Source organism: Sivoneniella epilithica UHCC 1019 (assembly GCF_040830845.1).
Taxonomy (GTDB): domain Bacteria; phylum Cyanobacteriota; class Cyanobacteriia; order Leptolyngbyales; family Leptolyngbyaceae; genus ULC077BIN1.
Genome location: NZ_JBFPDP010000022.1, coordinates 1 through 57,671, shown reverse-complemented (window position 1 = coordinate 57,671; position 57,671 = coordinate 1). Strand labels below are relative to the sequence as shown.

Below are 57,671 nucleotides of genomic sequence, written 5' to 3'. Positions count from 1 at the left end.
ATGCACGCCGAAATCCGCACCGTTAAGGAACCTGCCCTACGGGTGCAAATTGTTGAACAGCGCACCGAGTTTGACCAGAATCCGCAGGAATTCTTAGATGAGTCTCAGCTAGAGCAAGATGCATTACGCCAAAAACTGGTGGAAGCTCAAGCTCGATTGAAAAAAACTGCGATCGACCACGATTTACGGGTAAAAATTTCTCAGGTTTGCTCAGATTTGGATGTGGACGGGTTGCGGGGTGATATCGTTACTAATCGGGCAGCACGGGCGATCGCGGCGTTGGAAGGTCGCACCGAAGTTACCATTGATGATATTCGCCGCGTGGTCACTCTTTGCCTGCGTCATCGCCTGCGAAAAGATCCCCTAGAATCGATCGATTCTGGCTACAAGGTAGAAAAAGCCTTTAATCAAGTGTTTGGCGAAGATGCGGCTTAACCGTTTGTTATACCGCATCTGCTATGGGTTTAGGTTACAAGGCGGGCAGTTGATCGGGGTCAATGCCCTGAGATCGCAACAGTGCCTCTAACTGTGCTGCTCGTTGCTGTGCTTGCTCTTTAGCCTGCCGTTCTTGCTCCTCTGGCAATGGAACCAACTGCCCCTCTACCGTAAACCAACGTAACTGCTGTTCATGGATGCCTAGATATAACTCAAGCTGTTCACTCCATAACCATCCTATCTCCGTCGGCGCGATCGCTTCATAGCGACCATCCACCAAGTGAAACCCCGCAAATTCCAGCGTCTCTGGATGGAACCAGAAATAATCCGGCACTCGCCATATCTCTTGGTAGAGGTCTTTTTTGGTGCCTTTATCGACGCTGGCGGTGGAATTGGAGAGCAGTTCAATCACAACGTTGGGATATTTACCCCCTTCCTCCCAAATCGTCCAACTGCGGCGATCGCGCTTCTCAGTCCCCAACACCACAAACACATCGGGACCTCGGAAATCGCGTTTTTTAAGCTGCTGCTGGTTGTAATAGACCGTCAGGTTGCCAGAAATGTAAAAGTCTGTGCGGTCTTGCCACCAATACTTGAGTAAGCGAATCAATAAATCAATTTGGTTGCGGTGGAAATCAGTTTCCAAGGGTGGCTCATCGCTGTATAAATTCGTGGGCAACGGGCGATCGCTCAGATGGATTTCGTCAGTCAGTTCCTCACTGATAGAGGGTGAGTTAGCATCTAAACGAACCATTACAGAACTCTCACTGAAACTGCCCTCAGTATAACGGATGGGAAATTAGGAAAAGCGATGCTGCTTACGGGTTCTGTTTGAGGGGATAGCGATCGCGTGGGCAGATTTGGCAAAAGTAAGCTGCACAAAAACTAGCGGTTGAGCTTAACGACCAAAATTACTCCGGTGGTTAATGCCACGAGGGTGGGGAGCCAGCCACCAATAAAGGCATTCACGATGCCAGCTTGATAGAGAATTTGCCCTGCAACCATTAAGGCATAGTAAGAAACCACAATAATTAGCGTTAGCCCAAAGCCAGCCGCGCGACCAGAGCGTTGAGGTCGAATTCCCAATGTTGCTGCTACTAATCCAAATGCTAAACAGGCAAACGGCATAGAAGATTTTTGCTCAGCCCGGAGACGCATTTTGCGGATTTCTTTTTGGTTGCCGGTTTGCCCGATCAACTCGATATACTGCCGAATTTCAGAAATCGTCATTTCTTCAGAGTCGCGGGCGGTTTTTGCAATATCTAGCGGAGTGCGAGGAAGCTGAATTTGTTGGCGATCGAACCGGACAATGTTGCGATAGGAGCCATTCGGTGCAACCACATAAATTGTCCCGTTGAAGAAATCCCACGTTTTTTCCTCGGCGTTCCACATGGCGGAATCTGATGCCACAATTTGGTTCAAGCCCGTTTGAGAAAAATCCAAAATGGTCAGCCCTTTCATTTGCTGTCCATCAAATTCTCTGGCATAGAACAGGCGCGAAAGTAGTTCATCCTTTTCACCGCTAGGCAGCCGAATTGTCTTGGACTCGCGATAAAGAATGTTTCGTTCTTTGAAGGATGGTTTATTTTTGTTGAGTGCCTGATCCAGTATTTGGCTAGCTCTAAGGTTGGCAGCAGGCACCACTGCTTCATTAAAAGCAAATGTCACTCCGCTCATAATCAACCCAATGACCACCGCCGGAGCCACTAATCGATAGATGCTGACTCCACAACTGCGGAGGGCAATCAACTCGCTGTCACTGGAGAGCCGTCCATAGACCAATAGACACGACAAAACCATGGACATGGGGAAGGCAAGCCCGACAAAGTAAGGCAATCTGAGCAAAAAGAACTGCATGGCGATGCTCATGGGCAAGCCAGAGTCACTGACTCGCCGCAGCAAATCGAGCAATACGCCAGTTGAAATGCCAATGGAGGTAAAGGCAACAACCCCAAATACAAAGGGCACAATTAATTCGGTGGTGATGTACCGATCCATTAGCGAAAGCCCCGGAATTGAAAAGCCGGAGATCCGAAAAGGGGGCTTTTTAGAAGCGGAAATATCGGTAGTCATGAGGCGGCTTGCACTAAAGGATGTACAGAATTGGCAGGAGAACGTTGAAAGCTTAAGGTTGGAAGCGATCGCCCAGATAATATTGCCGAACGGCTGGGTTATCGTAAAGCTCTTCGGAACTGCCGGAAGCGAAAATCTGTCCGTCTCGCATGATGTATGACCGATCCGTAATGGCTAGCGTTTCCCGCACATTGTGATCGGTGATCAAAATGCCAAGTTGGCGATCGCGCAACTGAGACACAATTTGTTGAATTTCGTTGACGGCGATCGGATCGACTCCAGCAAACGGTTCATCCAGCAGCAAAAATTGAGGACCGTCTCGTCCGGTGGCTAATGCCCTAGCAATTTCAGTTCGGCGACGCTCTCCCCCAGACACTCGCAGTCCCAAAGTGTTCGCAACTTTCTCAAGCCGAAATTCTTTCAATAGCTGATGCAGCCGACCCTCCCATTCAGAACGGGGCACACGAGTTTGTTCCATCACCAAGAGAATATTTTCTCTCACAGTCAAATGCCGAAAAATACTGGCTTCTTGAGCGAGATATCCAATCCCCATTCGTGCACGTCGATGAAAAGACACGCTAGTAATTTCAGTATCGTTTAGCCAAACCCGTCCTTGATTGGGTTTTTCCAGCCCTGTGGCAATGTAGAACGTCGTCGTTTTGCCTGCACCATTGGGACCTAACAACCCCACAATTTCACCTTGAGCGACCGAAAGACTAACTCGGCTGACAACCGTGCGCTGTCCATAAGATTTATGAATATTCTCAAGCACAATTTTCAACAGCCCACTCCTGGCTATAGTCACCACAATTCGCAGTATTCATCTTATCAGAGGCAATGAGAACAACCACTAGCGGGTAGGAGCAGGTGTTGTTGGGGCAACGCCACTGGGAGTAGTCGAGGGAGAAAATTCGGATTGACCAAAGGGATCAGCAGTGGGTACGGGGGTTGGCGTGGTGACTGGAGCCGGAGCTTGGGCAGGGCTGTCTTGCACTAGATAAATGGCTTCTACTTGTCTAGGAGCTTGAGGCAGGGCAACAAAGCGTCCTTCATCGATCAGGTAAGTAATGGTTTCACCACGAAGACTGTTGCCTTTTTGCAGCACATAAACGTCGCCCGTGAGAATAATGCGGCGTTCCCGGCTATAGTATTGGGCTTGGGCAGCAGTTGCCTGAATTTGCCGTGATGGATAGTAAATTTGGACGTTGCCACGGGCGGTAATCACTCCTGTTTTGGAGTTCGCTTCTTGGATGTCAGAGCGTAATGTTAGCGGTCGGGATGGTTCCGCAGTTTGGGCATTGACTGCTTGAGAGCCAACTGGCGTAAACCCGACCAGACAATCAAACAGCAGTGTTGTGGCGATCGCGCCCACCGCGATCGCGGATAGTGCCAGTTTACGCAAGGGAACCCTGAGACGTGAAGAATAACGCATGGTGCAAAAAAGACTATCCAAAAACGGTGAACTCACTACAACCCTGTCATAACATAGAGACTTTTGAATGTCGCGAAAAGTTTCTGTAAACTTTTTGCTTAATCAATACTTTATAACACCCCTATTACCGTAACTCTTATAGCCGCTCATTAAAGCGATCGAGACTAGAAGTGTTACTTTTCAGGGTCAATTTTTTGGAGTGTAGGCAGTGTCCAATCTGAGGTTGCAGCCGTGGAATCAGTGCCATAGTTAAGCTGCTGAAGGGCGATCGCCACTTGTTCTGCTCCTAATTTCTGTAGCCACTTATGCAAGTGCGATGTATGCTCGATAAAACTTTCTACATCGATCTCCACATAGGACGGTAGATAGGAATGCAGGCGATTGATGCCTTCCCCCATCAAAATAACGGCTCCCTGCCAATTTTCATTGCTTAAGTGATAAAGTCCCACTGCGATTTGTAAAATTCCTTGATAAAATCCCTTATCTGCTTGACCCGCTTCAATCCACAGCGCTTCTAATGTGTCATGGCAGGCGTAGTATTGCTGCTGGTTAAACTGATCTACCCCAGTCCAAAATTCATCAGGAATTTCTTCCATCGGTTTGTTTTTCTCCCTCAGTTATTTGTTCAGGTTCATCGTGTGGCAGGTAGTTGCAGTTGAAGTTGAAGGGACGAGTCAGGCTGCACCAGAATTCCGGAGTTACGTTGTAAAGCCATATTTTGAGATGAGGTTGGGTTGAGAGGGGCGATCGCCTGCCATAAAATCCAACGGCTGCCAAACGGTAAGGCATTGAGGCTATCTGGGTTTTGGGTGAGCCATAAGACCGAACGGGTTGGTAGGCTGTGTGCCTGGAGTGTTTCGCCCGATCGCGTTTCTGCTAGGGTTTCTAAGACCGCTTGATTGCCTTGAATTAAACCCGTGCGTACTGTCCATAGCTGCACCTGCAAGTTTTGGCGGCAGGCGTAAAAGTAGAGAGAAGCCGCTGCAATTACCGCTTGCTCAAAGTCGTTTTGGTTAGGGTTGGGAGAAAGCCAAGCAAACGCAGTATCTAGACAAATCACAAGTTCCTGTCCGCCTGTGAAAGTCTCCAGTTCTCGAACGCGCAGTTCGCCATACCGGGCACTGGTGCGCCAATGTACCATCCGAATCGGATCGCCCCAGCGGTAGGGACGCAGAGAGCGAGTCAGCCCTTCAGAGGCAGTTTGGGCGCGGCGATCGCTATTGAGCAGCAAACTTTGATCGCGTCCCATTTCATCAATCAATGGGCAATGAGTTAAGGGCAGTACGGTTGGATAGACGATCGCGATCGCTTTAGCAGTGCGCGGACGACGACACCAAAACAATCCTAGGGGCGCGGCGGTGCGAAGATAAACGGTTTCCCAGCGGTAAATGCCGCGTTTCTCAACGGATTGAGAGTAGATCCAATGATGAGCGCGATTGGGCACAATTTCTTCAATCGAGTGAAGCACTAGCTCACCAAGCGCGTCAGGCAGCAAATCCTCTACTTGCAGAAGCATTTTAGAGTGACTGCTCTGGTTTTCTACAATTAGCTCCACAGTGATCTGATCCCCTGCGCTAACCGGATGAATCGGCGCTCGACGGACAGACACTTGACGGAGGGTGCGTTCGGGCAAGATGGCAGCGATCGCCAATAGTGCCAATCCTACGCCGCTCATGACATAGAGCCAACCTGAGAGGGTGTTGGTTGCTGCCACAAAGAAAAAGATGGATAGCCCACCTAACAGCCCACCGCCATAGGAAGGAGTAACCCAACGGGTTTCTAGCCACTCGAAAATCTTTTTAGGCGATCGCATAGCTGACCAGATAGTGATACGCTTCACAATAACTTCAGGGATATATCTACGACCTACAGTTTCATCAGTCCTGTATTTCTCACAGGCTACTCTATATCGGCTTTTTGAGGTGCTACCGATCAAGTCTACTTTCTAGATTGAAGAATCCTCCTATTGGCATAGGCTAAAGATTTGAGCGGCGATCGAGATAATCGATACAATATATGAAAACTTGAAATACTTGCAGTCTTGCAGTTATTTGAGTGCTTTAAAATTTTCAGCGACTCAAAACGCTTTAGTTAATGGGCTGTAGGTTTGCCCCCCTCAAACCGACTTTTATCGCTTCATCATCACCTTGTCCGACGAATGACTTACCAGGGAGATCCCCATGACTAGTTCCATGACCCCTCGCTTCAACGAGAGTTCATCTCCTGTGCCTCCGCCCCCTCCTGCCTCAGCTTCTGCCGCCAGCAAGTCAACTCATTCAATTGAACAGATGGTGCGAGATGCTCATGCGCGTCAGGCATCGGATATTCATATTCGAGTAGGAGAACCGCCTCGGTTTCGCATTCAGGGGCAGATGGTGATGTTGCGCGATCAAGTTAAAGTCACGCCTCAACTATTTGAGCAGTATCTATCTGAGATATTGAACCCTCATCAGCGTGAACTTTTTGCTCAAACGAAAGAACTAGACACAGCAATTTTCTATCCAGGATTGGTGCGCTGCCGGGTGAACTGTTTTGATTCGTTAACGGGTGGCGCGATCGTCTTGCGGTTGATTTCCCTGGATGTGCCCTCCATTGACGGGTTAGGCTTGCCAGAAGTTCTCAAGCATTTATCCACTCAATCTCAGGGCTTGATTTTGGTGACAGGACCGACGGGTTCAGGTAAATCGACGACGCTGGCGGCAATGCTGCGCTACATGAATGAAACCACTAACCGCCACATTGTCACGATCGAAGATCCGATTGAATATGTCCATGCATCTCAAAAGTGTCTGATTAGCCAGCGAGAAGTAGGACTACACACACTGGAGTTTCAACATGGCTTGCGGGCGGTGTTACGGGAAGATCCTGACGTGATTTTGATTGGAGAAATGCGCGATCGCGTCACGGTCGATACTGCCCTCAAAGCGGCGCAAACAGGGCACCTAGTGCTGGGAACTCTGCACACCCGTAGTGCAATTAATACCCTTAATCGGCTGTTAAATATTTACAATCCGGATGAACAAACCACCATGCGGATTCAAATTACCGAATCGCTGGTTTCGATTATTGCTCAAATGTTGATTCCAACGACGGACGGACGGCGAACTGCGGCGCATGAAATCTTAGTCAATACTGCTGCCATGCAGGATTTCCTAGTAAAGGGCAATGAAGCTGAGGCGTTTCAATTGATGGAAACGGGCGCTAACGATGGAATGCAGATCATGAATCAAGTCCTGTGTGATTTAGTCTTGCTGGGTAAAATTAGTCCTGATGAAGCAGTCAAAGCTTCTGCTGATCCGGGTGATTTGCGCCGCCGAGTCCGCAATGAAGGGTTTGATCCGTCGCGGTCTTCTAATCGGGATTTTAACTACGCTCAGTAGTCAGGCGAGGTCTTCGTTTTGGCTATGTCCTGCGCACAGGCTGCGCCAACAATGACGAGAAAGATCTAATGATTTTGTAGGAGGTAGTCCAGGGAGCCTATGAGTTGATTGCTAACGGCAACAGGATACTCAACCTTGAGGCAGAGAAAGCAGCGATCGCTGAAGCGTGTAACCAAATTCTGCCAGGATGTCTTCTGGCTCATAAGCCATCTCGAAGTACTGCTTAAATGAATAAGACTATTTGAATGGATAAGACTGTCCTGGTTGGAGAATATCGGGTCTGGTCATGGCGATCGCGTTAGCAATTGGCATCAGGCTGTTCACAGGCACCAATGCTGACCCAACTGGTGGAACCGTCTGCCCAATGTTCTTTTTTCCAAATGGGGGCGTTGTGTTTGAGGGTATCGATCGCATATTGACAGGCAGCAAACGCCTCTGACCGATGAGGGCAACCCACCGCTACTAGCACACTGATTTCGCCCACATATAACCGCCCGACCCGATGATGAATCACTATGCTCGTGATATTGCTCCACTGGGTTTGAATATCGGCGGTAATTTGCTGAAATACTTGCAGCGCCATCGGTTCGTATGCTTGATATTCCAATGCCACGACTGCCTTACCTTCGGTATTGTTTCTCACCGTGCCGCTCATCACCACAACGGCTCCATTTGCCGGGTCATCTGCCAAACCATAGACCTCATCTAAAGATAGGGGGGCGATGCGAATGGCACAATAGGCAGGCTGCCGCGCCATAGATGAGTTTGAGAGACAGTCAGAAAGGGGAGCGATTCCCGTAGGGATTGTTTGACGAATCGCGTCAGCCATAGCTCGTTTGGTGAAATAAAGATCTCTAGTACCGATCCTACTGTAGTTTTCCGGATGAAGTCTTTAAGAACCTCGTCGCCTTGTCTACAACTCGTTCCTGCTTGCCTATTGACCAAACTTAAAACTCAAAACTCAAAACTCAACACGGTACGACAACGATACTGACCTTGCAAGAATATTGACCTGAATGGAAATCCGCTAGATGGGTCTTGTACACTGATCCCTATACTCTAGTTTCGATCTCTAATGACCTTCAGTTGGTTAACGCCTAGTCACTTCATTATGCTGGGTTTGCTTGTAATATTTGCGATCGCCCATAGTGGATTGGCAGCCCTGCGTCCCTGGGCTGAAAAGAAAACTGGCGCACGGTTGTATCGGGTGTTTTTTGCCCTCGTCAGTTTACCGCTGGCAGTGGTACTGATTGTTTATTTCATCAATCATCGCTATGACGGTTTGCAACTTTGGCAAGTTCAAGGCATGGCAGGAGTGCAGCCGCTCGTGTGGATTTTGTCGGCAATTTCATTTCTGTTTCTTTATCCCGCCACCTTCAATCTGCTAGAAATTGCGGCAATCCAAAAACCGGCTGTTCATCTCTATGAAACGGGGATCATTCGCATCACCCGGCATCCTCAAATGGTTGGGCAGGTGATTTGGTGTGTTGCCCATACGCTTTGGCTGGGCACAACGTTTACGCTGCTGACCTCGGTTGGGCTAGTGTTACACCATTTGTTTGGCGTGTGGCATGGCGATCGCCGTTTGCTGGCTCGGTATGGTTCAGCGTTTGAAGCAGTCAAAGCCCGAACTTCAGTCATGCCATTTTGGGCGATCGCTCAAGGGAAGCAAACTCTTAAACTAGGCGAATTTTTGCGACTGTCTTATTTGGGAGTTGCAGTATTTATTCTGCTTCTAGCTTGGGCACATCCCATAATGATTGGTGCAACAGGAAGCATAGACTGGTAGGATGATCCCAAGCATTTTTTAGAATCAATATTTTATCAGTCAGCAGATAGCAAAAACATGGGCGAACAATCCTTTGAGCAAGAAGTTTTAGCTTCCTCGTCTCCGGTTCTGGTTCATTTTGGTGCCCCTTGGTGCGGTCCTTGCCGAGTGATTGAACCCCTCCTCTCTCGGCTTCTATCCGAGTGTGGCAGTTCACTAAAATTAGTAGGAATCAACGCCGACGAAAATCTAAAATTAGCAAGCCAATATCGCATCACAACCTTACCAACCATCCTTTTATTTGAAGGTGGAAAACTACACCATCGCATGGAAGGTATTTATCAGCGAGAAGTTCTACGAGCAGAACTAGACAAGCTTGTGGCTAAATCACGTTCAACCAATACGTTGGTTGGCTAATATGTTTGGTTAGCTAGGCAATCAAGCTGCTGTTATGTTGCCTACCTTGCCTACGCTGGCTTCTTCCAGGGTAGGACATTAGCGACATGCTGCCTATTTTCTGCTTAACCTATTTACTTCGCGACTTGCCACGGGATCATGACATCTTGAGCGAGGCGTTGCGATACGGCATAGGCTCCATAGCGGTTAAGGTGGCTTGGATCGGAGAAATAGTCGGGTTGGGTTGCAAGGGCACTACTAAGATCACGATAAATAAAGCCAAACTGGGGCGCAAGGCTGAGCATGTGCTGCTGGAAGGCATCTTCATGCCGTTTGCGAGCGGGATCGAGGTATTCCTGAGTGAGCGGCAAATTGACAAATACGAGTGGCAATTTTTGGGATTGAGCATATTGAGCGATCGCGATCATCGCGTCGGTTTGCACTCCGTCTAGTCTAAAAGACTCGTAGTCAGAATCATAGTCCCCTGAAACCCTTGCGTACTTTTGATAGTAAGTGACAGGATTGAAGCGAATGGGTAACGGCAAAAATCCATCAATATCAATCATGCCTTGCCCATCGGCAGAAAGCGAAGGAGCCGAACTCGCGGCGGCAGCAGGAGAACTGGAGTTAATTAAGCTATCAGAAGATGCCAATACATCGGATGAAAGCGCTTGAGGCAACAAGCTAATTAATTGATCACGGAGCCGAGTCTTGAGGCGATCTCGCTGACCATACACTGCTGATAATCCGCCCAACTGTTTCGTGAGTGCCTCATTCATCTGCTGATAGCGGTTGGCGCTAGAGGGATCAACTGTTTCAGTGACAGATGCAGGAGTGCCGTTGGGTTGCTGGGTTGCCGTGGGCGCCTGAGCAAGGGTAGTACTGGCGATCGGGGGTTTGCCCGCAGTTAAGGTGCGGTAACCTTCTGAGGTAACCATACCGTTATAGGTAATATCCATCCGAGCGCTATTAAATGCCCGTGCCCCATCCGCAAACAGCAATAATTTTGGTCGTTTGTCTTGGGGCAACACATGCCGTACCAGTAAATCGACCACTTGAGCCGTCGCGCCATTAACCCCAAAGTTGAAAATTTGAACGTCGGCATAGCCTTGTTTTGCTAGCGCTTTTTCTAGTGCCGCCGGATCGATGCCCCGTAATGCCCTAGAACTACCGATAATTAGCACATCGGGCGCTCCAAAAATTTCTAAATAGCTTTGATAAACGGCAAGCTGGCGATCAAATTGACGACTATTAAAGCTTGGGTAGTCTAGCGTTGTCGCTAAGGTGTCTGCTTTTGCCTGCATTGGGGAAGCAGGCAGTATCTTTGCATCGGGGGAATTAGTAGCTTGCGGCAAAGATAGCGTTGTTTCGCCTGGTTGGGTAAAGCTAGAAGCGTTAAAGGCAGTGGGGTCGCTCTTTTTTTTGCTAAGCGATAGATCGGGGAGCGGGGTGGATTTAGGCGGAGTTGTCAGGGAAGCCGCAGACGTTTGAGCAGTCGGTGCAGAGGACGATCGCTGGAGCCAATAGCCAAGCAGCCAGTCTGTTTGCAGAATGAGCAGCAGCCCCACCATGCCCCAAATGAGTCCAATGCCTAACCGTTGGCGGCGTGACGGATCGGGCGTTTCAGTTGCGGAAAAACTGGGATGCAGCGGTGCAGATTCTAACGGAATAAAGAGTTGAGTTTGAATCAGCGATCGCTGAATTCGAGCTAGCGTTCCTGCAAAGACTTGAGCGATCGCCGTTCTGTGATCGGGGGTGGGTTGCGCTGACCACGGCACCATAGCTCCCACAGGTGACAGCAACTCATCCACATGGCTCTCTGATGCCGCAAATTCTGGGGTTGCAGTGGGCACTAAGCGATCGCCACTCTTAAAGTCAAGCCCGTAATGCCAGAGGGGAATCCGCTGTCCAGAGCGCCGCCCATACACGCGCACACCTGCGATTTCAGGAATATGCAGCGGCTTGAGAAATCGGGCGATCGGGGCAGCAATGGCATCCTGCCGAGGACAGTTTGGCGCATCGGTCATAATATGCAACAAATTGCCTTTTTGCCGAATCTGCACCCGAATACCGCCCGTGGCTAATTTGGCATTGAGATCCGGATTGACCAAGCGCGTGAGCAAAAAGGTAATAGCGGCTAAGTTCCCTTGACGAGCCAGATCGAGCGTAGAGGGAGCTAGTTCTAGATGGTTAGCGGCGGGTAAGTCTACCCAGTGAACCCAAGCAGGCGGAGACGCGATCGCCGTCGAAAGCGTCATCATTCCATAGAGAGCAGCCCCGTGAATTCCTTGCGGCACCAACCCTTTTAGCACGGGTTCAATCGCCGCGATCGCCTTCGTTTGATCGGGCACTGTTCCGGCACTCTTGGCGCTTCCAGCACTTCCCGCACAGGAAAGATGCAGAGTAGAATCTTTTAGCAGTGCTGACAATTCCATTGCCTGATCTGCCGAATGACGATTGAGCAATTGAGCGATCGCCTGCACATCGCCCCAGCGCGCCCAATCTTTCAAGATATCTTCCGTGGGGGTCAGGTCTACCCGCAACACCCATTCCGGCTGCGGTTCACCGCTTACCTGCCCAAATACCACCGCATCTCGAATGTGCTGAAGTTCTAGTTCCCGAAGACGCTGAGCAATCACTTCTCTGAGTAACGCTAAATCGGGGCTATACGCCGACTCACACACCAGCAGTAACCGACTTGGCGCTATTTCGGGGGAAAACTGGTGACTGGGCGATCGCTCATCCACCCCAATTGCTTCAGTTTTGGCACGCACGGCAACACCCAAACTGCTCAGCGCATGACTGAGGTAACGGGCGATCGCGTCGGGCTGCCCCTGTTGGGCGAGGGCAAAAGCCGCTGCCATCGGATCAATGGGAGTGAGGGCAGGCTGATTAGCCTTTGTCAAAGGAGTTGCAGGAGTTGCAGCGCGATCGCCTGAAGTTGTAGGTGCATTCCAGTCCAAATCAATCACTTTTGTCCAAAGAGGCTGATGATCACCAATACGCCGCCCATAGACAATCAGGCGATGAATGTGAGCCGAGCGGATTGGCGCAGAACTAAGTGATGCAAAACTAAGTGACAAAGAAGAGTCTGGAGAATCAGAGGCTAAAGCGTGTGACAGCAACGCAACAATAGCATCGGCATCTGGACTCTGCTCACTTTCCACCAAAATGTGAAGGTGATTTCCCTTCAAACGAATTTTGATGTGAGCTTGGCTATGACCAAAAACCTCCTGTAGCCAGTGTTTCAGGTTTCTACGGGCGATCGCAGATTCCTGGGTTGGCTTTCCAGAAGAAATTGGGAGTTGTCCAGCGGCGTTCAGCATGAGAGCATTAACAGTAGCAACTTTACTGATACAGGGGGAACAAGAGCAATCTTGCCCCATAGAGATAACATATCCTTATTCGATCTGGCACGGTTTAGAATTAAATTGCTTAGGATTAAACTGCAAGTTTCCATACCCTTGCCAATGCCGATACGCACCTCGTATCAGTATTGAACACCTAATTTTAAAAAGCGCTCAGGTAATATTGCTTTTCTTCAGCCTAAGTTATTGTCTTTTCACGTTTTGTTACCGCTTAGAAAACTCGCTTCATAAAAATTACAGTTAAATCGAGCCATGCAAACCTCCGATCGCTCCCCTAAAAAAGCTCCCGTTTCTGCTTTGCCCCCCCCCGCCTTAGAGCTATTGATTAGTCTAGCAACAGCACCCCTGCTAATTGGGTTGGTCGGTGGAAAAGCCCTAGCAGAAGTCTCTCAAGAGATTGGAAAATTTGCTGAAGAAGTGTTTCGGGGCGATCGCCTGCCCCTGTTAAACCTGTCCAATCCTCCCTCACCGTCTGTTAATACGGTCAATCCTGATTAGTTCAGGCATGTTTACCAAAAACATTTGGTCACCTGAACCACTTCACAGGTGGAAAATAGCCCATAGAATACTTTGATGTCTTTCTAGAACCAGCCTCTATGAGTGTGACACGTGCTTCAGATGATGCCTTTAGTTCCAGTACAGTGATTGAATCTAGAACCGCGGCAGAGATGTCTACAACATCCACTTCCGATCTCTTCCTTAAGCTGCGGCTTAAATCAGTTGAAGAAACCTGGGAGTCTGTTTTACGGCAAGAATGTGGACAACAACTCGTCGATTTGCTGAATCAACTTCGCGACTTGTGTTCTCCTGAAGGACAGGCAAACACTTTTATCGAATCTGAAGTACTCAAGGTCGTTGAAAATCTTGATCTCAATGAAGCAATTCGGGCAGCCCGCGCCTTTGCTCTTTATTTTCAGCTAATTAATATTGTTGAACAGCACTACGAACAACGAGATCAACTGCAATATCGGGCGGCAGTGCGCGATGCTGGCAGTTCAGATTCTGGCACTTTCAGCCCTGGCGAAGAAACGACCCACGCGAGTCGATTAGAAGCCGATCTTTTAGAAAAAACGCTGCAAGATCCTGAAACTCGGCGTGCATTGGGGACGTTCCATTGGTTATTCCCTAAACTGCAAACGCTGAATGTTCCGCCTCAGCATATTCAAACTCTCGTAGAGCAGTTAGATATTCAGCTTGTTTTTACTGCCCACCCGACCGAAATTGTGCGCCACACCATTCGCGATAAACAGCGCCGAATTGCCACGGTTCTACGTCAGCTTGACCAGGTAGAAGAACGCCAAGCCATCCAAGGGTTAGATATTGATTCAATTGATGAAAACCAACTGCGGGAACAACTGACCGAGGAAGTGCGGCTCTGGTGGCGCACCGACGAATTGCACCAGTTCAAGCCCACCGTATTGGATGAAGTAGACTACGCACTGCACTATTTTCAAGAAGTACTGTTTGATGTAATTCCCCAATTACATCAGCGGTTTAAGCGGGCAATGAAAGAATCTTTTCCTGGCATTCAGCCGCCCAACTATGATTTTTGTCGGTTTGGCTCGTGGGTCGGTTCCGATCGCGATGGCAACCCGTCCGTTACGCCGCAGATCACCTGGCAAACCGCTTGCTATCAGCGAAACTTGGTGATTAATAAGTACATTGGTTCAGTGGGTAAGCTGATCGATCTGCTGAGTCTTTCCTTGCATTGGAGCGATGTATTGCCCAACTTGCTGGAGTCGTTGGAGCAAGATCAACTGCAAATTCCTGCCGTTTATGATAAGCTCGCCATTCGCTATCGTCAGGAACCCTACCGTTTGAAGCTGGCATATATCCAACAGCGGTTAGAAAATACCCGCGATCGCAGCCTCAAAATGTACAAAGGGGAGTATGTTCAGCAAACTCATTCTGACCAAGAACGCGCCACATTCTACCGTTCTGGCGCAGAGTTTTTGTCAGAACTACGACTGATTCAAAGCAACCTTTGCGAAACTGGACTCAGTTGCCGCGACCTGGAAAATCTCATCTGTCAGGTTGAAATTTATGGTTTTCACCTTGCCCATTTAGATATTCGCCAAGAAAGTACTCGCCACGCGGACACCATTGATGAAGTCGTGCAGTATATGCAATTGCTGCCCAAGCCCTATCGCGAGATGACGGAAACTGAGCGGATCGACTGGTTGTCTACTGAACTGCAAACTCGCCGCCCTCTCATTCCTGGAGCGCTACCATTTTCTGAGAAAGCGAACGAAGCGATCGAAACGTTTCGGATGATTAGCACTCTGCATGACGAATTTAGTCCAGAGATCTGCCACACTTACATCATCAGCATGTGTCACGATGTCAGCGATATGCTAGAAGTGCTGCTGTTGGCAAAAGAAGCGGGACTCTACGATCCGGGAACGGGGATCAGCATGATCCGCGTGGTGCCCCTGTTTGAAACGGTGGAAGATTTGCAAAAAGCGCCTGCTGTTTTAACCCAACTCTTTGAAATGCCGTTGTATCGCACGATGCTGGCAGGCGGACACAATCCTGATGCAGAGATAGGTCTACCCGTTGAAAAACGATCTTGGCGGCTCAAGCCTCATTTGGCTGAAGTGATGCTGGGCTATTCGGATAGCAATAAAGACTCTGGTTTTCTCAGTAGTAATTGGGAAATTCACAAAGCTCAGCAAGCACTCCAATCCTTAGCTGAACGCTATGATGTTCTACTCCGTATCTTTCATGGGCGGGGCGGATCAGTCGGTCGAGGGGGCGGTCCTGCGTATGAGGCGATTCTGGCACAACCGGGGCGCAGCGTAAACGGGCGCATCAAAATTACGGAGCAGGGAGAAGTGCTGGCTTCTAAATATTCCCTGCCAGAGTTGGCGCTATATAACTTAGAAAAGGTTGCTTCGGCAGTCCTTCAAAGCAGTTTGCTGCGGACTGGGTTTGATGAAATTGAGCCTTGGCACGAAATTATGGAAGAGTTGGCGGCGCGATCGCGGACTCACTACCGCGCTTTGATCTATGAGCAACCCGACTTCATCGATTTTTTCCATAGCGTCACCCCAATTGACGAAATTAGCCAGCTACAGATTAGTTCCCGTCCGGCGCGACGGGGTGGCAAGCGCGACCTGGCAAGCCTCAGAGCGATTCCCTGGGTGTTTAGCTGGACTCAGAGCCGTTTGCTGCTGCCTGCCTGGTATGGCGTAGGTACTGCGCTACGGGACTTTTTGCGGGATCATCCTGAGGAACATCTCAAGCTACTGCGCTACTTCTACTTCAAATGGCCATTTTTTAAAGTCGTCGTTTCTAAAGTGGAGATGACCTTATCCAAGGTTGATCTACAAATTGCGCGACACTACATGAGCGAACTGGTACATCCCGAAGATCGGGAACGATTTGAGCCAGTATACGAGCAGATTGCCAATGAGTTTTACCTGACTCGCGACATGATTCTGACAATTACTGGACACAAGCGCTTGTTGGATGGCGACCCAGATTTGCAGCGATCAGTGCAGTTACGGAACGGTACGATTGTGCCCCTGGGTTTTCTTCAGGTTTCTTTGCTCAAACGCCTGCGCCAAAGTAAGGACGAAGCGGCATCGGGCATTGTGCGATCGCGCTACAGCAAAGGCGAACTGCTGCGGGGTGCCCTGTTGACGATCAACGGCATCGCTGCCGGAATGCGAAACACAGGCTGAGCCAAGGCTATTGACAAAAAGCCCCCTCAGCAACGCTTTCGGGGGCAACTAGCTTTAGGAGCGATGAAGTGAATAGTACAAAAATACTGTAAAAATAACTCTTTGTCAATCAGCGTTCAGCGTTACTCTTTCGTTTATGAGCGAGCCTTGATACAGCCGCGATCGCGAGTAGCTTTCATGCCAAAAATCGAACACCCGTCTGATTCTCAGCCCCAATCATTGCTTAACCCAAAAAGTGGACGGAGGCGTTCCTATAAAACGCTATTGAGTCCCAATGGACGCACCACTTTTTTGCAGATCAATGCAAAGTCTGCTTTCTGGCGCGATCTCTACCACTTGCTGCTTACCATGTCATGGATGCAGTTTTTGGGCTTGGTAGTCGGGCTGTATTTAGCTGGTAATTTATTGTTTGCGGTCGCCTATGTTTTGGGCGGCGACTCTATTGCAAATGCTAAACCGGGTTCTCTCGTGGATGCCTTTTTCTTTAGCATTCAAACCATGGCAACCATTGGCTATGGCGCACTGTATCCCAAAACTTTTTATGCCAATTTGCTGGTGGCAATCGAGGCGCTGATTGGTTTATTGGGGGTTGCTATGATTACCGGGTTGATGTTTGCCCGGTTTTCTCGTCCATCGGCACGGGTGATTTTTAGCCGCGTGGCGGTTGTGGTTCCCTATGATGGCAAACCCACTTTGATGTTTCGCACGGCAAACAATCGCGGCAACCAAATTTTGGAAGCGCGACTGTGGGCAACATTGGTGCGATCGGAAACCACTGCCGAAGGCTACACCATGCGGCGAATTTATGATCTTAATTTGGTTCGGAGTCACAGTCCTCTATTTACCCTCTCCTGGACTGCCATGCACCCAATTGATGAAAGCAGTCCCTTGTATGGAGAAACACCAGAATCACTTGCTAACAGCGACGCAGATATCATCGTGTCGCTCACGGGGCTAGATGAAACCGTTGCTCAACCCATCAATGCCCGTGAATCTTATGCGGTGAGCGATTTAATTTGGAATCAGCGGTTTGTGGATGTGATTTTCTCGTTGCCTAATGGACAGCGCGTTGTGGACTACAGCTACTTCCATGATGTGACAGCGATCGCGCCTTAGGAGAATCTCAGTAGAAAAAAGAGGCGGATCTAACTCATTCAACGGTTACTGATCGCCCAATGACCCATTAAACTGACTGCCCAACTTGTCCACCTAAATTTAGTTGACTCGCTTGCGAAAACCGCAGATATCAAAAAATTAACCTGAACAGTAAAATCTTTCCTGAAAATTGTCTGAAATTGGCTGCTACTCAGTATTTCATCTGAAACGATTACCCTAAAAAACAAAACATAAACTTATTCAGAGGGTTAGGTTAGGTAAATACCAATGCATAAAACTTTACAAAGTTTAGTAAGATGCATTTATTGATGAACTAAGCATTTATTCTTATTGCCATGCAAGCGGATCAATTTCCTTGGCTGACCGCGATTATCCTACTTCCCCTAATCGCAGCAGCGCTTATTCCAGTATTACCTGATAAAGAAGGTAAAAGTGTCCGGTGGTATGCCCTTGGTGTCGGTTTCGCAGATTTTGTATTGATGGGTTACACCTTTTGCACTCATTACGATGCAAGTAATGCTTCCTTCCAACTTGTTGAAACCTATGCTTGGGTGCCCCAGCTAGGGCTGAACTGGTCAGTTTCAGTAGATGGCTTATCGATGCCGCTTGTATTATTGGCAGGTTTGGTCACAACGCTCTCGATTTTTGCGGCTTGGCGCGTCGATCGCCGCCCTCGCCTTTTCTACTCCTTGATGCTGGTGCTATATGCCGCCCAGATTGGAGTCTTTGTCGCCCAAGATATCCTGCTTCTCTTCATTATGTGGGAAGTGGAACTAGTGCCTGTCTACTTACTCATTTGCATTTGGGGTGGACAAAAACGCCGCTACGCCGCCACCAAATTTCTGATTTATACCGCTGCTGCTTCCATCTTTATCTTGATTGCTGGATTGGCAATGGCATTCTCTGGCGACACCATCACTTTCGATATGGTGCAGCTAGGATTAAAAGATTATCCCTTACCGCTAGAGTTGGCGCTTTACGCAGGCTTATTGATTGCTTTTGGAGTCAAGCTAGCAATCTTCCCGATGCATACCTGGTTGCCCGATGCTCATGGTGAAGCATCTACGCCTGTGTCCATGATTTTGGCAGGAGTGCTGCTGAAAATGGGTGGTTACGGGCTGATCCGCCTTAACCTAGAACTTTTGCCCGATGCTCACGTTTATTTTGCGCCAGTTTTGGCAGTTTTGGGCGTAGTCAACATCATTTATGGAGCCTTTAGTTCCTTTGCCCAAACCAACATGAAGCGCCGTCTTGCCTATTCCTCCATTTCGCATATGGGGTTTGTGTTACTAGGCATTGCTTCCTTTACCGATCTGGGAATGAGTGGAGCGCTGTTACAAATGCTCTCCCACGGCTTAATTGCAGCAGTATTGTTCTTCTTAGCTGGAGTCACCTACGATCGCACCCACACGATGGCAATGACCGAAATGGGCGGCTTAGGTCAGGCATTGCCCAAAGTCTTTACTTTGTTTACCATCGGGGCTATGGCATCTTTAGCGCTCCCTGGGATGAGCGGTTTTGCCAGCGAATTGGCAGTGTTTGTTGGCATAGCAACCAGTGAGAGCTACAGTTCTATCTTCCGCACAGTCACCGTTTTGCTTGCGGCTGTTGGCTTGATTCTCACCCCAATCTATTTGCTTTCCATGCTGCGGCAGGTGTTTTATAACTCTGGTGAAGCGTCGTTTTGCGGCATGAGCGAAGACGATATGATTGGCACTGCACAACAGGAAGCTGTTTGTTTTGGTACAAGCTGCGTGTTACCGGCTGATGCAGAATTTAACGATGCTGTGCCGCGTGAAGTGTTTATTGCCGCTTGCTTTATTGCTTTGATTATTGGCATTGGAGTTTATCCAAAACTGACCACTGGGTTGTATGACGCAAAAATGGTCGCAGTCAATGATCACATCCAGAAATCTTACGCTCAACTGGCTCAAGCCAATCCTCATATTTACGCTCAAGATTTTCTGGTGCCATCCATTGGCGACCCTGAACTTGCTCCTCTTCTAGGAGTAGTTAAGTAGTCGCTGTTGGTCTAAACGATTCAGCCTAGCAACGGATGAATAGGTTATGACACGAGTACATATCCCAGTTTTGCAAATATGCCCACCTGCGCGAAGCAAGCTAGACCCCCAACCCTTTGTATCTTAAGGATAGAGAGATAGACCTCTCCTAGAGCGAGAGAGGGATTTAGGTGAGGGTCAAAATTGATGGCTTGGCAAGGGTTTTCAGCATTTTTACAAAAACTGTCTGAAGTACTGTTAAAAAAATCGTTTTAAAGTTCGGCAAATGAGTACGGTTTCGTACCGACAGTCGCGATCGAAGAAATTTAGCATCGTAGTCCTACGATGCTAAATTTCTTTTTTTACTGTTTATTTTTCACTATTCCTATGAGTTCAATCTCTAAGCCCCAGCATCGAGTTTCTTTCTTATCCATTGAAACTACGCAGAGCGTGACTAAACATGAACTTGGAAAATCGAGTATTGCAAACTAGCAAGACTGACCTTTCTCTAAACGGAATTAGAGTACTTGTGGTGGATAACGATGCGGATACCCGGTTGCTCTACACCATCATATTAGAAGAATATGGAGCCGAAGTCCTTGCGGTTGGCTCCGCAAAAAATGCCTTACTTGCAGTGGAACAGCTAAAGCCCCATCTGTTGATTAGCGATATTTATTTACCTGGCGAAGATGGCTATAGTTTAATTTATAAGATTAGAAGTTTAGACCCGGTGCAAGGCGGACACATTCCCGCGATCGCGGTCACCGGTTTGTATAAAGACCTGTGCGACCTCAACCCCACATTCGCTAAATTTCAACTCCATTTCACGAAGCCAATTGACCTGAAGGAATTAGTGACCGCAGCAGTTAGCTTAACCAAGCCAGAACGGATACCCCAATGATGCGAGATACAGCGCTTAATTAGATACTCATTATACTTAACGCACCAACTCTAATGCCCCACCCCCAGCCCTTGTTCCCTCTCTTGTGGGAGAGGACTAGGGTGAGAGTAGATTGGATTTGGTGAGGCAAGTATATTAATGCCCTTAATTGCCTATTCAAGCCACAGAGCTAAGTGATTTATAAAAATGATTGCTTTACAAAAGCGGCTCATATCTTTAGGATTGTGGCAGCTTGAATTGAGATTTTTTTGGTTAGGGCAGCGTCATGTCAAATTCTTCACCTCCAGGGCAGCGTCCACCTCATCTACGAGATGACGAGCCGATCGCGCTCCTCATTGCCGCACTATCTTTTGGTGCCATTTTCTTCTGGATATTCAACCAAAATCAACAACAGTTTTCTCTGGGAAATTTTCTCAAAAAAGCAGGTGAAACGAAAGCGCCTCAAGTGATTACTGTACCTTTGCCTCAACCCACAGAACCAGAAATCCCTGGGATCAAAAAAAGTCCTCCCTTAGAAGACCCCGCTCAACAACTCACCCCCCCTGGGGCAACTGCCCCTGTCGCTCCAGTCCCACCCCCCGCAACCGTAGTCCCGTCTCCATCGGCTCAACTGGCTCCGACTCCCATCCAACCATCGGGTACGCCCTTATCCTTCGTCGATGTGCCAACCAACTATTGGGCATATTCTGCGATCGCTGCCCTTTCAGCCCAAGGGATTATCAGTGGCTATCCCGATGGCACCTTTAAGCCAGACCAGCCAGTCAACCGATCAGAATTTGCGATTCAGCTTCAAAAAGCTTACGCTAAACCCAATCAGATGCCAGCGATTGCATTTTTAGACGTGCGACAAGGAGATTGGCGGTTACCCGCGATCGATCAAGCCGTCAAAATGAACTTTATGCGTGGCTATCCCGATAAAACGTTTCGTCCCACTCAAAAAGTTTCGCGCATGGAAGCCGCAGTTTCCATGGCAAAAGGATTAGGGCTACCAGTTCCCTCTGATCCTGAAGCGATTTTGCAAAGTTATCCCGATCAAAATCAAGTCCCTGCATGGGCGCGATCGCTCCTGGCTGCCGCCATTCAAGCCGAGCTAGTTTCCGGCGATCCCGATACAAAACAGTTAAATCCAAACCAAGCAGCATCCCGCGCAGATGTGGCAGCCTTCGTCTACAAAGGACAAAAGCTAGGGGCAAAGTAACCAAAAAGCAATAAATTATCATCGAGAACTTAAAAAAAGTATTTCAGTTTTTGAGACTTAGGCTTAAATGTAGACAGGACTGCATTGCGGAAGCCTAAGGAGTGAAACATGCACCTATTCAAAAGTCATCGATTAAATATGCAAGTAGTAACCCGCTGGAAAAATCAACTCGCTGCGATCGGCGGTATGGCTCTTGCCGCTGGCTTGTTCGTTAGCACCCAAGCCCCTGCTCAAGCTCAAGCAGCTTACGGCAGCTACATTGGGGGTGGCATATCGTTTGGTGTAACCAACGGTGGCGGTGGTCCAAACGAAACCACGAATGCTTCGGGCAATCTCGCAGTTCGCTATAAGTTTCTAAGAGCGCCTGTTTCATTGCGAACTCAAGTTTTAGTCGGCGGCAATGGTGCAGCGATCGTTCCCACAGTTTCCTACGATATTCCCATTAACTGGCAGGGAGATGCCTACATTGGAGCAGGTGCATCTATCGTCAGAGGCGATAAAACTCCCATTGGTAATAAAGGCAGCTTCGTCATTCAACCCGGCGTTGACTATTCCTTGCCGAACACCAGCTTGATGCTATATACCAATGCGATCATTGCATTTGATGGCTATAAATCCAACAATGGCACCGCAGTATCCATTCAAGCAGGCGCAGGGCTAAGGTTTTAGCGCAGGCTTTAAGCAACTTGAGCGGTTCACCATAGCCTAAAATAATCAATTCAACTTAAACCTTGGATGATTATTTGACAGCACAGATTTATTGGGCATCCTCAAACCGGGTAATATCGTCTTCGCCTAAATATTCGCCATTCTGAACTTCAATCATCACCAGCGGAATCACCCCAGGATTCTCGACCCGATGGGGAGTAGACATCGGCACATACGTGGACTGCTTCTGGATCAAAATGGTTTCTTTGCCATCGCAAATTACCTTGGCAGTACCCGACACAACCACCCAATGCTCACTCCGGTGATAGTGCATTTGGGTGGTAATGTGGTGTCCGGGTGCCAGTTCAATTCGATTAATTCGGTAGCGATTCCCTTCCTCCAGCAGCGTGACATTGCCCCAAAAACGGACACGAGTCGCCTCATTTTCTGAAGCCGTCTCATCGGTGATTAACTGAGAATTGTTATCGCTCATCGATCGCTCCATCCAAGTAATTACTCATTTAAATCAGCTTTCTCACTCATGAGTTTGTTGAGGAAACACCTACATTGGAAAATCTTGTTCAAACTTTTGTCGAGTCAGGGGTTGCTCCAACACTAAACCCTCTCCTCCCAACGTTTCCAACGGTTTTCCTTCCACCGAAAACCAAACACCCATAGCCGGATTCAGACTAGTAGCCGTATATAAAATTTGAGCTAAACGCCCCGTCATCGAGGTGCTGCCTCCCCCCAGCGTAAACTCTTTAGACAGATCGATATGAATTCCGTCGGGTTGAATCGACAGGCTGCGAAGCTGAGTCCTGGTTGGAATAGTAGTTACCTCATTTGCTGTTGAAGACCCTGCCAAAAGTTGCTGAATCGCAGTTTTGAGCAAAGAATTCGCATCGCCGCTAGAGCTTACTTTGATAGGGCGGGGGGCAAGTTCAATTGCTGTATCCGAGGGTTTTAACCAGTAGATCTGAAGCGTTTTATCCGCAGTTGCCGGAATGGAATCGATCGCAGGATTTTGAGTATTTGGGTTAGAAGGAATGGGCGCAGCAGGCGTTCCCGCTTTCTCAGGCTGAGACGATTCAATCGTATTGGCAGCGGGTAAGGGTGGAGTACGAGAGGACCATGCCCACCAAGCAGTACCCCCACCAGTTAGCAAAAGGATCGCAGAAAACGCTGCAAGAATACCGGGAGGAATTGGGCGGCGGGGCTGTTGGTCTTGCATGAGAATCTTCCTCAAACGGTTGAATATAGAATACTAGCGATGGCGCGATCGCATAGAATCATCGCAAGTTTAATAGATCTACATCCGCTTGGAGCAATTTCGGCAATAAACAGGCAAAAAGTTGCAAAGATAAAATGTAAAGATTTAAATCTTTAGACCTTGGGGCAACCGCAAGAATGCGACAAGTTCCAGTTTTTTATCCTTTACCTGAAACCGAATCACTCTTGCCGTCAATTGTGACCATTTCACTTGACCCAGACCGCCAGGTAAACTACTCAACTGCTCCAGCTTAAAGCGGTTGAAAAGGTTCGTCGCAAACGCTTGAATAAATTGTTCCGGAAGCTCTTCTCCATTGAGCTTCAGCATCGGTCTAGTCAAGGTCAGTCGTTGTCCTTCCGCAAACGTGATCCCCGATTCTGCCTCAATCTTAAACTTTTGGGCAGTTTTCACCTCTTCAATTTCAACCTGCAACCTAATTCTGCCACCCGGCAAAAATTCTACGTTCGGGTTCAGAATCCGATACTCATCCAGTTTGGTTCGCAAATCTTGGATGCGCTGAGGAATTCCTGTTCTGTCTGCTTCTCCAGATGGTTCTGCTTGTGCCTGTTTACTATTGCTGTTGCCCAAACCCCGCAATAGCTTTTGAATTTCCTGTTGAACTATCGGCGATCGCAGCGCGCTAATCAAATCCTCCTCTCGAATCACCAGCCGCATCCCCACGCCCAGCGGTGCCTGTAACTCTGTCTTTTTCTCCTTTCGCAGCGCTTTGACATTGACATTGATCGGGTCAGTTTCAAATTCCAGGGTATCAATCCGGATGCCTTCCAAGGGAAATAGCCCCCGTCCGGCAATCCGAATTTTGTCTACTTTGCCCCCGATCGCATTGTGAACCGGGGTATTATCTACCCGCACTTTGAGTTGCTCTACCTTTTTGAATTGACCCCGAATCGTACTTTCAGCGACTTTATCAACCCCAAAGTTAACGGGCGAGAGAACACTAATAAGGCTAGAAAGAATCAGGATGAGGATTTGCATAGTAGATTTTAGGTAGAGATTTTGAACTATGAATAGTAGATTTTAGACTAGACCGTTTGAATGACTCTAGGGTCGGCACAACTCTACAAACGGTTGTTCACCTGTCTCAACCTACCATTCAATCCACCGAATGATAGTTGGATTGGCTTTAGCTTAAATCACCATCTGGCTTTCCTCAATGGCTACCGATTCGGCTACTGATTCATCAGTGGGTTGTTTTACCCGCTCTAGCCACTTCTCAGCTTTTGAGTAGTTATCCTTTTGTACCTGTTGAATCGCTTGCTTAAAGTTTAACTGCACACCCCACACATCAGTATGGAAGCGCTTTTCTTGCTTCATCTGGTCAAAGAATGCGGCAGCTTCAATGTGCGAGAGTTGACCGATCGATTTAGCGATCGCCATAAACCCTTCAAATACATCGTCTGCCATCTTTGCGTCCCCACAAACATAGTAATGACATTGAGGATGACTCAGCGATCGCCAAAGTGCTTGGGCGTTCTCTTGCATCAATCCTTGAACATAGACTTTCTTGTCCGTCAATCGAGAGAAGGCAACTTGCAGATCAGTCAGCACACCTTGATTTTGCCAGGTAATCAATTGGTCGCCGTAAAGGAAGTCAGTGTGATTGCGACAGCCAAAGTAGAGGCAAGCCCTACCCAAGGGAATTCCCTGCTTTTGCAATGCTTCTCGATATTGCAGGAAGGCAATTAGCGGTGAAACGCCCGTGCCGGGACCAACCATCAGCATCGGCGCTTGGGAATCGAGCGGGGGACGGAACCCAGAAGTGCGAACCCCAATCCGAACCTTAGATCCCGGTTGCAGCCCAGCTAGATAGTTAGAGCAAAGCCCCTGTCTCGTCTTGCCTGCATCTGTTTTGATTTGCAAAACTCCTACCGTAATTTGAATCTGCTGAGGATGCAGCAACGGACAGGAAGAAATGGAGTAGAGACGCGGCTTTTGCTTGGGTAACAGTTCCAGCAGCGCTTCTAGGGTAATAGGAGCCGAAGGAAACTGATCAAACAGATCCGCAACACTCATGCAGGTGTCAGTGATCGTCTTCTTGAGCGCCACACTGTCCGCATGATCTTCGCCTTGCCGCAAAATTTCTAGCCAGGTTTCTAAGCGATGCTTTTCTTGAGGGTTTTGAGCGACGGAGTACAGGTACGCCAGCAGATCGTTAAAGGGTTCGCGCAATGCTAGGTCGAGTTCTTCAGACAGTAGCTGACCGACCGTAGTCGGAACGGCAACCGGAGGCTGATCGTCCGTGGTTTGTCCGTCAGGTGTGACGTAGTGAGCCGTAAAGTAAGCAGTCGGGGAAACTCCAACTCGCGCACAGAGGCGATCGACCAGTTCCAGTAGATTGCAAGGATAAACGGCAACATGATCGCCCGTTTCATACTGCAAATTGGTATCGGCAATGTCAAAGGCAATATAGCGAGTAGAACGGCTGCCCGGAATCACTTCTTGCAGCAGTTCATTGTTAGCAATGACAGGAACTGCAATGCCGCGTTCGTGAAACGTGTGCGTAGCACAATCGCCTGAAATAGCAGCAAGGGGCGGCAGATTCGCTGCGTCCAGGAAGGTTACGGCGAGTTTAGGAGCCGTTGCGCTTGCCGAATCACCAGCAGTTGCATCTTCACCCAACACGCGAGAGATTAAGCCCAGCCATTGCTTGAAGGTGTCTGCCTGACCTTTAATCTCATCCCCTTTATGCAGAGGAGCCGCGCGATTAGCCCCTGCTTTTGCTATGGCTTTATCTACAGAAATCCCAGCCGCGCAGAACTGCTCATACACGGTGCTGCCAATGCCCAATACGGAATAGTTCAAGCCATTGAGCGACCCCGCAGGCTGCTGTTTCAGCCATTGCAAGAATCGCTTACCGTTACTGGGCATTTCGCCATTCCCAAAGGTCGAGGTGACAATTAGCAGCAGCTTTTCATTGGCTAGTGTCTCCACCGGGTATTCGTCGAGTGCCATCACTTTTGGGCGGAATCGCTGTAACTGTCGGGCGGCTTTACGAGCAAACCCTTCTGCGGTGCCAGTTTCAGAGGCGTAGAGAATCAAAATTCGGTCTTGTCTATCGCCGTCTTCATCTGCAACCGCCATTAGTTTCTCCAGATCAATGCCGTCTGCGATCGCCCACTGATCCGCCGCATGGTGGTAAGCAGGCTCCAGGTAGAAATCGCGCATCTGGTGATGCCAAACCGGACAGGTACTCCCACCTGCTGCCGGAACCACCCAACCAGAGTCTCCCGGACATTCCCGTCCCGCTTTTTTCTCCCGCAAATCGTGGGTGAGGAATTGCCGCGAAGCTGTTTGGTGATCGACCATTGTCACCTTCGCTTTCTGGAAGGAGTGGAGAATGGCGATATTCAGTTCAAGTGCTACGCGATCGCGCCACAACGTCTGCTCAGAACTGGTGTCCAACTTCAGAACTTGGGCAATCTCCTCCATTTTGTTGTAGCGGTATTCGTCGAGGAAATCCCGCATGATTTCGGTGTCCATATACCAGCCGTTGAACGGCATACAGCCATACTGGATACCGCCAATATGCACCGAGAAATTGCTGATCGCCGGAATGGCATACCAGCGCATCCCAATCGCTTTAAATTCTGGAACGGTTGGGTGTTCGATATGCACTTCCAGCACTTCCTCTGGCTGCCAGTGATACATCTTTGGCTCCTGACCCGGAACCTCAATTACCACAGGCAGAATGTCATACTCAGTACGGGGTTCAGGCGGTTGCCAGCCAAATTTGATAATGGCATCGGTCAGACCCAGGTTTGCCGCATCACCCATGACACTGCCATTGGGCATTTTATATGCTGCATAGCGATAGAGTTGAGAATTCCAGAAGCGCGAACCCCACCGTTCCTTGGGCTGCTTGGGACGGAAGACGGTCATCGTAATTTGCAGGTTGCCGCCGTTCGTTGCAAACTTGACGTGTTCCTGACATTCGCGGAACATCTCATCGGGGTCAGTAACGTGGCGGCGATCGCGCACCACCATGTTGTTCCAAGAAATTCGCCCGACACACTTGGAGGCATTGCGCCACGCAACCTGAGTGCCATACGCCAGTTCTTCATAGGTGTGGGCGTAGGTTCCCGTCGCTTGAACCTCCTCGCGAATCTCTTTCCAGCGCCGCTCTTTGTCCTCTAGTTCCCAGGTCTGTTCTGACGAAATCAGATCGAGGAACTGTTTAGCTTTTTTGAGAATGCGCTCTTGATTCAGCATCGGCAACTTAATCACGCTGACGACACGATCCATCAACGTTTGCCATCCCTGACGTAACTTTGGTGTGAAGTCTGGCAGGTACTTTTCAAACAGGATAAATAGTGTATCCGTAATGGCGGGATAGGCGCAGGTTGGAACCTCCGCAAAGCTGTGAACCTGTCCTAAAAAGCGCAGTTCTTGCAGCATCTCCTCACTGCTGCCACTCCGCAGACAGCGCACCAAAAACTCTAAGGCTTGAAACAGGTGCAGCGATAGATAATCCATGTCTGCCCGTCCAAAAATCGGCAACACGAAAGAATATTTTTCAAATAGAATCTGGTAAAACTCCATCCCCATCTGCTGCTTGTTTTGACCAAACGCCTCCCAGCAAGCTGCCATTTCTTGCAGCATCTCCGGTGGTAAAGCATTATCATATCGACGCGCTGCCGCTGCCATCGGTAGAACAATATGAGTATCAAAGAATTTGTAGAGGGCAGAGTTTGCGCCTTTTTGCAGATCCTCGCGATCGTACTCCTCCAGATATGGAATTGACGGCAACATCCACATCCACACCTGCCGCGCCTTCAGCCAGTGCTGCGGACGCATCCCAATTTCCGCAAAAAACTTGCCGTAATCCTCAACGGAATCCAATCCATCCCCGTTTTCAGGCGGTATGCCCATCAGAGGCTCACCGACGATATTTTGCGTTTCGGGCTGAAGCTGGTGAATAGCACAGTCAAACAACTCATAGAAGAAGTCGTTCATGCCGTCGATCGCTTCTCCAAACAGATACTCAAGATCTGGCTCTTCTAGCAACAGGCGCTTCAGAAATGTCTCCATCTCTAGCTCTTTCCACGCCCGTAGCTTGTTCCACACATCTTTGACGATCACTTCATCCTGTGGAGTCAGGGGCATGGACTGAGGCAAATCAACTTCCACTGGTTCTGCCGCGCCTTGAGTGCGACGACGAGAACCATTCTGCTGACTAAATACTGTAATCGTGCTGCTGGATTCACTGGTGCTTTCGGTCAAGCGGACTTTTAGCTTTAGCTGCGGGGCAGGTTCCCAGGTGGTAATTGGAAACTCTAAATCGGCATTGGAATCACCGTTTAAGGATTCCTGAGTCGTGAAGGTTACGGTTCCCGCGTCCTGCCAGGGGTGGCTAATATCGCCTTCTCGATAGCATAGAGTAATGGCGATCGTGCAGTCTCCCTGATTCTTCAACTCCACTAACCAGCTTGGTTGCATTCGGGAGAATAAATCCTTTTGCAGTAGGGACTCGCCTTCAGAAGAGCTAAGCTGCACTCGACACTTATATTTATAGTGACGGTCAACAGGAAACTCAAGGGCAGACACTTCGGTCAGATGGATAATTCGCTTACGAGTAAGAGTTTGAAGGTCAGGCATCTTAGGAGGTAGAAAGGGGCACAGAGACGCAGCGAGTTATTGAGACGAGTACAAAACGTCAAAGTGTAATCTATCGCAAGCATGAAGAAAACGGGGATATCACTATAAGTCTCTTAATGTTTATAAATGTAGTGACTATCGGTAGTGACTATCGGCAATCTCACCTCAACTATTCCCAATAAAAATTTCTGGCGCTGCTGAATGCAAGTATGGTTTCTGAGTGTAAGTTTGGCGATAGAGACTGACTAGAGAGCTTGACCAAGGTTTCTGAAGCCTCTGTTTGTCATATGCCTAGCATCATTGCTCAAAGTTAAGCTTTTAGTGTTCAGAAAGTGTGAATTTGCAATGATCCATCTGCAACGATTCGTCAACGAGTGGCTTCAATGAGCCATTGTTTTAAGGTAGAAACGACATCGGCGATCGCCAGTTCTTGAACATCATGAGTGGCACGTTTTACCACTTCGACTTTGCCGTTTTTGAGCGATTTCCCCGTCACAATACGATAGGGAATGCCAATCAAATCTGCGTCCTTAAATTTCACGCCAGCCCGTTCATTGCGATCGTCTAACAGCGTCTCAATTCCAGCTTGATTTAGGTCTGCATAAAGCGTCTCAGCCGCTTGCACTTGCTCCGCATCCGCCATATTGGGAATGACGACGATCGCGTGATAGGGCGCGATCGCTGGTGACCACACAATCCCATCCTTATCATGGGATTGCTCAACCGCAGACTGCGCCAACCGCGACACGCCCACACCATAGCAGCCCATCACCAGCGGCTTTTCTTCTCCTTGCTCATTCGTGTAGGTTGCCCCTAACGCGGTCGAGTACTTGGTGCCCAGTTGGAAAATGTGCCCAATTTCAATCCCTCGTGCGGTTTGTAGCCGTTGAACCGGGTCGTGAATTGCGCGATCGCCCGCGATCGCCTTCCGCATATCCACGACCAATTCTGGCAGTGTAAATTCTGCGCCCCAATTTGCCCCCACTTGGTGATAGCCCGCTTCATCAGCGCCTGTGACAAAATTCTTTAGATCCACAGCGGTTTTATCCACCATCCGCAAAAACTTAGGAGCCACCATCCCCGCTGCTTTCGACTCAACCGGGGCAGGCTTAGGCGGCTTGATGTAGCTATCAGATAAATTGGGTGCCATGTATCCCAAAGGCAACGGTTTCGCCGCCCACTGTGCTTGAGCCGTCGCATCCGGCACCGTCAGCCCAATTACCGTACTGCCGCCATAATTCCCTGCTAGCTTCACCAACTCATTTTGCAGCTTCACCTCGTTGACATCCTGGTCGCCTCGAATGCTGACCAGCACTAAAACAGTTCTACCGCTGTCATAGACCGCTTGATACAGCACATTTTTGACGATAGCAGTGGGCGAACAGTTCAGAAATTCACACAGCTTGGCGATCGTTTCAGTTCCCGGAGTTTCGCGCTTTTCAGCCGTGGTAAACGGGGATGCTTCTACCTCAGTCGGTAAGGCGATCGCTTTCTCCACATTAGCGGCATACTTGCCATCTTCGGTATAGAGGATTTCGTCCTCACCCGCTTCCGCCAGCACCATAAATTCTTGCGAACCAGACCCCCCGATCGCGCCCGAATCTGCATCCACTGCCCGAAACGCCAATCCGCTTCGCCGCAAAATATTGTGATATGCCTGATTCATCTTTTCATAGGTCGCTTTCATTCCCGCTTCATCCGCATCAAACGAGTAGGCATCCTTCATAATGAATTCCCGTCCGCGCATCAACCCAAACCGGGGGCGAATTTCATCCCGGAACTTCGTTTGAATTTGGTATAGGTTCACAGGCAACTGGCGGTAGGAGCGGATCATATCGCGGGCGATCGCGGTAATTACTTCCTCATGAGTCGGTCCCAAACCCATCGATCTCCCTTGGCGATCGACCAGGGAAAACATGATTCCTTCCGCTTTCGTGTAGGTATCCCACCGTCCCGACTCTTGCCACAACTCGGCAGGCTGCATCTGAGGCAGCAAACATTCCTGCGCTCCAGCCGCATCCATTTCCTCCCGCACAATCTGGGACACCTTTTGCAACACTCGCCACATCAGCGGCAAATAGGCATATACCCCACTAGCAACCCGGCGAATATAGCCCGCCCGCAGCAGCAGTTTGTGGCTAGGAATTTCCGCCTCTGCCGGATCTTCCCGCAGAGTAACCAGTAGCATCTGTGACAGTCGCATGACCCGATTCCTTTTCAGCCTTCAATCATCACCAGTGTACGGTATTGCGGCGAAACAGATGCAGCGATCGCGGTTGTTTAGACTGATGAACAGGCGATTGCATCAACGGTATTAAGCACCCCGCGATCGCTCAATTTGCATGAGCCGCTCAATCCGAGATTGGGTGGATGGATGAGTTGAGAATAACCGAGAGAATGCTTGTCCAGAAATAGAGTTGATGATCAGCAACGGAGAAAACGCTGGGTTCCCTGCCATCGGCAGTTGACGGGCACCCATCTCTAGCCGCTGAAGCGCATTCGCTAATCCACGCGGATTGCCCGTAATCTTGGCAGCCCCCGCATCCGCTTCATACTCCCGTGTGCGAGAAATTGCCATTTGAATCACACTGGCAGCGATCGGCGCTAGGAAAGCCATTAACAATACCGCAATTGGATTTGGACGATTCTCGCGATCGCCCGTTCCACCAAAAAAGAGCGCCATTTGCCCTAAATAGGAAATTGCGCCACCAATCGTTGCCGCCACCGCCTGCGTTAACGTATCGCGGTTAAGGATGTGAGTTAACTCATGGGCAATCACCCCCTCTAGCTCATCCGCTGGCATCATTTGCAAAATTCCTTGGGTCACTGCAACCACTCCATGGTGTGGATCGCGCCCCGTGGCAAACGCATTGGCAGCCGGTGAAGGCACAACGTAAACTCCTGGCATCGGCATGTTAGCTCGTTGGCTTAACCGCTCCACCATCTCAAACAATTCAGGAATTTGCTCACGGCTCACCGGTTGCGCCTTATAGCTAGACAACGCAATCTTATCGGAGAAAAACCAAGAGCCAAGATTCATGACACCACCTATCACCAGCCCCAGCAGCAAGCCACTTCTGCCGCCAATCAAACCGCCGATCGCCACCAAAACGCCTGTCAACAATGCTAAAAGAGCGACAGTTTTAAATTGGTTCATAGTTTATTCTCTTAAAATAACTATTAACAACTGTATAAAAATCAGTGCCGAAATGATCGTAAAAATCCCTTCAGAATGACTAAAGCGACTCAAATAGAGTACGAGGTAAACCTGACTGACGAACAATGGATCGTAGCGTTCCGATGCGGAGTTCATCATGATCAGGGACAGGGACAGTCACAGTCGTTTCCTCAGACTGCAATTGCATAATAATATGGCTACCGCGCTGCCTCACTTGGACAAACCCATGGGCTTCTAAAATCTGGCAAACGGACTTTCCTGAGAGCCTTCGCAACTTACCCAACTGCGACCTCCAGGCTTGTGATGAAAACCTCGGACTGAAACTGGAGTCGGCGCTGAATTTCCGAGGGGCTAGCCGCTTCAAAGAAAAGCTCCAAGGCTTCAATCAGGTTTCGCTTTGCCTCCTCGACAGAATCGCCCTCACTGGCAATGTCTAGTTCAGGACAAAGCGCCACATATCCATTTCCTTCCTGCTCAATGATTGCCGTGAACTGCTGAGTCTTTCCACTCTGGTCAATCTCGATTTCGTGGGCGATCGCGGTAATCTCCGATGCAAACACCGCATCGTCCATCATTTCAACGTCAAGATACTTCGTTAATCGCTCCAACTCTGCCTGGGAGCCGTTTTGCTCAATGGCGACGATCGAGCTTTCCACCTTGGGATTGCCTTGAAATCGCTTGGAGATCGCCAACCGTAGGGTGTCCATTTTTTTCAGTCTTGCTTCCGTCAGTTTCTTACCTGTTTCTCCTGCGGCACTTTCTAGAAACTTGGTAAATGCCAACGTTGCGATCGCCCCTGCTGTCAAAGTAATTGGATCGGTCATTGGTATTATCCAAAAACGGTTATTTCTGTTGTAACCCGGATTCTGAACCTTTTTTGAGAAACCCATGAATCTTAGATTGATTCTACAAAGCAGCTATGGAGCGGATAGACTATCGAATAGCGATCGCCCATCGTTTCAGCAAGGCGATCGCCCCGGTTTGTTGTCTAGAATAACCACTGTTGATGTCATCCGCTCCTGTTGCCACACCCAATCTGCCGACCCTGCGTCCTTACCAGCTTAAGGTGGTCAAAGAGGTGTATGAAAAGCTGAGTCAAGGCTATCGACGGGTGGCGATCGTCGCAGGCACCGGAGCCGGGAAAACCGTGATTGCTGGGCAGATTTGCGCCCACACTCGCGCTAGGGGGTTTCGGCTGCTGTTCTTAGTCCATTTGGATGTACTGGTTGGGCAAACCTACGAGAAAATGCGCGACTTTGGGCTAGAGTGCGGCTTTATCAAGGCAGGCTGGAAGGAAGACCCGACTGCGCCGATTCAGATCGCCAGTGTCCAAACGATGCTGAAGCGGTCTTGGTGGCAAACGTGGCAGGCGGACGTGATTTTGTATGACGAAGGACACACGACGATTTTTAGTCAGGTGGGACAGCAGTTATTGTATGAAACTCATCGCCAAGCGGTACATCTGGCGCTGACGGCAACGCCCTATCGGTTGGGCAAAGAACAATTGGGCGACCATATGGAAACTTTGGTTGCGTCGCCTGTTCCTTCCACCCTTCAGCGGATGGGCTTTCTTGCGGCGATGAAGTATTACGGGATGCCTGACCCAATTAACCTGGCTGGGGTGCGGACGATCGCTGGAGATTTTGATGAGCGAGATCTCAAATATGCTTGCGATCGCCCTGAACTCGTAGAGCGCGTCGTCAAAGAATGGTATCGCCTTACCCCTGATCGCCGCACAATTGCTTTTTGTGTGGATGTGGAACATGCTCGACATATCGCTGAAGCCTTTCGGATGGCTGGCATTCCTGCTGATACCGTAGATGGCAATACGCCAATCAAGCAACGACATAAGCTCTATCAAAGTTTGCGGGATGGCAGCTTGACCGTACTGACTTCCTGCAACGTCATCAGTATTGGCTTTGATGAACCCAGCGTCGAAGTCGGCTTACTGTTGCGCCCCACCCAATCTCGCGCTCTGCACCAACAGCAAATCGGGCGCGTTATGCGAATCTCACCGAAGACCGGAAAAACCCACGGCATCATTTTAGATCAAGCCGGAAATCTTCAGCGGCTAGGCTTTCCCGAAGACATTGAGGGCTATCGATTGCCCACTAGCACTGAACCCGATGAACCCGGTGTGGCTCCCAAGAAACAATGTCCCGCTTGTGGTCGCATTGTCTGGGCATCGGCGATAGTTTGCCCGGACTGTGGACATCAATGGCTCCAGCCAGAAATAGAGATTCAACCCAGTGAGTTAGTGGAAGTGGTGAATGAATCTCGCGGACTGGAAGGACGCGATCGCGCTGAGTTAATTGCCTTCTTCCATCGCCTGCGGCAAAAGTGTTTTCGAGAAGGGCTAGCTCCCGATTTTGCGCTGCGACTGTTTTACGATAAGCACGGCATATTGCCAGAAGATGCCTGGTGTCTAAACTCCACCTTTGGCAACCATCCCACCGTCGATGAGCAGCGGCTTTATCAACGGTATCTAGTCAGCATTGCCAACCGCAAAGGAAAATCGCGATCGTGGCTGGTCAGCGAATTTCAAAAAGAATTTGGCGCTGGCGATGGGCAACACTTGTTTCCGCGATCGCTCTAAAGTTGGAATCGCGGTGCGCTGGAAAAAACGGCTGAGTGCGATCGGGGTAAGAAGGTGAGGTAAGGAAAACATCAACACGCAGTTACGTCATTGTTTATACAACAAAAATCACATTGTCTCAGCAAAGATATTCTGTAAATCCACGTAAGCTTTCTCGCTAGTCTCCCTCAGCAAAATATTATATAAAAATCCTCGACAATGTTCCATAGAGACGATATGTAAGGGGGAATTCTTGATATGTTCGACCTCGGACATTATTAAAATTTTTTTCATGTAATTGATGTTGTTATGCCGCAACGGCAAGATTGTCTGTTGAAATCAAGGAAAAATTGGTACAAAATTGTTAATGATGAAGTTGAAGTTTATCTGTCATTTGAGTGTCTATGGGTAGATGGATTGGAAACGTTATTTACATTGATAAAAATCCAAACAACCCGACTGAAGGTTGGGGGTGGGTAGAAGTTACAACAGAGGACATGAAGCGTTTTGGCATTCCTAGTAAGCACCCTACAACGAGGAGAGTGACTAAAACGAAAGAAATCACAGTCACACGATATAAAGATTCAACTCCATACACCGAAACATACATCAATACGTATGAAGATTTTGTTTGTCCTCCCTCTAGAGGCAAAGCTGGTGCGAAGAAATTCACGCTGAATCTTGATGGTGAGCTTATTACAATAAGAGCGCAAAAATCTCTAACCATTCAAGCAATATGTACATGGATCAAGACTTGGGCAAGCCCAAACGCTAAGCTCATTACTCCAGGTAATAGAACACACTCTCTTGATGGCGAGAAGTTAGCTCATCAAGCTCATTTTATTTACTTTATTCTGAATGAAAATAGCAATGCGATCAAAATAGGTCGGGCAAAAGATTTAGCAAAGAGGATGAACGCGCTTCAAACATCTAGTCCAACAAAGTTAAGGCTGATCAAATCAGTGCAAGTCGAAGGACGCGAAGAAGCTCATGAACTAGAACAATCACTGCATAAACAGTTCAGTGAAATTAGATTGGCTGGAGAGTGGTTCAAAGCTGAAGCAAATCTTCTGGAGTACATCAGCCAGTTGTGACAGTAGGGGCTACATAACAACTCATTTAGAGCAGACTGAAGGAGCCGCTCGGTACAAATACGATGATTATTTGCAAAATTTTGAGGCGATCGCCCTAACGCTTTCATCCCTGAGCATTTGAAAAATCAGCGTGATTTAGAAAAGCGGCATCGAATCGAGCGTTGGTTAAGTTTGCACGACGAAACAGGGTGCCGGGTGCCTGCCGAATTTCGTAAAAAGTGAGCGTCAAAGATTGGAGCGTCAGCCAGAGCAGAACAAGGGCAAAACAACTCAACAAAATTCCTCCTGCAAAATGCCCGGTGCTGAGAAACCCGATCGCCGTTACGCCCGTTAAAAATGCCGCTCCATATCCCATGACGGCTCCTGCCATATTGACCGCGATCGCTCCGCTGACCCCACCCCATCGAATTAAGAATAGCCCCGTGACTACACCGCTGATGACTGCCCCCGCGATCGCCCACTGAGGATTTTTTTCCATGACGCTGCCTGCATAATAAAATCCGTTTATTGCTGCTGTGGTGATTGCCGATACTATAAAAGCCGCACGATTGACCTTTGAACCAAACGGCGAAATGGTTTGCAGTCCGGAGGTAATCCCCGCAACGCATAAACTGAGAAAGAGCGCAAGCACATAACCCCAAGCGCGATCGCTAGGAGTTTGCCCCAATGCCCCAAACACCAAACCACTGACTGCATGACTAGAGAGTAAAAAAGTGGCGATCGCAATTCCGACCCAAATCAATCGCTGCCGGACGGTTTGCCCGATTTTCACCCGTTCAAAGTTTGCGCCGACTAACTCCGCTCCGCAAAAGTCGCACCCCCGCAGATCCGCCCCGCTAAAATCGGCTTTACTGAGTAGATGTCCTCGAAAAGACTGGTTTCTCAAATCTTGATTGGCGTAAGAGCGCGATCGCGGATGCATAGGCTCAAAACTTTTCTCCTCCATGAAAACTCCCCTCAAGGTCAGTCTTACTCTGTTAGGCATCAGCATTCTATCCTTACCGATCGCGGAGTTTGGCTGGATGGTGGCTCAGCGTCCGCCCCAATCTAACCTAGAAAAAACGTTGTTTGAAGGGATTAACTATCGGCGTGAGTTTCAACCGTTGCCGCGCCCCGTGATGCTTCACATCATCGCCATTGATTTAACCGCACCCGGAATCAAAGCCTTAGTGACACCCGGAACAACCGCTTCAGACAATCGTGAACTCAAGGCGCGGACTTCTTCAGAGTTTTTGCAGGAATTTAAGCTGCAAGTTGCGGTGAATGCCAACTTTTTCTATCCTTTTGCAGAAGAATCGCCCTGGAACTATTTTCCTCACAGCGGCGATCTCGTCAATGCAGTAGGGCTAGCGATTTCAAACGGCAACTCCTATTCCTCGCCTGAGTCAGGCTGGGCAGCCTTATGTTTGATGGCAGACCGCGCCCAAATTGTCGCCAATGGAAAATGTCCGAAAGGCACAATGCAAGCCGTCGCGGGAAATGTCATGGTCGTCACGAATGGAAAGCCATTGATCTCGCAGCCTGGAACAGCAGATAGCGAGGAAGCTTATTCTCGAACCGCGATCGCGATTGATCGAACTGGAGAAAAACTGTGGCTCATTCTTGTGGATGATAAGCAGTGGTTATATAGCGAAGGGGTAACGTTGGCAGAACTAGCGCAGATTGCGATCCGGCTGGGAGCAGATGCCGCAGTTAATTTAGATGGCGGCGGCTCAACGACCCTTGTAGTAGACACTCCAGCCGGAGCAACGGTATTGAACTCACCCGCTCATACTAAAATTCCCATGCGATCGCGCCCAGTTGCCAATCACTTAGGATTTTATGCGCGTCCCGTGCGATCGCCCTAGGATCCAAGGCGAAAGCTCTGTACAGTGAATCTACCTTTAGAGCAAAAACTCTGCGATCGCCACCGCCGCACCATTTGCCTCAACGCCCAAAGTCACCCAATCCGCAGCAGCTTTCACAGCGGCGGGAGCATTGCCCATCGCCACCCCAATACCTGCATATTGAATCATTTCCAAATCATTGAAATTGTCCCCAATCACCATGACATTTTCCGGCGCAATGCCTAAATAGTTTTCTGCCAAGTACTGAACCGCTGTCCCTTTGTTGACCAAAGGATTAGTTGCCTCAACAAAAATAGGCACCGATTTAGTCAGATACAATTCATCAGCCGGATGCCGATCGCGCAACTCCGCCAACACTCGATCCATCAGCATCGGATCTTCTCCTAGCGCCAAGACTTTAGTTGGCTCCTGGTCGAGCAGCGATCGCAAATCCCCGACCGGAATCGGAATCACACTAGTCCGATAGCCATAATCTTTACTATCAGCCGTAAGTTCCCGGACATAAAGCTGGTCATCAATATAAAGATGCACAGAAAGCTGATCGCGCAGGGCTGGCTGTTCATAATAATCCAGCAGGTCAGCAGCAAGCCGAGCCGATAGTGTCCAATGACGATGAACCTGTTCTGTCGTTGGATCTTTGATTAAGGCACCTTGATAAGCCATCAGTGGCAGCGTCGCACCGATCGCCTGGTGAAACCGAAGCGCCGAGCAATACATGCGTCCGGTCGCGATCGCCACCTGTATTCCTTTTGCTTGCGCCGCTTGAACTGCTTGCTTAATGGGTTCACGAATTTCGTTGGAAACCCCAGCGATCGTGCCATCAATATCAAGCACTAACAGGTGGATAGTTGCCTTAGAAGAATTAGGTTGCATAGATAATCGCTAGGCGTGGTAATTGAATAAAGAACAGCAGGTATTCCAATTTGATATTAAACGCGATTTTGCAAAGCCGCTGTCGCCCGGAAATCATGCTAGCCGGATTAGAGCGATCTGGATTAGATAATCGGCAGCAAAATATGAGATAAACAGTTCTCAGTTAGCTTGGCACTTCCACCACACATCACGGTCACGGTGGTAATTTTCTGGTCGATCAACCGCGCTTCACTTGCCAAGGCACCTGTTCCAGGATTCACCGGATAAGCCGGAAAGCAAGCCGCACTGAGGCTCAAGCGAATCGCGCAACTTTTCTGAATACAAATACAGGTCGGCTGAAGTGTAAAAGTCAGAGGGTCAGTGTTTTGTGCGGGCTGAACATGAATATAACCCTGAGCGAAATTGTAAACCGCGCCGTTAGGATGCACCGTTGACACCACAGCACTCAGATCAAAACTCACCGTATCAGCAAAACAGTAAACCTTGAGAGTTATCTCTCCAGCTAAATGTAAGTCTTCTGGCAAAGGTTCAGAAGTATAAGTCAAAACATCCGTGCGGCAATCCAACGCCGATCGCTCAAACGATCCAGCCGGAAAAGCGGCGTGACCTCCCTGAGCGGGAACGGGTCGCCAGGGGTCATGAACCAAAACATCAAAGGAATGTTGAATGTCAAGAGTATTGCATAGCGAGTGCTGAATCAGAGTCCCGTCTTGGGCATCCATGCCAGCGAGTCCAGTGCTGGAAAGATAAAAAGCAGTCGGTTCAGGAGAATTCCAGGAGTTGAGCGATCGCCATTGGTTGGTGCCCATCTCAAATAGCTGAATCAATGGTTCGTTCAGCAAACCCGTATCATTGCCTTTGAGGAAGTGATCAAACCAGCGAATTTGCAGGCGATCGCAGGGATTATTGGCTTCGACACCATACTCGATCGCGCCCACCCGTCTCCCCCAAGGCAAATGCGCCCAAGCACCCACAATTAGCTGTTGGCGATGCTGGCTGCGGGTTGCCATCTCCTGATAAAGACTCAAGGTGCCCCTTAGAAAGGGATCAAACCATCCGCCAATATGCAGCATCGGCAAATCCACATCTTGCAGATAAGTGTTAGGTGAAAGGGTTTCCCAATAAGCACCCGGCTGAGGATGGGCTAGCCATTCATGATAAAACGAGGTCGGATCAAGTTCGCTTAAAACCCGCGATCGCGTTGGCACTGTCTTATCAAACGTCAAACTCTTAGCCGCCGCCGCCAAATCACAAAAAGCAGCTTCATTTCCCTTCAGACGAGCCGTTTCAGCCGCTAGTTGCAGTGCCCAACTGAGATTTGCCTGTAAACAAAAAGCACCATTTTCATACGCCCAGTCCTGATAGAGATCATAGGCAAGCATCGCCGGACATAGGGTTTTGAGTGCCGGCGGTTGGGCAGCTGCCGCATATAGCTGCGTCATCCCTTGATACGAAAAGCCATACATTCCCACTGCGCCAGTGCTGTCAGGAAGACGCGCCGCCCATTGGACGCTGTTGTAGCCATCCTCAATTTCATGAGCAAATAGATTAAACTCACCTTCCGAAGTGCCGCGCCCCCGCACATCTTGAATGACTACGATGTAGCCCTGAGCAGCGTACCAAGCTGGATGAGCATACACAACCGTAGACGCGATCGCCCGTCCATAAGGTTGCCGCATCAATAATACAGGAAACTCGCCGTCCACGCTAGGACGATAAATATCCGCATCTAGCCGCACACGATCGCGCGTCCACATCGAAGCCATTTCTTGAACGACAGGGAAAACCATTCAGATCAATTTGAAGCTCCGAATTGATCCCAAATTAAGTTTTTCAAGTAGTCAGAACCAATGATTTTATCAACACATTAGTACAATCCAACTCTTACAAAAACTATTGCGATCGCAATTTGTGAACTCATATGAACTCAATTTATGAATTAGTTGCTTGAGCAGCCAAAAGTTGCTTGAGCTTCTCTAAATCCTGCGCCCAACGAGGATCAGGTTGAACACTTTCTAAATCAGGAGCAGCAGCCCCGCCCTTACGAGCCTTGGTGTTAGCGCCCTTACTTGCAGCTTTACGGACTCCACTAGGAACCGGAACAGCCGTATTAGCCACAGGCTGTAGATCATCCTCTTTCTCCTTAGTCCGAGGGAGAGCTTTCTCAATCTTTATCGGATTGTCATTTAACACATGCCCGTTAAACTTTTCAATGAATGCATCTGCTTCCTCATCCGTTTTAACCGTCACAAAACCAAAGCCTCGGCACTTGCTGGTCTTCCGATCAGTAATCAGCTTCGTAGAAATTGAATCAGCCATTTCCGCAAAAACTGCTTCAAGTTCTTGACGAGTTAGCTCTTCCGATAAGTTACCTATGTACAGACGAACGGACATTGAAGATACCTCCAGACTTTTATATTAACCAAACAAACTTTTTCTATTAACGCAGCACATCATGAGGTGATAGGTACACCCAAAATTTGATCCAATTATTTCTTGCATTGATATTTCTTGCATTAAATCAATACTTAAAACACAGCTTACTAAAGCAAAACCGTGATGATTCACAAGCTCTTTGAGTGCGCTAATTAAACAAGGCTGCAATAGCATAGCTGTTACGCAAGACTTAAGATATAAATCGCTGAATAAATTGAGGGGTTACTCTAATGTGCTGCTTTGATTGAGTACTTATGCCATCCATTAAGGTATCACGGTAAGTCTACCCTTGCCATGACGAAACAGAATTTATGTCTATTGATTGGCTATTAATTCGCTGTCTTTTTCAGAAGACATAGTTTATCGAGCCAAAGATAGACCACCAAAAACCTGAAAGGATATATCGTACTGGTAACAAAATCGTAACAGTATCCTTGATGACCAATAGCTTTCGACAAAAAGCCGGGTGCGTTATTTCTAGTCCTCGGCAAAAATATATTGATAAAGGTCGGCAGGATCAGGTTCTGGGCTTTCTAAAGCAAATTCAACAGCTTCATCAACTTCTGCTTGAATTTTCTGTTCGATCGCCTTTAGCTCCTCCTGGGTTGCCAAATTTTGTTCAATTAAATAAGCTGAGAACTTTTTGATTGGATCTCGTGCAAACCAGAGATCCTTTTCTGCTTTAGAGCGTAACTCATCTGGATCAGCCAGGGAATGCCCCCGGAAGCGATAAGTGAGGCATTCGATTAGCGTAGGACCTTCGCCAGCGCGCGCCCTTGCCACTGCTTCTTGAGCCACTGTATGGACTGCCATAATATCCATGCCATCCACCTCCACGCCAGGCAACCCAAACACACTTGCCTTTTTATAAATTTCTGGTTGGGAAGTTGACCGTTCGTGCGCCATACCGATCGCCCACTTATTATTTTCCACCACAAACAGAATCGGTAGTTTCCACAACGCCGCCATATTCAAGCATTCAAAAAACTGACCGTTGTTAGTTGTGCCATCCCCAAAAAAAGCAGCCGTCACTTGATCAGCGGTTTCATCCCCTAACACCTCCCGCCGATACTTCGATTGAAAAGCGGCTCCAGTGGCAACCGGAATTCCTTCACCAATAAAGGCAAACCCGCCTAATAAGCGATGTTCGGCAGAAAACAGATGCATAGAACCGCCGCGCCCTTTACTGCACCCAGTGGCTTTACCAAATAGTTCAGCCATGACATTTCGCGCTGGCACCCCGGCACTGAGAGCATGGACATGATCGCGATAGGTGCTGCAAACATAGTCTTCACCAGGGCGCATCGCTTTAATCACTCCGCTGGATATGGCTTCTTGCCCATTGTATAAGTGGACAAATCCAAACATTTTGCCGCGATAATACATCTCAGCGCATTTATCTTCAAAGAAACGCCCTAGAATCATGTCCTCATAAAGCACCATTCCTTCTGCCTTCGTAATAGGGACGATCGCAGATAGCAAACTGGGAACTGTTCTCTCCTGAACCATGGGCGTTATTGACCTCAGACTCGCTTTAAAAAACTTCCTAAAATTTATGTTACTGACCGGAATATTTTGCTTCTTCTAGGTGTAAGCTTCCACTCTGATGAGTGAACCGATCAATTAACTATCCGTCTCTTTGGTATCTTGACAGGATGCCGTAAGACGTTACCATAGCCTAACACCAAAGTTAACTTGCTTCTTACCGTTGGGGAAGTCTTCTGTGCGTATTCCGCTTGACTATTACCGAATCTTGGGCTTACCCATTCAGGCAACCAACGACCAGTTGCGCCAGGCTCATCGCGATCGCACGTTGCAGTTGCCCCGCCGCGAATATTCTGATGCAGCAATTACTGCTCGGAAGCAACTGATCGATCAGGCATACGCAGTATTATCCGACGCAGACCATCGACAGCGCTACGACACCAGCTTTCTTGCCAAAACCTACGAATTTTCTACTGAGACTGATCTCCTATCAGCCCACGCGCCCTCAGCCTACGCAGGAACTCCCGATAGCACCGAAATCGATCCCCATGCGCCCAGCATCGAAATTGAGCAAACTCAATTCATTGGCGCACTTTTGATCTTGCAAGAACTAGGAGAATATGAGCTAGTCCTCAAGTTGGGGCGACCCTTCTTAACAGGGGGAACCGCCAGCTTAAAAGAAGGACAATATGGAGAGCCTGCCATTGTTTTTTCAGATGTGGTGCTAACAGTGGCGCTAGCCTGTTTAGAACTAGGACGAGAGCAATGGCAGCAAACCCAGTATGAAAATGCGAGTGAAGCCCTCGAAACCGGACAACAGCTTTTGCTACGAGAAGGGCTATTTGCCAATGTGCGCGGCGAAATTCAATCTGACCTTTATCGGTTGCGCCCCTATCGCATCTTGGAGCTAGTTGCTGTCTCCGAAGATAGGGTAGATGTCCGCAGTAAAGGGATTGGGCTTTTGCAGGCAATGCTGCAAGATCGCGGCGGTATTGATGGAACGAACGATGATCAATCTGGGCTAAATATAGACGATTTTCTCCGTTTCATTCAGCAGATCCGTGTCTATCTAACCGCAGAAGAACAACAGTATTTATTCGAGCGGGAAGCAAATCGTCCTTCAGCAGTGGCAACCTATTTAGCGGTGTATGCGCTACTGGCAAGGGGATTTGCCGATCATTATCCAGAGTTGGTTCAACGGGCAAAGCAATACTTAACTCGACTAAGCGATCGCCAAGATGTGAACTTAGAAAAGGCAGTTTGCTCTCTGTTGTTGGGTCAAACTGAGGATGCAAGTCAGGCATTAGAACTCAGCCAAGAACAAAACTCGATCGCATTTATTCGTCAGCATTCCCAAGAATCCCCGGATCTCCTGCCAGGTCTATGTCTCTATACCGAGCGGTGGTTTCAAGATGAAGTCTTTCCCCACTTCCGAGATTTAGCACAGTGTCAAGCCGTACTCAAAGAATATTTTGCTGATCCTCATGTCCAAGGTTACCTAGAAGACCTGCCAGAAGATGCAGGCGGGGCAAACCAGCGATCGCCTGCTCAGATAGAAGTTGCAAAAACGGCACAGATTGCACCTGATCGAATAACAGTGGCGACTGGGGCTACTATTGCTGGAGCAGTTTATGCAAGCATGAATGGCGCACAGTCAGGGATAGATCCTCGTGAATCTGCTGCCTCATCTGATTCCTACGCAAACTGGGAGAGACAAAATGATCACGAATCGCTGATTGCAGCGGCAAAAGCTCGAATTGCCTCCCGTTCAGCGACCACCACGCTAGGCTCTAATGTACCCGCTGATATAACCAATGGCTCCCCTATGCCAATAGCTGAGCGCGATAGTGAAGCATCAGTTGAGTCAGAACAATCGATTCCTGCGCGCCCTCTTGAGCAGGGTCGTCATCGCAGCGATTCCCAAAGAGATCGTTTCAACTCAGAAAACAGCAGTAGTACCAATCGAAATCAACGCCGCGATCGCTTCAGCCTTCCTGCCCAATTTACCCGATGGCTATTGCCCGGTTTAGCACTCTTAGGCGTAATTGCCTTGGGCTTTTTCCTTTCTTGGCTAGCGAGAGGATGGCAAAATAATTCAACGCAAGTGGCTCAACAGCAAGATGAAAAACTATTGGTGCAGTTAGATAAACCCTTGATAGATTTAGAGAATAGTGCGCCCCTCACCGCCACCACTTTGGATAAAGAGTCTGCTCAAGCAGTACTGTCTGCTTGGCTCGCAGCTAAATCTAAAGCGATGGGGGCTACCCATGAAATTGAGCAGCTAGACACCATTCTGGCAGATCCGAGCCTGTCTGCTTGGCGCACGGATGCAGAAGATCTCAAGCGCAATGGTGAGTATCGAGTGTATCAACATGATGTCACCGTTCAAAGCGTGGAACTGTTGCCAACCAATTTAACGCCAGATAGCAGTGCCCCCAATCCTCAAGCCAGCGCTTCTATTTCAGACGCGCTCTCTAGTCCAACAGTCACCGCGATCGCTGGGAACGATAGTCCATCACCGAGCGTGAATCCAACCTCAACCGAAATACCATCTGCGGCATCTGATTCTGCCACCGCAAATGAAGCCAAGGTCGTGGCTGATGTGAAAGAAACGACAGAAATTTATCGGAATGGCAAGGTTGACGGATCTCCCCAAACCGACAATTTACGGGTTCAGTACAATTTGGTGCGGAGAGATGGCAAATGGCGGATTTTAGATTGGCAGGTGCTTTAGATCACTATTTTGGGTGAAGTCCAGTATGGAGCCTCAGCCGCAACGCTTTTTTATTGCACTGATGCCGCCATCCGATATTCAAGCGATCGCCAACAGTATCAAGCGCGAATTCGCTGAAAACTACGCCAGCCAAGCTGCCCAAAAATCGCCACCGCACATTACCTTACAACCGCCTTTTGCCTGGATGCCGCCAGAAATCCCCAACTTAGAGCAGCAGCTAGCCGAATTTGCCAGACAGCAAATGCCTTTTAAGGTTGAGTTCAACGGATTTGCAGCATTTCCGCCCAAAGTCATTTACATCGACGTAGTAAAAACCAGTGCTTTACTCACTCTGCAAGCCCGTTTAATGGCTCACCTAGAAGCTACGTTAGGATTGGTGGATGCCACCTCAAAGCAGCGCCCCTTCACACCTCATATGACCGTTGCGTTTCAAGATTTGACCCAGCCCAATTTCAATGCCGCATGGCAAATATTTCAAGGGCGATCGCTCCAGCTTAAATTTCTAGCTTCTTCCCTCAGTCTCTTGCTTCACAATGGGCAACAATGGCACACCTACAAAACGTTTTTGTTTTCTGAAAAAGTCTAGTCTCCGTAACCAATGCTACGCAGCTAAGCCAGATAATCGGCTATTGTTTATCTTTGTAAAGTTTTGTTTAGTCATTTACCAAAAAAACTTTAGCCACTTGTTGAAAGAAGGATATTGCACCAATGACACAAGTTGCTGACCCATCCCTGCATCGGGTTGTGATTGTGGGAGGAGGCTTTGGGGGTTTATATGCAGCAAAATCTCTCCGGAGATCGCCTGTTCAGGTGACTTTGATCGATCGCCGCAATTTTCATCTGTTTCAACCGTTACTGTATCAAGTTGCTACAGGCAGCCTGTCTCCTGCCGATATTTCTTCACCCCTGCGCGGCATTTTGAGCGACTGCAAAAATACCAGCGTATTAATGGATGAAGTTATAGACATTGATCCCCAGCAGCAAATCGTCAAAATGCAGGGACAGAATATTCCCTACGATTCGCTGATTGTGGCAACAGGAGTCAGTCACCATTACTTTGGCAATGACCACTGGAAAACCACCGCACCGGGGCTGAAGACCATTGAAGACGCGCTAGAGATGCGCCGTCGGATCTTTATTGCATTTGAATCCGCAGAAAAAGAACTCGATCCAGTAAAACGGCAAGCATGGCTCACTTTTGTGATCGTAGGCGGCGGACCCACCGGAGTAGAACTCGCAGGCGCGATCGCCGATCTTGCCTTTAAAACCCTGAAAAAAGATTTCCGCAGCATCAATACCGCTGCCGCTAAAATCCTCTTACTCGAAGGCATGGATCGCCTGCTGCCGCCCTATCCATCCGATTTATCCGAAAAAGCGGCAGTCTCCCTAACCAAGCTCGGAGTGACTGTTCGCACCCAAACTCTAGTGACCAATATTGAAGACAACATCGCCACCGTCAAACAGGGCGATCTCATCGAGCAAATCCCCGCTCGCACCATCCTTTGGGCAGCCGGGATCAAAGCCTCTGGCATGGGAAAAATTTTGGCAGACTGTACTGGAGTAGTCCTTGATCGCGTCGGTCGAGTCAGGGTAGAACCCGATCTCAGCATCGCCGGACACCCCAACATTTTTGTGATTGGCGACCTGGCGAACTTTCCTCATCAAGGGGAAAAGCCGCTACCGGGGATCGCTCCAGTAGCCGTTCAGGAAGGGAAATATCTTGCCAAATTCATCACCGAGCAACTGCGTGGCAACACCCTACCGCCTTTCCAATATGAAGAAGTAGGAAATCTGGCAGTGATCGGGCAAAATGCAGCCGTCGCTGATTTGGGCTTTGTCAAGCTATCCGGCTTTCTTGCCTGGTTCGTTTGGAGCTTTGCCCATATTTATTACCTGATTGAATTTGATAATAAGCTGGTGGTCATGGTTCAGTGGGGCTGGAGCTACTTCACCCGCAATCGGGGAGCGCGATTGATTACTGGAGAAAGTACCCTTGGTCGGATAGAAACAGCCAGCAATGGGGATGGGCGATCGCCCTTAGAACGAAAATCTCCGGTTGAAGTCTAAGCCGCCGCATTTCTAACGGTAATAGCCTTGATACCACTCGACAAAGCGGACAATCCCGTCTGCGATGGGGGTATCCGGCGCAAATCCGAAATCCTCTGATAAAGCCTGGACATTTGCATAGGTGGTTAATACGTCCCCTGGCTGCATTGGCAATAGGTTGAGGATGGCTGATTTGCCGATCGCTGCTTCCAACGTTTGAATTAGAGTCATCAGTTCAATTGGCTGATTATTGCCAATGTTATAAACCCGATAAGGCGCATGACTATCCGGCTGTTCTGCCAAATCCAAACGGGAATCTACTCCCTGAGGAGGGGACAGCATCACCCGCACGACTCCCTCAATAATGTCGTCGATATAGGTAAAGTCGCGCTGCATCTTGCCAAAGTTGTAGACATCGATCGCCTCTCCTGCCAGAATAGCGCGAGTAAATTTGAAATATGCCATATCCGGTCTGCCCCAAGGACCATAAACCGTGAAAAACCGCAGCCCCGTCATGGGCAACGTATACAAATGGCTATAAGTATGGGCAATGAGTTCATTCGCTTTCTTGGTAGCGGCATATAAAGATACGGGATGATCCGTGCGATCGCCTTCCGCAAATGGCACTTTCGTGTTCGCCCCATACACCGAACTAGATGAGGCAAAAACCAGATGCTTAATTGCTTGCTGGTGGCACCCTTCCAATATATTCACAAAGCCCGACACATTGCTATCTACATAAGTCCACGGGTTTTGCAAAGAATAGCGGATTCCCGCCTGTGCCGCCAAATTCACCACACAATCAAACGGCTGTTGCTGAAATAAATTGGATATGCCAACGCGATCGCTTAAATCTAGCTCTTGAAACGTAAAGCCAGATTGGGGTTGCAATTGGGCAAGGCGATCTCGCTTCAGGCTTACGGCATAATATTCATTCAAATTATCAATACCATAAACCTGCATTCCATCCTGCAACAGCCGCCGCGCCAGATGAAACCCAATAAAACCCGCTGTACCCGTCACTAAAACTTTCATCCAGTCATTCTATAGCAGCGCAAGGAAAGGTCAAAACAACAACCGTCCGTTATTCCTTATCTCTCAAGATCTTTGTGCATTAACCCATTCATCCGTTGCCATACTTAAGTTAATACTTCTCTCAAAATTTTATTGAAACCAAAAGCCAGAAGTATTGACTGTTCAATGACTTCTGGCTGTCAACTCCTAACTTTTTAACTTTTGGAAGAATTGATGACTATTCAACCTTTGCAAACCCCTTAAAAAAGTCCGCGAACAGGCGCTGGCGCTGGTGCTTGGGGTTGCGGTGCAGGTTGCACAAAAGGAGGTGTGATGATTGGCTGCGGCGATAAATCCTGGGGGACTTGCAGCGGCGACTCTACATAGGGAATAAACGTTGGATCAACTTCTCGCGGAAAGGCTTGAGTATCAATGCAAGAACTCAGTGCGACCGGAGAGGTCAGCCCCGTTGCACCCCGACTAATGCCCACAACACAGTTGGCATACTGCACCGGTCGCAGGCTGCGGCGACAGCTATCTAACACATCGCCAGCAACCGAATCTTTTAAGGCTCGGCTAATATCTGTGACACAAAATGCCATGTCTTCAGGGCGACGAACTTGGCGACAGGCATTGAGTGCATCTGTGGGTTCATAGCCGCTAACTCTACTGATATCAATCACACAGGTAGATAAATTCTGGGGATATTGTGCCCGTGAACAAGCCGAAATCGCTAGCTCGGTAGTGATCTTGAGATTAATCAAAGAGCTAACACAGTTTCGATAATCTGTTTGAGAATCCTTACGAGCCGCGATCGCCGGGGAAATTGGAGCCACGATCGCAACCAACCCAGAGAGCATCACCATGCTTGCCAAAGTTTTAGGTAAACGAGTTGCCCATACATCAGAGATTGCAGACAAGCTAAATGGGCAGATCTGGAGTAATTTCATACCTTTTGCAGCATTAACGACATATCGTAAGACGGGTAAATCAAAACGAGCAAATTTAGTTTAAAGCGTGAAACAAGAATAACCGCAATTGAGCGAAAAGCAACGCGCAAAACCATTCAAAGTTGAAACCGTTCAAAGCTGCGTTAATTGTCCCATATTCACGCAATCCTCCAAAAAGACAGCAGGCGATCGCGTTTCTTTTCTCTGATTACATGAAGAAATTCTAATTTTTACTGCATAACTGATACCAAAAAGCCCAGACGCCTTTTAATTCCACATTCGTTAATCAATTACAGTAAGAAAGGTGGATGATAAATTCACTGATCTGCCGAGAGGATAGCCCGTATGCATTTGAGTGAGCTTAGCCACCCTAACCAGTTACACGGTTTGTCTGTTTATCAACTTCAGCAAATTGCCCGCCAGATTCGCGAGAAGCATCTGGAAACCGTCGCTGCAATTGGTGGACATCTAGGTCCTGGTTTAGGAGTGGTAGAACTAACAGTTGCGCTGTATCAAACTTTGGATCTCGATCTCGACAAAGTGATTTGGGATGTGGGACATCAAGCCTACCCCCACAAAATGTTGACCGGACGCTACGCCCGCTTCAACACGCTTCGCCAAAAAGATGGCATTGCCGGATATTTGAAACGCTGCGAAAGCAAATTTGACCATTTTGGCGCAGGTCATGCGTCTACCAGCATTTCTGCCGCCCTTGGAATGGCGATCGCCCGTGACTCCCAAGGCGACACCTATAAAGTGGTCGCAGTGATTGGCGACGGAGCCTTAACAGGCGGTATGGCACTCGAAGCGATTAACCACGCCGGACATTTGCCCAAAACCAACTTGCTTGTCGTACTCAACGATAATGAAATGTCCATTTCGCCCAACGTGGGAGCCATCCCCCGTTATCTCAACAAAATGCGGCTGAGTCCACCCGTTCAGTTCCTCGCCGAAAATTTAGAAGAACAAATCAAACATCTACCGTTTGTCGGAGATACCATTTCTCCCGACCTAGCGCGAATCAAAGAAGGTATGAAACGGTTGGCAGTGCCCAAAGTAGGAGCCGTATTTGAAGAACTGGGCTTTACCTACATGGGTCCGATCGATGGGCACAACTTAGAAGAACTGATCGCCACCTTCCAACAGGCACACAAGCACATCGGTCCGGTTCTGGTGCATGTTGCCACCACGAAGGGTAAAGGCTACGAAGTTGCCGAGAAAGATCAAGTGGGTTACCACGCCCAAAGCCCTTTTAATTTAGCAACGGGCAAGGCAATTCCGTCTAACAAACCCAAACCTCCCGGTTACTCCAAAGTATTTGGTGAAACGCTGACTAAAATTGCCGAGAGCAATCCTAGGGTAATTGGCATCACGGCGGCAATGTCTACTGGCACCGGGTTAGATATTTTACAAAAGCATCTGCCTGACCAATTTATTGACGTAGGAATTGCCGAACAACACGCCATTACCCTGTGCGCTGGGCTTGCCTGCGAAGGAATGCGCCCCGTGGCTGCAATTTACTCCACCTTTTTGCAGCGTGCCTTTGACCAAATTGTGCATGATGTTTGCATTCAAAATCTGCCCGTTTTCTTCTGTTTGGATAGAGCCGGAATTGTGGGCGCTGATGGACCTACCCATCAAGGCATGTATGACATTGCCTATATGCGCTGCATTCCTAATATGGTGATGATGGCTCCTAAAGATGAAGCCGAACTGCAACGAATGCTGGTGACCGGAATTAACCATTTAGATAGCCCGATCGCCATGCGCTATCCCAGAGGCAATGGCTACGGCGTACCGCTGATGGAAGAAGGCTGGGAACCGTTGCCCATTGGGGAAGGTGAAATTTTGCGCCAAGGGGATGATGTGTTGCTGGTTGCCTATGGCTCTATGGTTTATCCATCGATGCAGGTGGCAGAAATTTTGAGCGAACACAGCATCGAAGCAACGGTGATCAATGCCCGATTTGCCAAGCCGCTAGATACCGAGCTTATTTTACCGTTAGCCCAGAAAATTGGGCGTGTGGTCACCTTGGAAGAAGGCTGCTTACCGGGCGGTTTCGGCTCAGCGATCGCAGAAGCGCTGCTAGATGCCGAGATTGCCGTGCCGCTCACCCGCATTGGTATACCCGATAAGCTCGTGGATCATGCCTCACCCGATCAATCGAAAGCGGAGTTGGGTCTAATGCCATCCCAAATGGCAGAGCGGATCTTGAAACTGTTGAGCAAGCAGCCCTCGCCCGTCAGCGTTTAAAGACCTGTGTAAACCCAAAATGATCAAGGGTGAGCAGTCTACTCACCCTTTTTTATGAGTTGTTTTTCCAACCCGTTGGTTAAGCCGACCCATCAGTATTGAGACTTCTAATGACAAAGGTGTACTTTTTCGTTATTCAGCAGGTGCTCCTCGCTACAGTCCCTAACTTCTGTTTGTTCAACAATAGTGGGTTGAATCATCTGATTCACTGAAAGCTAACTCGGTTTGAATAGAGTTTGAATAGACAGTGGGCAGAGGCTCTAGCAGCATAACTGATGGCAAAGCAATGGTTTCTTTTGCAGAAATAAAACCCAGGATTATTGTGTGTGGCTTAGATGCAACCGGGTACAAAATCTTTCGGTTGCTGAAGCATCAAGGTATTGCTGTAGTGGGCATTCACGATCGCCCTTTACCGGGTGAAGGCGATGATGTGATCATTGGAGATTTGCAAGCCGCGCCAACGCTTTTGGAGGCAGGGATTCGCGAAGCACAAACCTTGGTTTTAACCGACAGTGAAGATGGCACCAACTTAGGCGTTTTGATGCAGGCACGAGTCCTTAATCCCCGGATTCGGATTGTGAATCGCTTATTTAATACCAGTTTAGGCGATCGTTTAGATAATACCTTGCCCGACCACATCACAATGAGCGTTGCCTCGCTCTGTGCGCCAATTTTTGCATTTTCGGCGTTGGGCAGTGCGGCAATTGGTCAATTGAAACTGTTCAATCAGACTTGGCCCATTCACCAAGTGTATGTTGATGAGTTCCATCCTTGGCGCGGACGCAAGCTGAGTGAGCTTTGGGACGATCGCGATCGCATGTTGATTTACTACATCCCAGCAAAGACGCGGTTAGATCTTGTGTCGGCGGTTGTGCAAGGACACTCGCTGCAAGTCGGAGATCGCTTGATCATCGGCACAAAACCCACGGTTCACGCAGCACAACAGCGATCGCTCTCCCAACGGCTCAACAAACTATTCACCGCCTTAAAATATCTGCGACAACATAGCCAAGGGCTACTAGCCAGCATTTTGCTACTGTTAGTGATGATTTTCATCTCCACACTGGTGTATGTCTCATCCATTCTCAAAACATCGCCCGTGGATGCGCTCTACTTTTCCGTCAGCATGATTACGGGCGCAGGAGACAGCTTAGTCACGGTGGGCAATCCGCCTGATAGCCTCAAGCTGTTTACTATCTTCACGATGTTGATTGGCGCTGCCATCATTGGCTTGTCCTACGCCTTGCTAAACGATTTTGTTTTAGGAACTCGGTTTAGTCGTTTTTGGGAAGCCGCCCGGATTCCATACAAGCAGCATTTTATTGTCTGCGGGTTAGGCAGCGTAGGTGTGCAAATTGTGACTCACTTACACAAGTGTGGACATGAAGTCGTTGTGGTAGAAAAAGATCCCAATTGTCGCTTTCTTAGCACCGTGCGATCGCAAAAAATCCCCGTGATTCAAGGCGACACCACTTTGCCAACCACACTTAAAGCCGCCAATTTTGCCACGGCTCAAGCGCTAATCACCGTCACCAGTAACGATACCGTCAACTTAGAAACTGCCCTTAATGCCAAAAGCCTAAACCCCAAAGTTCCCGTTATCGTTCGCTATCACGATCCAGAATTTGCCTGGATGGCGCAGTTAGTCTTTGAGTTTGATGCAGTGCTGAGTCCAGCGGAACTAGTCGCTCCCGCATTTGCCGCCGCTGCTTTAGGGGGGCGCGTTTTGGGCAACGGTATGACCGCAGATAGCCTCTGGGTCGCCCTAGCAACCCTAATTACGCCCGCCCATCCCTTTTGTGGAAAGTCTGTTCAGGAGATGGCAACTACCGCAGATTTTGTGCCGCTCTATATGGAAACTCAGTCTCAAACGGTACACGGCTGGGATTTACTAGAGGTCAGCCTTAGTGCGGGTGATGTTTTATACCTAACCATGCCAGCAAACCGCTTAGAGCAACTATGGCAATCAACGCCCTCTCAATTTATGCGATCGGGCGCATCGTAGAAATGTCAGTGTAAAAAGGATGCGACCTCAATTTGATAGTATTAGGGAGTCACAGGAAAGCCATATTGGTTGAGCTTATTCCAAAATTGATGCCATCAAGTTGATGTTAAGACTAAGGTTCTTAAACTCAATGCAACGGCTGCACCTGCTTCTTTCCATCGCATGCCAGAACAGCATAACCGTTGCTTCGTCAACCGTGCCAAATCTTCAGGACTGCTGATAATCTCGCCCGTGTAGTTGAGAAACTGATCCAGCAAGGTAGCATCTTATCAGTATCTTTGGCTTGCAGGGTGTCGCCGTTTTGTTCTGCTAAAACCTCTTGCTGCCTGCGCTGTGCAATGGGTAAGTTCAGGGCTGAGTTGGGTTAAGGCGCGATCGCCACTGCTGCACTAACTTTTTCAACGGCTCCGCTAACCATTGATCATAGTGAGGATAAATCGGCAATCGCGGCACCAGTTCCCACCCGTTTTCATCTAGGATGCTCTTTAACTTGCCATCCAAAAGGTGGGGGTAATCTGGGTTCACTTCATCTCGTGGACTAATCCCGCCTAAATCTCTGGCTCCTCCTTCCAAACAAGCGACTAAATCGGTTGGATCTTGAATCAGATTAGGAGGAACTTGGATGGCAATATCTGCGGGTAAAATCTGACGGGCGATCGCCACTAGGTTTACTAATTCCTCTGGACTAAACGCCGCGCCGCCCCAAACTTCCTGCTCTCCAGGACTGTAAGGTTGCAAAATCACTTCCTGAACATGCTGATACTGGCGATGAATCTGGGCGATCGCCTCTAAGGTTTCCCAGCGATCGCGATCGGTTTCCCCAATCCCTAACAGCAGTCCCGTTGTAAACGGAATTTGCAGTTCACCCGCCTGTGCTAACTGCTGTAATCGCAAACTGGGTTGTTTACTGGGTGCCTGACGATGAACTGTCTCCAACAAGACTGGAGTGAGTTGCTCTAGCATTAGCCCCATGGAAACATTCACCGTTTTGAGCAACTGCATTTCCGAGAAGCTCAACGGTCCCGCGTTAGTATGGGGCAAAAAACCAAGAGATAATGCTTGTTCGCAATGACGATAAAGATGCTCGATCCATTTGCTCCGCCGGACGCTTTGGGGATGCACTTCCCCACTCAACACCAAAATTTCAATTACAGAGTTTGCCTGGGGAAGCGATCGCATTGTCACTTCTGCCTCTGTCAAACTTAACCAGGGATTTTGCCCCGGATCAACTCGAAAATTACAGTAGGTACAGCGGTTGAAACACTCATAAGTTGGAACTAACGTATAGGCAGGGCTGTAGGTCACGGTCCTAGACAGACTAGAGTTCGGCGCAACAAACATCAGGGTTTAACTCAATACCATTCCCTGTAAACCTACACCTTATTTTTGATTATTCGCAGCACCAAAAAGTTTCCTGATCCTGACAACTGCGTCGTTTCGCGTAGATATTTTTCACATGAGTTTTCACAGTATTCAAACTGATTTGCAACATTTCAGCAATGGTTTGATAGGAATGCTCCTTTCGCAGCAATAGCCAAATTTCTGATTCTCGCTCTGTCAAGTCATATTTCTTTCGTTGCACCCGCAAGTCTTGTTGCAAAACTTCATCACAGTTTTCTAAAAAAATCACAATGGGCGATCGCGCTTCTCGCCACAGCGCTTGCTGTCCGGAGGGCAGCGTCTGCAAAGACTGACCTAGATCAGCCTCGTGAGCCTCTTGACTATCTCTGTCTCTATCAATCAATTTAGTTTTATCAAAAACCCTAGACTTTTGATCGCTCGCATTCTCTAACCACTGCACCGTCATGCGAATCGTTTGTCCATTCGCCGCCAGATAGTCTTGCACCAAACTTCTTTGATCAGCCCTATCTCGGATCAATCGGTGGCAAGCGTCCACAATCGATGAGGGTAAATGAGCGCTACAACTGGCTGTTGCCAAAGTTGCACAGCAAATCTCCGTTGCTTTTTGATTGCAATACAACAAGTGGAAATTACGCGAAACCACCAAAACACCTTGAGGCATTAACTCTAATAATTGTCGACTTAATTTGCTAAACTCTAAGTCTTTTCCTAGATCTACATGGGTCGGGCGATCGCAAGGTCTTTGGGCAATCAAAGTGGCACGTACTGCACTCAAATGGCTGGCTTGTCGTCGCGGGGCACGATAGCTCAAAAGCGAACCCAATCCTGAAGGTTCAACGGGCTGGGTGAGTAAGGGGCTGGTCATAGAAGTCACCTTAAGTGAATGCGTTTAGTGAATGCGTTCATTCTCAGGGTTGATGTTGTGAAGGCACAATGAGAGAACCGCAGATCACCCAAGCTAGACGCATCAAATCGATCCAGTTAGAAGAGACACGAAGAGACCTGAAGAAGGGTGAAGTTTTTTGAGAATCCCTTCTCTAAATTGAATTGTTTAGCTAATAATGAGCTACCTTCAACTTCGATAGTTTCAATTGTCAGCCCAAGCTCCTACAAAGTATTCACCCATTTAAGGGACTTCTTAAACTTGATGAAGCCTCCTCAGCCTAACTCTCCTCAGCTAGACCGATGTGATCCGGGCAATCTTGAGTACTTTTTTCCTCAAGAACAACAAAGGCGCTATGTGGCGAAGTTACTTGGTCGAGGAGGCATTACTCGTCGTCGGGCTGAGTACTTTATTCGATTATGGGCTTTTTTACTGCTGAAACAAACGCACGATTTAGCCCCTCAAACCCTGGAACCATTGGTTAATCTGCGACCCACGGAAGGATTAGTATCCTGCACTCATCGTGAGGCAGCGGAGTTATTTTATGGGCAACGTGAGCGTGGCAGCGATCGCGCGGCTGGCATGATGATTGATCAGTTAGCGCTGCTCGGCTTACTCGAAAAGCGATTTGATGGACAAACGCTGTGTTTAGGCATTCGTCCTTTGCCAGAACTGATCGCTGAAAAAACAGCGCTGCCTGCGGCTCTTCTACCAGATCAGTTCAATCCGCGCACGGATGCTATTCCTGTGGCTAATTTGATCCGGCAGACCTATGCCATGGCAGCAGATGACAGCGCCATTTCACCCCAACGGATTGCTAGAACTCTACGGCAATGGTCGCAAGACTACCCGGCTGGAATCAGAGTTTTGCGACGTACCGACAATTTGAACCCTGTCGGAGTTGCCATTCTTTATCCTACGGCGACTCAATCAGAAGAGGTTTTTTCTCGTCCGCCAGGGAAAAGCTTTTTCCTCACTTCTAATATTGCAGTTGATCCTGTTGAAATGGCTCCGGTTGGAGACAAAAGCTGTTTAGCGGTTTACATAAGAGCTTGGTTGATTGATATCAATTATTTAAAGCCGCAGCATATTTGCGAATTTCAAAAAGATACTCAAAACGCATTACGACAAATGCAAGCAGATTTTCCTAACCTTTGCGATTTATATTCTCCAGTTATTCACCCGCTCTATGAAGAATTACGAATGCTACTGGGTTTTCAACGCACCTGCGAGGAACATCGTCCTTTCTACTGGATCTACTTGGCATTAGATCGGTATTTGGAGTTAGACATCGATACCGCATTAGCTACCCTCAGTTTGCCTAGTACGTCTACCAGTTAGTTTTGTTGATTTTGGAGCGCGATCGCTGGGCTATTTAGCAACTTTCCGCAACTAAATTTAAGGTTACATGGAAGGGCTATGATCACTGCCAATCAATGCGATCGCGCAAATCCATTCTGTATGTCAGTAAAAATATGACTCCACTACTTTACAAAAAGAAATAAATCTCTTATCTTTGTTACAGATGGTTAATCCATCTCACATTATTGTCAAGTTACACAAAGCACTCATAAAACCATGACAACGACCTTACAGCGCGTCGAGCGCCAGTCCCTATGGCAGAACTTCTGCGAATGGGTCACCAGTAC

Annotated in this window: 47 protein-coding genes (1 of these 47 running past the window's edge); 21 read left to right on the top strand and 26 right to left on the bottom strand. The window is 48.6% G+C overall.

Going from position 1 to position 57,671, the window contains the following annotated elements:
- Window positions 1–435, top strand: partial view of a magnesium chelatase ATPase subunit I gene (gene bchI, locus AB3R30_RS14735; RefSeq protein ID WP_458649956.1) — the 3' end only. The gene continues 687 nt to the left of window position 1, outside the view; the window shows 435 of its 1,122 coding nt (coding positions 688–1,122); its start codon lies off the left edge, out of view; its stop codon occupies window positions 433–435.
- A gap of 34 nt (window positions 436–469) precedes the next feature.
- On the opposite strand, the gene AB3R30_RS14730 is transcribed toward bchI, so the two are convergent.
- The 6 genes from AB3R30_RS14730 to AB3R30_RS14705 form a co-directional block, all read right to left on the bottom strand.
- Complete coding sequence (locus AB3R30_RS14730; RefSeq protein ID WP_458649955.1) at window positions 470–1,189, bottom strand: Uma2 family endonuclease; 720 nt, start codon at window positions 1,187–1,189, stop codon at window positions 470–472.
- A 131-nt stretch (window positions 1,190–1,320) separates the two neighbouring features.
- Complete coding sequence (locus AB3R30_RS14725; RefSeq protein WP_458649954.1) at window positions 1,321–2,508, bottom strand: LptF/LptG family permease; 1,188 nt, start codon at window positions 2,506–2,508, stop codon at window positions 1,321–1,323.
- Between the two features lie 52 nt (window positions 2,509–2,560).
- On the bottom strand, window positions 2,561–3,313 hold the full coding sequence (gene lptB / locus AB3R30_RS14720) for an LPS export ABC transporter ATP-binding protein (RefSeq protein ID WP_458649953.1): 753 nt from the start codon (window positions 3,311–3,313) through the stop codon (window positions 2,561–2,563).
- Window positions 3,314–3,358: 45 nt separating this feature from the next.
- Window positions 3,359–3,910 carry an LptA/OstA family protein gene (locus tag AB3R30_RS14715; RefSeq protein WP_458649952.1) on the bottom strand — a complete coding sequence of 184 codons (552 nt, stop codon included), beginning with the start codon at window positions 3,908–3,910 and terminating at the stop codon, window positions 3,359–3,361.
- Between the two features lie 203 nt (window positions 3,911–4,113).
- A complete protein-coding gene (locus tag AB3R30_RS14710) occupies window positions 4,114–4,536 on the bottom strand; it encodes a DUF309 domain-containing protein (protein ID WP_458649951.1) in 423 nt (140 codons plus the stop codon).
- Window positions 4,537–4,571: 35 nt separating this feature from the next.
- Window positions 4,572–5,780 (bottom strand): DUF58 domain-containing protein, encoded by a 1,209-nt coding sequence (locus AB3R30_RS14705; RefSeq protein ID WP_458649950.1) that lies wholly within the window; start codon window positions 5,778–5,780, stop codon window positions 4,572–4,574.
- Between the two features lie 340 nt (window positions 5,781–6,120).
- Between AB3R30_RS14705 and AB3R30_RS14700 the strand changes: the two genes are divergently transcribed.
- The gene (locus tag AB3R30_RS14700) at window positions 6,121–7,320 is read left to right on the top strand and encodes a type IV pilus twitching motility protein PilT (protein ID WP_458649949.1); all 1,200 of its coding nucleotides are present in this window, start codon (window positions 6,121–6,123) and stop codon (window positions 7,318–7,320) included.
- 298 nt (window positions 7,321–7,618) lie between these two features.
- Here AB3R30_RS14700 and AB3R30_RS14695 read toward each other — a convergent pair whose 3' ends face one another.
- The gene (locus AB3R30_RS14695; protein ID WP_458649948.1) at window positions 7,619–8,149 is read right to left on the bottom strand and encodes a molybdenum cofactor biosynthesis protein MoaE; all 531 of its coding nucleotides are present in this window, start codon (window positions 8,147–8,149) and stop codon (window positions 7,619–7,621) included.
- A gap of 282 nt (window positions 8,150–8,431) precedes the next feature.
- Here AB3R30_RS14695 and AB3R30_RS14690 point away from each other — a divergent pair, with 282 nt between their 5' ends.
- Complete coding sequence (locus tag AB3R30_RS14690) at window positions 8,432–9,109, top strand: NnrU family protein (protein ID WP_458649947.1); 678 nt, start codon at window positions 8,432–8,434, stop codon at window positions 9,107–9,109.
- A gap of 57 nt (window positions 9,110–9,166) precedes the next feature.
- A complete protein-coding gene (locus AB3R30_RS14685) occupies window positions 9,167–9,505 on the top strand; it encodes a thioredoxin family protein (protein WP_458649946.1) in 339 nt (112 codons plus the stop codon).
- Window positions 9,506–9,618: 113 nt separating this feature from the next.
- Here the strand turns inward: AB3R30_RS14685 and AB3R30_RS14680 are convergent, their stop codons facing one another.
- Window positions 9,619–12,810 (bottom strand): hypothetical protein, encoded by a 3,192-nt coding sequence (locus AB3R30_RS14680; RefSeq protein ID WP_458649945.1) that lies wholly within the window; start codon window positions 12,808–12,810, stop codon window positions 9,619–9,621.
- A 294-nt stretch (window positions 12,811–13,104) separates the two neighbouring features.
- Here AB3R30_RS14680 and AB3R30_RS14675 point away from each other — a divergent pair, with 294 nt between their 5' ends.
- The 7 genes from AB3R30_RS14675 to AB3R30_RS14645 all read left to right on the top strand — a co-directional run bounded on the left by AB3R30_RS14675 (window position 13,105) and on the right by AB3R30_RS14645 (window position 22,422).
- Window positions 13,105–13,350, top strand: coding sequence for a hypothetical protein (locus AB3R30_RS14675; RefSeq protein WP_458649944.1), 246 nt, complete (start codon window positions 13,105–13,107; stop codon window positions 13,348–13,350).
- Between the two features lie 98 nt (window positions 13,351–13,448).
- Window positions 13,449–16,538 carry a phosphoenolpyruvate carboxylase gene (gene ppc / locus AB3R30_RS14670; RefSeq protein WP_458649943.1) on the top strand — a complete coding sequence of 1,030 codons (3,090 nt, stop codon included), beginning with the start codon at window positions 13,449–13,451 and terminating at the stop codon, window positions 16,536–16,538.
- Window positions 16,539–16,715: 177 nt separating this feature from the next.
- Complete coding sequence (locus AB3R30_RS14665) at window positions 16,716–17,654, top strand: ion channel (protein WP_458649942.1); 939 nt, start codon at window positions 16,716–16,718, stop codon at window positions 17,652–17,654.
- Between the two features lie 335 nt (window positions 17,655–17,989).
- A complete protein-coding gene (locus AB3R30_RS14660; protein ID WP_458649941.1) occupies window positions 17,990–19,675 on the top strand; it encodes an NAD(P)H-quinone oxidoreductase subunit 4 in 1,686 nt (561 codons plus the stop codon).
- Window positions 19,676–20,114: 439 nt separating this feature from the next.
- Complete coding sequence (locus AB3R30_RS14655; RefSeq protein WP_458649940.1) at window positions 20,115–20,555, top strand: response regulator; 441 nt, start codon at window positions 20,115–20,117, stop codon at window positions 20,553–20,555.
- Between the two features lie 265 nt (window positions 20,556–20,820).
- Entirely contained in the window at window positions 20,821–21,753 is a 933-nt protein-coding gene (locus AB3R30_RS14650; protein WP_458649939.1) for an S-layer homology domain-containing protein, read from the top strand.
- 108 nt (window positions 21,754–21,861) lie between these two features.
- Complete coding sequence (locus AB3R30_RS14645) at window positions 21,862–22,422, top strand: hypothetical protein (protein WP_458649938.1); 561 nt, start codon at window positions 21,862–21,864, stop codon at window positions 22,420–22,422.
- An 88-nt stretch (window positions 22,423–22,510) separates the two neighbouring features.
- On the opposite strand, the gene AB3R30_RS14640 is transcribed toward AB3R30_RS14645, so the two are convergent.
- The 8 genes from AB3R30_RS14640 to AB3R30_RS14605 all read right to left on the bottom strand — a co-directional run bounded on the left by AB3R30_RS14640 (window position 22,511) and on the right by AB3R30_RS14605 (window position 33,289).
- Window positions 22,511–22,894, bottom strand: a complete 384-nt coding sequence (locus tag AB3R30_RS14640) for a phosphomannose isomerase type II C-terminal cupin domain (protein ID WP_458649937.1) — start codon at window positions 22,892–22,894, stop codon at window positions 22,511–22,513.
- A gap of 69 nt (window positions 22,895–22,963) precedes the next feature.
- Window positions 22,964–23,632: a GerMN domain-containing protein gene (locus tag AB3R30_RS14635; RefSeq protein ID WP_458649936.1), complete on the bottom strand. Its 669-nt coding sequence runs from the start codon at window positions 23,630–23,632 to the stop codon at window positions 22,964–22,966.
- 144 nt (window positions 23,633–23,776) lie between these two features.
- Window positions 23,777–24,667: an LmeA family phospholipid-binding protein gene (locus tag AB3R30_RS14630; protein ID WP_458649935.1), complete on the bottom strand. Its 891-nt coding sequence runs from the start codon at window positions 24,665–24,667 to the stop codon at window positions 23,777–23,779.
- A gap of 153 nt (window positions 24,668–24,820) precedes the next feature.
- A complete protein-coding gene (locus AB3R30_RS14625) occupies window positions 24,821–29,287 on the bottom strand; it encodes a nitric oxide synthase oxygenase (RefSeq protein ID WP_458649934.1) in 4,467 nt (1,488 codons plus the stop codon).
- Window positions 29,288–29,654: 367 nt separating this feature from the next.
- Window positions 29,655–31,490 carry a proline--tRNA ligase gene (gene proS / locus AB3R30_RS14620; RefSeq protein WP_458649933.1) on the bottom strand — a complete coding sequence of 612 codons (1,836 nt, stop codon included), beginning with the start codon at window positions 31,488–31,490 and terminating at the stop codon, window positions 29,655–29,657.
- Window positions 31,491–31,601: 111 nt separating this feature from the next.
- The gene (locus AB3R30_RS14615; protein WP_458649932.1) at window positions 31,602–32,444 is read right to left on the bottom strand and encodes a M48 family metalloprotease; all 843 of its coding nucleotides are present in this window, start codon (window positions 32,442–32,444) and stop codon (window positions 31,602–31,604) included.
- A 79-nt stretch (window positions 32,445–32,523) separates the two neighbouring features.
- Window positions 32,524–32,739 (bottom strand): type II toxin-antitoxin system HicA family toxin, encoded by a 216-nt coding sequence (locus AB3R30_RS14610; RefSeq protein ID WP_458649982.1) that lies wholly within the window; start codon window positions 32,737–32,739, stop codon window positions 32,524–32,526.
- Window position 32,740: 1 nt separating this feature from the next.
- Complete coding sequence (locus tag AB3R30_RS14605; protein ID WP_458649931.1) at window positions 32,741–33,289, bottom strand: type II toxin-antitoxin system HicB family antitoxin; 549 nt, start codon at window positions 33,287–33,289, stop codon at window positions 32,741–32,743.
- A 64-nt stretch (window positions 33,290–33,353) separates the two neighbouring features.
- Here AB3R30_RS14605 and AB3R30_RS14600 point away from each other — a divergent pair, with 64 nt between their 5' ends.
- From AB3R30_RS14600 to AB3R30_RS14590, 3 genes are all read left to right on the top strand, one after another.
- Window positions 33,354–33,530 (top strand): hypothetical protein, encoded by a 177-nt coding sequence (locus AB3R30_RS14600; RefSeq protein ID WP_458649930.1) that lies wholly within the window; start codon window positions 33,354–33,356, stop codon window positions 33,528–33,530.
- Entirely contained in the window at window positions 33,472–35,061 is a 1,590-nt protein-coding gene (locus AB3R30_RS14595) for a DEAD/DEAH box helicase (protein ID WP_458649929.1), read from the top strand. Before AB3R30_RS14600 ends, AB3R30_RS14595 begins: the two co-directional genes overlap by 59 nt.
- 383 nt (window positions 35,062–35,444) lie before the next feature.
- On the top strand, window positions 35,445–36,134 hold the full coding sequence (locus AB3R30_RS14590) for a GIY-YIG nuclease family protein (protein ID WP_458649928.1): 690 nt from the start codon (window positions 35,445–35,447) through the stop codon (window positions 36,132–36,134).
- A gap of 103 nt (window positions 36,135–36,237) precedes the next feature.
- Here AB3R30_RS14590 and AB3R30_RS14585 read toward each other — a convergent pair whose 3' ends face one another.
- Window positions 36,238–37,080: a pentapeptide repeat-containing protein gene (locus tag AB3R30_RS14585; protein ID WP_458649927.1), complete on the bottom strand. Its 843-nt coding sequence runs from the start codon at window positions 37,078–37,080 to the stop codon at window positions 36,238–36,240.
- Here AB3R30_RS14585 and AB3R30_RS14580 point away from each other — a divergent pair.
- Complete coding sequence (locus AB3R30_RS14580; RefSeq protein ID WP_458649926.1) at window positions 37,079–37,981, top strand: phosphodiester glycosidase family protein; 903 nt, start codon at window positions 37,079–37,081, stop codon at window positions 37,979–37,981. The two genes, AB3R30_RS14585 and AB3R30_RS14580, sit on opposite strands and share 2 nt — an antisense overlap.
- Window positions 37,982–38,017: 36 nt before the next feature.
- On the opposite strand, the gene AB3R30_RS14575 is transcribed toward AB3R30_RS14580, so the two are convergent.
- The 4 genes from AB3R30_RS14575 to pdhA all read right to left on the bottom strand — a co-directional run bounded on the left by AB3R30_RS14575 (window position 38,018) and on the right by pdhA (window position 42,799).
- Window positions 38,018–38,854, bottom strand: coding sequence for a Cof-type HAD-IIB family hydrolase (locus AB3R30_RS14575; protein WP_458649925.1), 837 nt, complete (start codon window positions 38,852–38,854; stop codon window positions 38,018–38,020).
- 122 nt (window positions 38,855–38,976) lie between these two features.
- On the bottom strand, window positions 38,977–40,620 hold the full coding sequence (locus AB3R30_RS14570; RefSeq protein ID WP_458649924.1) for a CocE/NonD family hydrolase: 1,644 nt from the start codon (window positions 40,618–40,620) through the stop codon (window positions 38,977–38,979).
- A 166-nt stretch (window positions 40,621–40,786) separates the two neighbouring features.
- Complete coding sequence (locus AB3R30_RS14565; protein WP_458649923.1) at window positions 40,787–41,248, bottom strand: RNA recognition motif domain-containing protein; 462 nt, start codon at window positions 41,246–41,248, stop codon at window positions 40,787–40,789.
- Between the two features lie 519 nt (window positions 41,249–41,767).
- Window positions 41,768–42,799: a pyruvate dehydrogenase (acetyl-transferring) E1 component subunit alpha gene (pdhA, locus tag AB3R30_RS14560; protein ID WP_458649922.1), complete on the bottom strand. Its 1,032-nt coding sequence runs from the start codon at window positions 42,797–42,799 to the stop codon at window positions 41,768–41,770.
- Between the two features lie 214 nt (window positions 42,800–43,013).
- Between pdhA and AB3R30_RS14555 the strand changes: the two genes are divergently transcribed.
- The 3 genes from AB3R30_RS14555 to AB3R30_RS14545 all read left to right on the top strand — a co-directional run bounded on the left by AB3R30_RS14555 (window position 43,014) and on the right by AB3R30_RS14545 (window position 47,576).
- Window positions 43,014–45,509, top strand: a complete 2,496-nt coding sequence (locus AB3R30_RS14555) for an IMS domain-containing protein (RefSeq protein WP_458649921.1) — start codon at window positions 43,014–43,016, stop codon at window positions 45,507–45,509.
- A gap of 25 nt (window positions 45,510–45,534) precedes the next feature.
- Complete coding sequence (locus tag AB3R30_RS14550; RefSeq protein WP_458649920.1) at window positions 45,535–46,095, top strand: 2'-5' RNA ligase family protein; 561 nt, start codon at window positions 45,535–45,537, stop codon at window positions 46,093–46,095.
- 122 nt (window positions 46,096–46,217) lie between these two features.
- Window positions 46,218–47,576 carry an NAD(P)/FAD-dependent oxidoreductase gene (locus AB3R30_RS14545; protein ID WP_458649919.1) on the top strand — a complete coding sequence of 453 codons (1,359 nt, stop codon included), beginning with the start codon at window positions 46,218–46,220 and terminating at the stop codon, window positions 47,574–47,576.
- Window positions 47,577–47,588: 12 nt separating this feature from the next.
- Here AB3R30_RS14545 and AB3R30_RS14540 read toward each other — a convergent pair whose 3' ends face one another.
- Window positions 47,589–48,590, bottom strand: a complete 1,002-nt coding sequence (locus AB3R30_RS14540) for an NAD-dependent epimerase (protein ID WP_458649918.1) — start codon at window positions 48,588–48,590, stop codon at window positions 47,589–47,591.
- Window positions 48,591–48,829: 239 nt separating this feature from the next.
- On the bottom strand, window positions 48,830–49,519 hold the full coding sequence (locus AB3R30_RS14535; protein WP_458649917.1) for a hypothetical protein: 690 nt from the start codon (window positions 49,517–49,519) through the stop codon (window positions 48,830–48,832).
- Between the two features lie 345 nt (window positions 49,520–49,864).
- On the opposite strand from AB3R30_RS14535, the gene dxs reads away from it, so the two are divergent.
- Together dxs and AB3R30_RS14525 are read left to right on the top strand one after the other, a co-directional pair.
- Window positions 49,865–51,772: a 1-deoxy-D-xylulose-5-phosphate synthase gene (gene dxs, locus AB3R30_RS14530; RefSeq protein ID WP_458649916.1), complete on the top strand. Its 1,908-nt coding sequence runs from the start codon at window positions 49,865–49,867 to the stop codon at window positions 51,770–51,772.
- A 286-nt stretch (window positions 51,773–52,058) separates the two neighbouring features.
- Window positions 52,059–53,777: a potassium channel family protein gene (locus AB3R30_RS14525; RefSeq protein WP_458649915.1), complete on the top strand. Its 1,719-nt coding sequence runs from the start codon at window positions 52,059–52,061 to the stop codon at window positions 53,775–53,777.
- Window positions 53,778–53,872: 95 nt separating this feature from the next.
- On the opposite strand, the gene AB3R30_RS14520 is transcribed toward AB3R30_RS14525, so the two are convergent.
- The 3 genes from AB3R30_RS14520 to AB3R30_RS14510 form a co-directional block, all read right to left on the bottom strand.
- Window positions 53,873–54,034, bottom strand: coding sequence for a hypothetical protein (locus tag AB3R30_RS14520; protein WP_458649983.1), 162 nt, complete (start codon window positions 54,032–54,034; stop codon window positions 53,873–53,875).
- 91 nt (window positions 54,035–54,125) lie between these two features.
- The gene (cofG, locus tag AB3R30_RS14515) at window positions 54,126–55,118 is read right to left on the bottom strand and encodes a 7,8-didemethyl-8-hydroxy-5-deazariboflavin synthase subunit CofG (protein WP_458649914.1); all 993 of its coding nucleotides are present in this window, start codon (window positions 55,116–55,118) and stop codon (window positions 54,126–54,128) included.
- Window positions 55,119–55,167: 49 nt separating this feature from the next.
- The gene (locus AB3R30_RS14510; RefSeq protein ID WP_458649913.1) at window positions 55,168–56,004 is read right to left on the bottom strand and encodes a helix-turn-helix transcriptional regulator; all 837 of its coding nucleotides are present in this window, start codon (window positions 56,002–56,004) and stop codon (window positions 55,168–55,170) included.
- Between the two features lie 282 nt (window positions 56,005–56,286).
- On the opposite strand from AB3R30_RS14510, the gene AB3R30_RS14505 reads away from it, so the two are divergent.
- Window positions 56,287–57,363: a hypothetical protein gene (locus AB3R30_RS14505; protein WP_458649912.1), complete on the top strand. Its 1,077-nt coding sequence runs from the start codon at window positions 56,287–56,289 to the stop codon at window positions 57,361–57,363.
- Window positions 57,364–57,671: the final 308 nt, after the last annotated feature.

What these genes read in the sequence shown, in the direction of transcription:
- AB3R30_RS14730 (WP_458649955.1), bottom strand. Translation starts at nt 1,189, where the DNA reads ATGGTTCGTTTAGATGCTAACTCACCCTCTATCAGTGAGGAACTGACT.
- AB3R30_RS14725 (WP_458649954.1), bottom strand. Translation starts at nt 2,508, where the DNA reads ATGACTACCGATATTTCCGCTTCTAAAAAGCCCCCTTTTCGGATCTCC.
- AB3R30_RS14710 (WP_458649951.1), bottom strand. Translation starts at nt 4,536, where the DNA reads ATGGAAGAAATTCCTGATGAATTTTGGACTGGGGTAGATCAGTTTAAC.
- AB3R30_RS14700 (WP_458649949.1), top strand. Translation starts at nt 6,121, where the DNA reads ATGACTAGTTCCATGACCCCTCGCTTCAACGAGAGTTCATCTCCTGTG.
- AB3R30_RS14695 (WP_458649948.1), bottom strand. Translation starts at nt 8,149, where the DNA reads ATGGCTGACGCGATTCGTCAAACAATCCCTACGGGAATCGCTCCCCTT.
- AB3R30_RS14690 (WP_458649947.1), top strand. Translation starts at nt 8,432, where the DNA reads ATGCTGGGTTTGCTTGTAATATTTGCGATCGCCCATAGTGGATTGGCA.
- AB3R30_RS14685 (WP_458649946.1), top strand. Translation starts at nt 9,167, where the DNA reads ATGGGCGAACAATCCTTTGAGCAAGAAGTTTTAGCTTCCTCGTCTCCG.
- AB3R30_RS14680 (WP_458649945.1), bottom strand. Translation starts at nt 12,810, where the DNA reads ATGCTGAACGCCGCTGGACAACTCCCAATTTCTTCTGGAAAGCCAACC.
- AB3R30_RS14675 (WP_458649944.1), top strand. Translation starts at nt 13,105, where the DNA reads ATGCAAACCTCCGATCGCTCCCCTAAAAAAGCTCCCGTTTCTGCTTTG.
- ppc (WP_458649943.1), top strand. Translation starts at nt 13,449, where the DNA reads ATGAGTGTGACACGTGCTTCAGATGATGCCTTTAGTTCCAGTACAGTG.
- AB3R30_RS14665 (WP_458649942.1), top strand. Translation starts at nt 16,716, where the DNA reads ATGCCAAAAATCGAACACCCGTCTGATTCTCAGCCCCAATCATTGCTT.
- AB3R30_RS14660 (WP_458649941.1), top strand. Translation starts at nt 17,990, where the DNA reads ATGCAAGCGGATCAATTTCCTTGGCTGACCGCGATTATCCTACTTCCC.
- AB3R30_RS14655 (WP_458649940.1), top strand. Translation starts at nt 20,115, where the DNA reads ATGAACTTGGAAAATCGAGTATTGCAAACTAGCAAGACTGACCTTTCT.
- AB3R30_RS14650 (WP_458649939.1), top strand. Translation starts at nt 20,821, where the DNA reads ATGTCAAATTCTTCACCTCCAGGGCAGCGTCCACCTCATCTACGAGAT.
- AB3R30_RS14645 (WP_458649938.1), top strand. Translation starts at nt 21,862, where the DNA reads ATGCACCTATTCAAAAGTCATCGATTAAATATGCAAGTAGTAACCCGC.
- AB3R30_RS14640 (WP_458649937.1), bottom strand. Translation starts at nt 22,894, where the DNA reads ATGAGCGATAACAATTCTCAGTTAATCACCGATGAGACGGCTTCAGAA.
- AB3R30_RS14635 (WP_458649936.1), bottom strand. Translation starts at nt 23,632, where the DNA reads ATGCAAGACCAACAGCCCCGCCGCCCAATTCCTCCCGGTATTCTTGCA.
- AB3R30_RS14630 (WP_458649935.1), bottom strand. Translation starts at nt 24,667, where the DNA reads ATGCAAATCCTCATCCTGATTCTTTCTAGCCTTATTAGTGTTCTCTCG.
- AB3R30_RS14625 (WP_458649934.1), bottom strand. Translation starts at nt 29,287, where the DNA reads ATGCCTGACCTTCAAACTCTTACTCGTAAGCGAATTATCCATCTGACC.
- proS (WP_458649933.1), bottom strand. Translation starts at nt 31,490, where the DNA reads ATGCGACTGTCACAGATGCTACTGGTTACTCTGCGGGAAGATCCGGCA.
- AB3R30_RS14615 (WP_458649932.1), bottom strand. Translation starts at nt 32,444, where the DNA reads ATGAACCAATTTAAAACTGTCGCTCTTTTAGCATTGTTGACAGGCGTT.
- AB3R30_RS14605 (WP_458649931.1), bottom strand. Translation starts at nt 33,289, where the DNA reads ATGACCGATCCAATTACTTTGACAGCAGGGGCGATCGCAACGTTGGCA.
- AB3R30_RS14600 (WP_458649930.1), top strand. Translation starts at nt 33,354, where the DNA reads ATGAATCTTAGATTGATTCTACAAAGCAGCTATGGAGCGGATAGACTA.
- AB3R30_RS14595 (WP_458649929.1), top strand. Translation starts at nt 33,472, where the DNA reads ATGTCATCCGCTCCTGTTGCCACACCCAATCTGCCGACCCTGCGTCCT.
- AB3R30_RS14590 (WP_458649928.1), top strand. Translation starts at nt 35,445, where the DNA reads ATGGGTAGATGGATTGGAAACGTTATTTACATTGATAAAAATCCAAAC.
- AB3R30_RS14580 (WP_458649926.1), top strand. Translation starts at nt 37,079, where the DNA reads ATGAAAACTCCCCTCAAGGTCAGTCTTACTCTGTTAGGCATCAGCATT.
- AB3R30_RS14585 (WP_458649927.1), bottom strand. Translation starts at nt 37,080, where the DNA reads ATGGAGGAGAAAAGTTTTGAGCCTATGCATCCGCGATCGCGCTCTTAC.
- AB3R30_RS14575 (WP_458649925.1), bottom strand. Translation starts at nt 38,854, where the DNA reads ATGCAACCTAATTCTTCTAAGGCAACTATCCACCTGTTAGTGCTTGAT.
- AB3R30_RS14570 (WP_458649924.1), bottom strand. Translation starts at nt 40,620, where the DNA reads ATGGCTTCGATGTGGACGCGCGATCGTGTGCGGCTAGATGCGGATATT.
- AB3R30_RS14565 (WP_458649923.1), bottom strand. Translation starts at nt 41,248, where the DNA reads ATGTCCGTTCGTCTGTACATAGGTAACTTATCGGAAGAGCTAACTCGT.
- pdhA (WP_458649922.1), bottom strand. Translation starts at nt 42,799, where the DNA reads ATGGTTCAGGAGAGAACAGTTCCCAGTTTGCTATCTGCGATCGTCCCT.
- AB3R30_RS14550 (WP_458649920.1), top strand. Translation starts at nt 45,535, where the DNA reads ATGGAGCCTCAGCCGCAACGCTTTTTTATTGCACTGATGCCGCCATCC.
- AB3R30_RS14545 (WP_458649919.1), top strand. Translation starts at nt 46,218, where the DNA reads ATGACACAAGTTGCTGACCCATCCCTGCATCGGGTTGTGATTGTGGGA.
- AB3R30_RS14540 (WP_458649918.1), bottom strand. Translation starts at nt 48,590, where the DNA reads ATGAAAGTTTTAGTGACGGGTACAGCGGGTTTTATTGGGTTTCATCTG.
- AB3R30_RS14535 (WP_458649917.1), bottom strand. Translation starts at nt 49,519, where the DNA reads ATGAAATTACTCCAGATCTGCCCATTTAGCTTGTCTGCAATCTCTGAT.
- dxs (WP_458649916.1), top strand. Translation starts at nt 49,865, where the DNA reads ATGCATTTGAGTGAGCTTAGCCACCCTAACCAGTTACACGGTTTGTCT.
- AB3R30_RS14525 (WP_458649915.1), top strand. Translation starts at nt 52,059, where the DNA reads ATGGTTTCTTTTGCAGAAATAAAACCCAGGATTATTGTGTGTGGCTTA.
- cofG (WP_458649914.1), bottom strand. Translation starts at nt 55,118, where the DNA reads ATGTTTGTTGCGCCGAACTCTAGTCTGTCTAGGACCGTGACCTACAGC.
- AB3R30_RS14510 (WP_458649913.1), bottom strand. Translation starts at nt 56,004, where the DNA reads ATGACCAGCCCCTTACTCACCCAGCCCGTTGAACCTTCAGGATTGGGT.
- AB3R30_RS14505 (WP_458649912.1), top strand. Translation starts at nt 56,287, where the DNA reads ATGAAGCCTCCTCAGCCTAACTCTCCTCAGCTAGACCGATGTGATCCG.